Below are 51,943 nucleotides of genomic sequence, written 5' to 3' on the forward strand. Positions count from 1 at the left end.
CCAGCTGCGCGGGTAGATCCAGATCACGGGGACGTCGGCGTGGAAGCCCGGGTCGAACCAGGGTCGCGGGTAGCCGGGCCGGAGCCACGGGCGGGGCTGGTCCGGGGTCCACGGGCGCACGCCGAGCTGGCGGCCGTACAGCGTCCAGCAGGTCTGCGTCTGCTGCTCGATCCCGGCGATCCACGATCCCCAGCGGCCCGTCTCGCAGATGGATCGGTAGGCGTCGATCTGCGGCTGCGTGTACTGCCACGGCCGCGTGTTCGCGGGCCGCGACATCGGCGCGGGCGGGGCGGGCTGCGGCGCCACGACGAGCCCCGGCACCGCGGGCGCCGGCGGGTAGTAGACGGTGGTGTTGTTGCTGGTGGAGGTGATGGTGCCCTGCGGCAGGCCCGCGTTCACCGCGGCCTGCGCGGGGATCGGGTCGCCGACCATGGTGACGTCCTTGGGCGGCACGACCACGCCGTCGGTCTGGAAGGCTCCGGGGTTCGACGTGTACTGATCGCCCGTCACCGGGCTGAACGCGACCGGCGAATCCTCGCTCGAGGAATCCTTGCCGCAGCCCGCGACCAATCCCGCCACCGAGAGCGCCGCGACCGCCGCAGCTGAGACCCTGACCCTGTTCATCTGTCCTCCGACCCCGCTCGCCGGCGCGAATCGCGGCGATATCCACCCATTCTTATCGGCCCGGCGACCCGCGCGCCATCGTCGGGACAGGATCGGGACCGATTCGAGACCGACAGCGATGACAGCATTGCTAGCATTGCTGTCATGGCGACGCTGACGATCCGCAACCTCCCCGACCGGGTCCGGGACCGGCTCCGGGTCCGCGCCGCGGAGAACGGCAGGTCGATGGAGGCGGAGGCGCGCATGATCCTGGAGGAGTCGCTGATCGAACCAGGGAAGGTCGATCTGAGCTGGGTGGAGGCGATCATCGAGGTGGGCAACGAGTTCGGTGGGATCGAGCTGGACATCCCCGCGGACGCTCCTGCCGAGGTCCCCGATTTCACAGACCTATGATCATCCTCGACACGAATGTCATCTCCGAACTCATGCGCGGCGAGGCGAAGAGCGATCGCCGCGTCGTGGAGTGGGCGCGGGCGCTCAGCGAGCAACCGGTGTCGACCGTGATCAACCACGCCGAGATCTTGTCCGGGTTGGCCGCACTTCCCGCGGGCAGGCGTCGGGCGCAGATCCTCGCGCGGGCCGAGAACATCCTGCTCAATCTCGGCCCGGCTCTGCCCCTCACGCCGGATTGTGCGGGCGCGTACGCCGCGATCGTCGCCGAGCGAAAGGCAGCGGGGTCGCCCGTCGGTCAGATGGACGGCCTCATCGCTGCCATCGCGCGGACCACCGGTGCGGCCATCGCGACGCGGAACGTCAGTGACTTCGACAGCCTCGGCCTGCGCCTCGTCGACCCCTGGACCGCGGAAATCTAGACAGAGGTAGATAAATGCGTAGCCTGGAGACCATGAAGAGCATCACCGTCGCCGAGCTGCGCCAGAACCCCACGGCCGCGCTGGCGGAGGTGGAGAACGGCGAGACCTACGAGGTGACGCGGCACCGTCGAGTGGTGGCGCGGCTCGTGCCGCCCGAGCCGGCCATCGAGTTGATCCCCCCGAAGAAGCGCGGCGGCGCCCGGCTGTCCGAACGTCCGGGTCCCGTCACGAACCGCTCGGTCGCGGAGATCGACGAGCTCCTCCGCGAGATGCGTGAGGACCGATGACGTTCTACTACCTCGACACATCCGTCGCGATCCACGCGCTACTGCGCACTCCCGGGGCGCTGGAATGGTTCGACGCGGTCTCCGCGGATCCCGAGTCGACGATCATCTCGTCCCGGATTCTGCAGACGGAGCTCACCCGCTACCTCCGCCGGGAGTCCGCCGAGGTGGCGGCCCGGAGCCAGATCCTCGACCACGTCTCCGCGATACCGCTGTCCGAGGCGATCCTCACCTCGGCCGAGTCGATCGCCGAGCACGTCCGCGCACTCGATGCGATTCATCTCGCGTCGGCGATGGTCGGTGGGTCGCGGACGGTGGTGGTCACGCACGACGCACGGATGCGAACGGTCGCGGAGGCGAACGGGCTCACCGTGCTGGACCCCGTGGCCTGAGAAACGCGAGAGCCCCGCACCGTCGAATGACGGTACGGGGCCCTGAGCGCAGAACTGTTACTTGACGCCGAGCAGGTCATCACGGGGACGAAGCCCCGTGCTCGACGAACGTCGAGCTACTTGACGCCGAGCAGGTCGATCACGAACACGAGCGTCTTGCCCGACAGGCGGTGGCCGCCGCCCGCGGGGCCGTAGGCCAGGGCGGGCGGGCAGATCAGCTGGCGACGGCCGCCGACCTTCATGCCCGGGATGCCCTCCTGCCAGCCGGCGATGAGGCTGCGCAGCGGGAAGTTGATGGACTCGCCGCGGCTCCACGAGGAGTCGAACTCCTCGCCGCTGTCGAACTCGACGCCCAGGTAGTGGACGTCGACGACACTGCCGGGCTGGGCCTCGGCGCCGTCGCCCACGACGATGTCCTTGATGACGAGCTCGGTGGGCGCGGGGCCCTCGAGGAACTCGATCTCGGGCTTGGTCATAGAGACTCCTTTGATCAGGCGGTGCAGATTGTCGCGCCGGATGGGCGGCATCTACGCGCCGGGGTAGTCACGGGCGGTCGAGCCCGTGTAGATCTGCTGAGGACGGCCGATCTTGGTGGTCGGGTCCTCGTGCATCTCACGCCAGTGGGCGATCCAGCCGGGGAGCCGGCCGAGCGCGAACAGCACCGTGAACATGCGCGTCGGGAAGCCCATCGCGCGGTAGATCAGACCGGTGTAGAAGTCCACGTTCGGGTAGAGCTTGCGCTCGATGAAGTAGTCGTCGTGCAGCGCGACGTCCTCCAGGCCCTTGGCGATGTCGAGCAGCTCGTCGGACACGCCGAGCAGCTCGAAGATGCGGTCCGCGGTCTGCTTCACGATCGCCGCACGCGGGTCGTAGTTCTTGTAGACGCGGTGCCCGAAGCCCATGAGCTTCACGCCGTCTTCCTTGTTCTTGACCTTGTTCATGAAGGCCGTGGTGTCGCCACCGGAGGCCTTGATGTCGTCGAGCATCTCGAGGACGGCCTGGTTGGCGCCGCCGTGCAGCGGGCCCCACAGGGCGTTGATGCCGCCCGAGATCGACGTGAACAGGTTGGCGTTCGACGAGCCCACCAGGCGCACGGTCGACGTGGAGCAGTTCTGCTCGTGGTCGGCGTGCAGGATGAGCAGCATGTCGAGGGCCTTGACGATCTCCGGGTCCACCTCGTAGGGCTCGGCCGGGAAACCGAAGGTCATGCGCAGGAAGTTCTCCACCAGCGACAGCGAGTTGTCCGGGTAGAGGAAGGGCTGGCCGACCGACTTCTTGTAGGCGTACGCACAGATCGTCGGGAACTTGGCGAGCAGGCGGATGGTCGAGAGCTCGACCTGCGCCGGGTCGTTGTGGTCCAGCGAGTCCGGGTAGTACGCCGAGAGGGCGTTGACCGCCGACGAGACCACCGGCATCGGGTGCGCGTTGCGGGGGAAGCCGTTGAAGAACAGCTTGAGGTCCTCGTGCAGCAGGGTGTGCCGCTGGATCTTCGCGGTGAACTCGGCGAGCTGCTCCGGGGTCGGCAGCTCACCGTGGATCAGCAGGTAGCTGACCTCGATGAACGTCGACTTCTCCGCGAGCTGCTCGATCGGGTAGCCGCGGTACCGCAGGATGCCCTGGTTGCCGTCGATGTAGGTGATCGCGGACTTGCACGAGGCCGTGTTGACGAAGCCGTTGTCGAACGTGCTGTAGCCCGACTGCGCGAGGAACTTACCGAGAGCGATGCCGTCTGCACCCTCGGTCGCCTTGACGATCGGCAGCTCGATCTGGCCGCCGGGATAGGCGACCGTAGCGTTCGCGGTGTTGTCATCAGTGGACAATGTTCGTATCCCCTCGCTGTGGTCGGCGGATAAAAGCTACCTGGCTAGAACCTAGCGGTATCGCGGTTCCGCGAGGAAATCGGGCCGTCACCGGATGCCCCATTCGGTGCCCCACCGGGCGCCCGGAGCCAGCCGGATCACGTCGGTTCCGGTGTGGAGGGCGTTGCCCGGGGCGGACATCGGCTCCACCGCCAGGGCCCGGCCGCGGCCCGGGTATCCCTTGCCGTTGACCGGGTCCGCGATGAACACCTGGGCCCACGGCAACGACGGTGCCGTCCACAGCTCCGCCGCCCCCGACGGGCCGCGGAGCACGGTGGTCCGCGCCACGTCGGTGAAGGGAGTGTCGATCTGCACACCGTCGAGCGAGCGCGGGGCGCGGTAGTCGTACTCCGTCCCGTCGACGGTGCGCGGCGGACCGTCGGGCAGCAGGCGCCCGTCGAGGGGCTGCCAGCGCCCGGCCCCGAGCTCCAGGGTGCAGGCGTCGACGGGGTCGTCCCCGACGCGGAGGTAGGTGTGGAAGCCGACGGCGAGCGGCAGGTCGACATCACCGTCGTTGCGAGCCTCGAAGGCGCAGGTCAGGCCGCTCTCCGCGACGCTGTACCGGATCCGCAGGTGCAGGCCGAAGGGCCAGCCGGGGTGGCGCCCGACGTCGAGGACCAGCGTGACGGCATCCGATGCGACCTCGACGTCGTCCCAGTCGACGCGGCGCACGAGGCCGTGGTCGGCGGTGCCGGTGACGTCGCTGGTGACCGCGAGGCGGTGGACCTCGCCGTCCCAGGTGTAGATGCCGTCCTCGGTGCGGCCGGGCCAGGGGGCGAGCACGAGCCCCGCCGACAGCGGCGGCTTCGCGCCGAGCGGCCACTCCTCGGTGAGGGCGACGCCGTCGCGGCGGAGGCCGCGCAGGCCCGCGCCGGTCCGCGCGATCTCCGCGACGTAACCGCCGGCGGCGATCGTGAAACCGGGTTGCACCGACATGGGCGCAATAGTACGGGCGGGGACGGGTGCGGCGAGCGGCGTCCGCCCGACGGCCGCCGGATGCAACCCCCCGCAACGTCGGAGGGACCTCAGCGGGCGAGCGTCCCGGCGATCACGGTCGCGACGGCGGACTGCAGCGCGGGCACGAGCTCGACGCGGAAGACGGCGAGGGCGGGGTCCACCAGGTAGGCCGACTCGCACAGCCGCGACTGCTCGGCCTGCGCGTAGACCGCGCCGGAGAGGGTGAGCATCAGCGAGCCCACCACGGGGGCGTCGTCCCCCAGCTCGGGGATCGCGCGGGTGATGACGGACGACAGGGTGTCCAGCCCGGCGAGGGCGGCGCGCTTGAACCGCACGATCGCCTCGGTGGAGACGTTGCGCTCGAGCACGGAGGCCTGCGCGGAGACGAGGTCCAGCAGGTCGGGGTGCGCGGCGGCGACGCGGGCGTAGACGGCGGCGAAGGCCTCGATCCGCTCGGGGAGCGCCGCGTCGCCCAGTACCTCGGCGGCCCACGCCTCGTCGAGCTCGACGATGCAGGCGGTCGCCGAGCGCATGAGCACCTCGAGCAGGACCTCCTCGCGGGACTCGAAGTAGCGCAGCACGTTCGACTTGGCCAGGCCGACGCGGCGGCTGAGCTCGCTCAGGGTGAGGGCGGCGACCGGCATCTCGCCGAGCATGCCCGCCGCCGCGGCCATGATCGTCTCGCGCCGCTCCTGCCGCTGCTCCGCGCTGCGCGCCCGTTGGAATCCCACGGACCGATTTTACAGACCGTCGGTCTATTGACAGCAGAACGGTGTTCTTTTACCGTGGAGTCAATCAACAGACCGGCGGTCTCTTAAGCCGTCGTGGACCACCGAGGAGCAAGTATGAGCTGGACCGAGAACGACGTACCCACCCAGGCCGGACGGGTCGCCGTCGTCACCGGCGCCAACACCGGACTCGGCTTCGAGACCGCCCGGGCGCTCGCCCAGAAGGGGGCCGAGGTCGTCCTCGCCGTCCGGAACACCGACAAGGGCGCCGACGCCGCCCGGCGCATCGCCGCCGTCGCGCCGGGCGCGACGGTCCGCGTCCAGCGCCTCGACCTGGGCTCGCTCGCCTCGGTACGCGACGCCGCCGCGGAGCTGCGCGAATCGACCCCGCGGGTGGACCTGCTGATCAACAACGCCGGCGTCATGTACCCGCCGAAGCAGACCACCAGCGACGGCTTCGAGCTGCAGTTCGGCACCAATCACCTGGGCCACTTCGCCTGGACCGCCCAGGTGCTCGACCTGCTGCTGGACGTGCCCGGTTCGCGCGTGGTGACCGTCGCCAGCATCGCGCACCGCATCCGCGCGGCGATCCACTTCGACGATCTGCAGTGGGAGCGCTCCTACGAGCGGGTCGCCGCCTACGGGCAGTCGAAGCTGTCGAACCTGCTCTTCCACTACGAGCTGCAGCGCCGCCTCGAGGCCCGCGGCGCCGAGCGCGGCACCGTCGCGCTGGCCGCGCACCCCGGCATCGCCGACACCGAGCTGGTCCGCAACCTCCCGGCAGTGCTGCAGAAGGCGCAGGCCTTCGCGCCCCTGTTCTCGCACGACGCGGAGCACGGCGCGCTCCCCCAGCTCCGGGCCGCAACCGATCCCGGCGCGCTCGGCGGCCAGTACTACGGCCCCGACGGCCTCGGCGAGCGCCGCGGCGCCCCGAAGGTCGTGGCGTCCAGCGAGCAGTCCTACGACCTGGACCTGCAGCGCCGCCTGTGGTCGGTGTCGGAGGAGCTCACCGGCGTCGCCTTCCCGGTCTGACCCTCAGCCCAGGATCTTCTGCAGCCAGCCGGAGTCGGTGAGCGCGACCTGCGCGCCGTCGTGCAGAACTGTCGGGGTGCCGGTGCCGCCGGCCGCGGTGAGCAGCTTGAGGTTCGCGGCGCCCACGGCCTTGCCGTCGATACCGGTGGAACCGTCGCGGATCTTCGTCACCGCGGTATCGACGGTGCCGGACGCGCCGGCGATGGTCGCGATCTCGGCGTTCGTGAGGTCGCTCGAGCCGCCCTCCTGGGGCTGCGAGAGGAACATCGACGTGAGGAAGCCGAGGGCCGCGTCGGTCCCGCCGGACCGGCCGACCTGGAGGAAGGCCGCCAGCGCCCGCGAGGAGTAGTCCCCGCTCGCGGACTGCCGGTCGAGGAAGCTCACCGGCCGGTACTCGACGGTGAGCCGCCCGCTCCGGACGGCGGCGGTGATGTCCGTGCCGTACGTCGTCTCGAAGCTCTTGCAGGCGGGGCACAGGAAGTCCAGGTAGACGGTGATCGTCGGGCCGCCGGTGCCGACGCGGACCGCGCCGTCGTCCGACCCGGCCGTGGCGCCCGCCCCGCCCGACGGCGCCGCCACCGCCGTGCCCGCGACGGTGCGCGCGCACCCGGACAGGGCGAGCAGCGCGACGAGCACGGCCACGACGACGGAGATCCCCCGTTGCATCCTCATGCGCCGAGGATACGGCCGGTCCCGCGTGACACGGGTCAGCGCGTGACGCGGTACCGGACGAAGGCGGGCACGGCGAACGCGGCGAGCACCGTGAAGACGATGACGAGCACGCCGCCGCCGGCCGCGGCCATCGCGGCGCCGGCGGAGGCGGCGGCCGCGCCGTGCAGCGCGTCGCCGATCCGCGGCCCGCCCGCGACCACCACGACGAAGACGCCCTGCAGGCGTCCGCGCATGTCGTCGGTCGCGGCCTGTTGGAGCATCGTGGTGCGGAAGGCCGCGGAGAACATGTCGGCAGCGCCGCCCAGCGCGAGCAGCACCAGCGCCGCCCACAACCAGCTGAAGTGCGCCGCGACGCCGAATCCCCCGATCGCCAGGCCCCACAGCACGATCATCACGATCACGGCGAGCCCCTGCCGGGAGACGCGCGACGTCCAGCCCGAGAGCACGCCGCCGAGCACGGCGCCCACCGACATCGCCGCGAACAGCGCGCCGAACACCCAGCCGCCCTCGATCGGGTCGCCGAAGTTCTCGTGCGCGATCTGCGGGAACAGGGCGCGCGGCATGCCGAAGACCATCGCGATGATGTCGACGACGAAGCTCATGAGCAGCACCTTGTGGCCCGCGAGGTACCGGAAACCGTCGATCACGGAGCTCAGCCCCAGCGACTGCCCCTTGTCCTCCGCCTTGATCGACGGCAGCTTCCACACGGCCCAGAGCGTGACCATCAGCGACGCCGCGTCGAGAGCGTACAGCCAGTGCACGCCGATGATCGGGATGAGCGGCGCGCCCAGCATCGGGCCGGCGATGGCGCCGAACTGCATCACGGTCATGTTGAGCGAATTGGCCGCGGGCAGCTGCTCCGGCGGCACCAGGCGCGCGTAGATCGCGGACCGGGTCGGCTGATTCACGCCGAAGAAGGCCTGCTGCAGCGCGAAGGCGCCGAGGATCAGCCAGACGTTGTCGGGCAGCAGCGCGAGCATCAGGGCGGTGCCCGCGAGCCCGAGCGTGGTGCCGATGATCACCAGGCGCCGGTCGAGCGCGTCGGCGATCGCCCCGCCCCACAGGCCGAAGATCACCAGCGGGACCAGGCCGAAGACGCCGGTCAGGCCGACGTACGCCGACGAGCCGGTGATCGCGTAGATCTGCGCCGGCACCGCGACCGCGGTGAGCTGCGCGCCGATGACGGTGACGATCCCGGTCCACCACAGTCGCCGGTAGTCGGGGTTCTGGAGTGGCCGCGTGTCGGCCAGGAGTCTCGGCACCTGAAAGATCCTACGACTTCCTCAGGATCTCCCGCGATTCGACGCACACCGCTACCGTGGCGCCGATGAGGCTGGCCCGCGCACGCATCGACGGCGACGCCCTCGTGGACGTCGACGTCGCCGGGGGCCGGATCGCCGCGCTCTCCCCCGCCGGCTCCACGCGGCCCGCGGGCGACGTCCTCGACCTCGACGGCCGCCGCCTGATCCCCGGCCTGTGGGACGAGCACGTCCACGTGCGCACCTGGGCCGTCTCCACGCGCCGCATCGACGTGCGGTCCGCGACGGGCCCGGAGGAGGTCGCCGCGCTGGTCCGCGCAGCGCTGCCGGACGCGGAGCCGGGCCTGCCCGTGGTCGCCGTCGGCATGCGCGACGGGCTGTGGGGCGGCGCACCGTCGCGCCTGCTGCTCGACGAGATCGCGCTGGAGGTCCCCGTCATGGTCGTCTCCTCGGACCTGCACAGCTCCTGGTCGAACGCGGCGCTCGGCCGGCTCCTCGGCGTCGATCTCGACGACACCGGGATGCTCCGCGAGGCGGCGAGCTTCGCCGCGGCCGTCCGCGTCGAAGCGCTCGTCGCGGACCGCGCCGACGCGTGGGTGATCGAGGCGCTCGCCGGCCTCGGTCGACGGGGCGTCGTCGGCCTCGTCGACCTGGATTTCGACGATGCCGTCGGCGCCTGGGAGCGACGGCCCGCCCCGCCCGTGCGGGTCGACGCGGGCGTCTACCCGCAGCACCTCGACGCGGCGGAGGCCCGCGGCGCCGGCACGGGCGCCCCGATCAACGGCCTGGCCCGGGTGGGCCCGCTCAAGGTCATCACCGACGGTTCCCTCGGCACGCGCACCGCGTACTGCCACGCGCCGTACCCCGGCACGGCCGATCGCGGCGTGCTGGAGGTGCCGCCCGAGCGCCTCGTCGAGCTGCTGGGCCGCGGCGCCGCGCTGGGCCTGGCCCCGGCCATCCACGCCATCGGCGACGCGGCCAACGCGCTCGCGCTGGACGCCTTCGCCCGCACCGGGGTGCGCGGCCGCATCGAGCACGCGCAGCTGCTCACCGAGGCGGACCTCGACCGGATGGCGGAACTCGGAATCGGGGCGTCGATCCAGCCGGAGCACATGCTCGACGACCGCGGACTGGTCGCCCGGTTCTGGGGCGACCGCGCGGGCGACGCCTTCCGCGTCGGCTCGCTGGTGGCCGCGGGCGTCGACGTGGTCTTCGGCTCGGACGCGCCGGTCACGCCGCTGGACCCGTGGTTCGCGATCTCCGCCGCCGTCACCCGCAGCCGCGACGGGGACGCGCCGTGGCAGCCGTGGGAGGCGGTCGACGTGGAGACCGCGCTGCGGCTCTCGGCGCGGTCTCGGATCGCGGTCGGCGAGCCCGCCGACCTGGTGGCCCTCGGCGCCGACCCGACGCCGGAACGCCTGCGCACCATGCCCGTCGACCTCACGCTCGTGGCCGGCGCGATCACCCACACAGGGCTCTAGGGCTCACAGGGCTCTAGGGCTGCAGGCGGAACGGCGCGTAGTCGGGCGCGACGAGCCGCACCCGGTTGTGCACCCGGTTCTCCCGGCCCTGCCAGAACTCGACCACCTGCGGCGCGATGCGGTAGCCGCCCCATTCCGGCGGCACCGGCACGTCCTGCCCCTCGAACCGGGCCTCCACCTCGGCGAAGCGCTCCGCCATCGCGGCGCGGGAGGCGACCGGCCGGGACTGGTCCGAGGCCCACGCCCCGAGCTGCGAGCCCCGCGGCCGCTCGGCCCAGTAGGCGGCGGTCTCCTCCGGGGTGACCTTGGTGACGGCGCCGCGCACGTGCACCTGGCGGTGGATCACGATCCACGGGAAGGTCACGGCGGCAACGGGATTCGCCTCGACGGCGCGGGCCTTGTCGGAGCCGTAGTTGGTGTAGAAGACCACGCCGCGCTCGTCGAGGCCCTTGCACAGCACGGTGCGGGTGGCCGGGAGCCCCGTCCCGTCGACGGTGGCGAGCACCATCGCGTTGGGCTCCGGCGCGCCGGCGGCGACGGCCTCGTCGAACCAGGACCGCCACAGCGGCACCCACCCGGACGCCAGGTCCTCGGGCTGCAGATCGAAGGAGTCGCCGTCGTACTTCTCGCGCATCGCCGTCAGGTCCACGAAGCCGAGACTACTCATTAGGCTGCACAGCATGACTGAGATTCCGGGTGGGCTCGAAGGCGTCGTCGCGTTCTCCACGGAGATCGCGGAGCCGGACAAGCAGGGCGGGGTGCTGCGGTACCGCGGCGTCGACGTGGCCGACCTGGTGCGCGACCGGGTCACCTACGGCCAGGTGTGGGGCCTGCTGGTGGACGGCGAGTTCGGCAACCCGCTGCCCGCCGCGGAGCCCTTCCCGCTGCCGATCCACAGCGGCGACGTCCGCGTCGACGCGCAGGCCGGCCTCGCGATGCTGGGCCCGCTCTGGGGCTTCGAGCCGCTGCTCGACATCGACGACGCCACCGCCCGCGAGAACCTGGCGCGCGCCTCGGTGATGACGCTGAGCTTCGTCGCCCAGTCGGCCCGCGGCCTGGAGCGCCCGGCGGTGCCGCAGCGGATCATCGACCAGTCCCCCACCATCACGCACCGGTTCATGACCCGCTGGCACGGCGAGCCCGACCCGGACCACGTGCGCGCCATCGACGCCTACTGGGTCGCGGCCGCCGAGCACGGCCTCAACACGTCGACGCTCACGGCGCGGGTCATCGCCTCGACGGGGGCCGACGTCTCGACGGCGCTCTCGGGCGCGGTCGGCGCGCTGTCGGGGCCGCTGCACGGCGGCGCACCGTCGCGCGTGCTGCCGATGCTCGACGAGGTGGTCCGCACCGACGACCCCCGCGGCGTCGTCGCTGCGCGGTTGGACCGCGGCGAGCGGATCATGGGCTTCGGCCACCGCATCTACCGCGCCGAGGATCCGCGGGCGGCGGTGCTGCGCGCGGTCGCGCGCGACCTGCAGGCGCCCCGCTACGAGGCCGCCGCCGCGCTGGAGCGGGAGGCGAACGCCCTGTTCGCCGAGCGCCGGCCGGACCGCGCGATCTCGACGAACGTCGAGTTCTGGGCGGCCGTGATCCTCGACTACGCGGGCGTCCCGCCGCGGATGATGCCGGCGATGTTCACCTGCGCGCGGACCGCCGGCTGGTGCGCCCACATCCTCGAGCAGAAGCGCGCGAACAAGCTGATCCGTCCGTCCGCCCAGTACATCGGGCACGGCCCGCGGCAGCCGGAGGACGTGCCCGGGTGGGACACCATTAGGATTTAGGGCATGACGATCGAGATCCCCGCCGCGCTCAAGCCCGTCGACGGCCGCTTCGGCTGCGGCCCGTCCAAGGTCCGCCCCGAGCAGCTGCAGTCGCTCGTCGATACCGGCGCCTCGGTGTTCGGCACCAGCCACCGCCAGGCCCCCGTGAAGAACGTCGTGGGCCGCGTGCGCGAGGGCCTGAAGGACCTCTTCTCGCTCCCCGAGGGCTACGAGGTCGTGCTCGGCAACGGCGGTACCACCGCCTTCTGGGACGCCGCCGCCTTCGGCCTGATCCGCGAGCGCAGCCAGCACTTCACGTACGGCGAGTTCAGCAACAAGTTCGCGAGCGTCGCCAAGGGCAACCCGTTCATCGGCGATCCCATCGTCGTCTCGAGCGACCCGGGCTCGGCCCCCGAGCTGGTGGCCGACGGCACCGTCGACCTCATCGGCTGGGCGCACAACGAGACCTCGACGGGCGTCGCGGTGCCGGTCAGCCGCCTCGCGGGCAGCGAGAACGCGCTCATCGCGATCGACGCCACGTCGGGCGCCGGCGGCCTGCCGGTCAACGTCGCCGACACCGACGTCTACTACTTCGCGCCGCAGAAGTGCTTCGCCGCCGACGGTGGCCTCTGGGTCGCCCTCATGAGCCCCGCCGCCCTGGCTCGCGTCGAGGAGATCAAGGCCTCGGGCCGCTACACCCCCGAGTTCCTCTCGCTGCCCATCGCGGTGGACAACTCGAGTAAGAACCAGACCTACAACACCCCCGCCCTGGCGACGCTGCTGCTGTTCGCGGACCAGATCGAGTGGATGAACGGCAACGGCGGCCTGGACTGGACCGTCGCGCGCACCAAGGATTCGAGCGACCGGCTCTACCAGTGGGCCGAGGCCAGCGAGTTCGCGACGCCCTTCGTCACCGATCCCGCGCTACGCAGCCAGGTCGTCGGCACCATCGACTTCGACGAGAAGATCGACGCCGCCGCCGTGGCCAAGACGCTGCGCGCGAACGGCATCGTCGACACCGAGCCGTACCGCAAGCTGGGCCGCAACCAGCTCCGCATCGGCATGTTCCCGGCGATCGATCCCGAGGACGTCACCGCTTTGACCAAGTGCATCGATTTCGTGGTCGAGCGCGTGTCGGCCGACGCGTAGCGAATCGAACAACTACCCTTGCACCATGCAGGAGCTGCGGGTTGTGGGACTGGACGACGACGGGACGTCTGTGGTCTGCGAGGGCCCCGCAGGACGTTTCCGCCTGCCGATCGACGACACCTTGAAGGCGGCCGTGAGCGGTGAACTAGGAAGCGGCACCCAGACCGAGCTCGAGCTGGGCGCCGACCTCTCCCCGCGGGAGATCCAGGCCCGCATCCGCGCCGGCGCCACGATCGAGGAGATCGCCGAGTTCACGGGCGCCCCGAACCACCGGATCAAGCGCTTCGCGGGCCCGGTGCTGCTGGAGCGTTCGCGCGCGGCGGAGATGGCTCAGCTCGCGCACCCCGTGCGCGGCGACGGCCCGATGCACGCCACCCTCGCCGAGGTGGTCCGCTCCGCCCTGGCCGAGCGCGGCCACGCCGACACCACCGAGTGGGACGCCTTCAAGGGCGCCGACAACCGCTGGGTGGTCTCGATCAGCTGGAGCGTCGGTAAGTCGCGCAACCAGGCGCACTTCCGGTACGCGCCGGGCGCGCACGGCGGCACCGCCAGCCCCGTCGACGAGACGGCCCGCGGGCTGCTCGATCCCGACGCGCGGCAGGGCCTGCGGAGCATCGACCGGTCTGCCGACGAGCCGCTGCGCGCGGTCCCCGGCCCCGTCGATCCGAGCCGGGTCGTGGAGGGCACCGTCGAGGAGCGTTCCGAGCGCCGTCCCGCCCAGGCCCCCGCGGCCGCGGTGGGCCAGCACGGCCGCCGGCATCCGGAGATGCCGTCGTGGGAGGACGTGCTCCTCGGCGTCCGCGGCGGGAAGAACGGGTAGGTCGTGGGCGCTACAGCTGCGACGCTCTGGTTCCTCGACGTCGCGGAGCCGAAGGGCATTCTGGCGATCGTCGGCAGGCCCGACGAGGCCGCGTCCCGCGCGATCGCCGAGCAGGTGCTGGGTGAGCCCGTCGTCGGGCGGCCCGAGTCCCTCGCCCGCGCCGCGGATCCGCTGCCCGGGCACGTCTACGTGGCCGCCTGGGGTGGGCTGACCGTGGTCACCCACGCGGGCCTGCGCGTGGACAAGCCGAGCGAGCTCGACGAGTCCTGGTGGAACCTCGTGCCCGCGCATCGCGCGTTCCTGCTGGTCACGGCCCCGGAGCGGGCCGTCGGCGGGTTCGCGCTGCGCTCCGACGGTGCGCCCAAGCGCTCGTTCTCCGCGCACCCCGTCGACATCCTCGAGGACGAGGGCCTGCCCGAGCTCTTCGAGGGCCCCTTCTGGGCCGGCGAGCACCCGCTGTCGTACGCCGAGGGCGTCACTCCGGACCCGCGGGCCCTGCCCTTCCACCCGATGGAGTTCGCGGAGCAGGCGAACCGGGAGATCCTCGGCTTCCGCTACACGCACCCGCTCGCGCCGACCGACCTCGACCCCGCCCGGATCCAGGTCATCGACTTCGTGCCCGCCTCCCAGCAGCAGGTCGTCCAGGCCCAGGCCGACGGTGCGCCGCAGCCCCCGGTCGAGCAGCCGGACCCCGGTTACGAGGACCGCGGCAAGGTCCGCAGCTTCTTCGGTTTCTGATCCTGGCTCACCGTGTGACAGGTGACCAGTTCCATGTCGTGATGCGTGATGCGTGATGCGCGCGTATCCTGATCTCTATGAGGACGACGCTCGACATCAGCCCCCGCGTTCTCGCCGCTGCGCGAGCGCGGGTGAACGCCGGGCTGAACACGAGCATCGGGGATGCAGTGTCGTACTTGGCCACCGTTGGACTCGAAGGCACTGCGACGAGCCCTGAGCCGTCCCGTCGCGGCCTGGTCCTGCTCCCGTCGGCGCCCGACCATGTCATCACCAACGAGATGGTCGAGGACGCGATGCTCGATGACTGAGCTCGAACTTCCGGATGTGAACGTCCTCGTCGCTCTCGTCAGCGCCAATCACGTCCATCACGACACGGCTCGCGGCTGGTTCGAGTCCACCGCACGCTTCGCCACCACACCGATCACCGAGGCCGGGCTCGTCCGGATGGCGCTGAACCGGGCCGTCATGGGGACCGCCGTCACTGCGCAGCAGGCGCTCGCGTCGCTCGCCTCCCTGCGCGCGGACGAACGTGCCGAATTCGTGCCGGACGACTCATCGCTCGCCGGCCCGTCCATCGATCTCGTGGGTCTCGCCGGCCACAAGCAGGTCACCGACCTCCATCTCGTGAACCTCGTAGCGCAACACTCGGGCGTGCTTGTCACCCTCGACACCAAGATCCGGCCCGTTCTCGCACCCGACGACCAGTCCCTCGTCCACGTCCTCCTCTGAGCCCGGGCCCGCAGCTTCTTCGGTTTCTGATCGCGGCGCGGTAGCCAGGAGTGCGGCTGCGGGGAGCGACGTTCCTTTTCGCGGTGGCCATGCCGAAACGGCATAAGCACGTCGGTGCGGCCCTCGCTCACCCGGCGAGCGCCTTGTTCGCGTTCGAGACTCCGACGAGGAGCGCGACCTCCCTCATTGACCAGGCGTTATGCGTGCGTCGCATCGCTGTTCCGCGCGACTACTGCTCCCCGCGCACAGCCGCCTCCCCGACCGTCGCCGTCCGCGCGCCGTCCTCCCGCAACGCCTCCGCGGCGGCGGACCGTCGCAGCGCGTAGGCGCCGCACAGGGCGCAGGTGACGGCGGAGACCACGCCGCCTACGAGCAGCGGCGCAGCGGGGGTGGTCACGTCGGCGATGGCGCCGAGCAACGGCGCGCCCAGGGGCGTCCCGCCGAGGAAGGCCAGCATGTAGATGCCCATCACGCGGCCGCGGTACTCGGGATCCACCGACAGCTGCATGATGCTCATCGCGGAGGTGGTGAAGGCCATCTGCAGCAGCCCGACGAGCATCAGCAGCACCGCCACGAGCCAGAACCACGGCGCCAGCCCCGCCAGCACCGAGGCCACGCCGAAGGCGCAGCCGCCCACGAGGCAGGTCCGCAACGACGCCATGCCCGTCCGCTTCGCGGCTAGCAGCGCCCCGGTGAGCGTGCCGACGGCGAGCAGCGTCGACAGCAGGCCGTAGGCGTCGGCGCCCAGGCCGAAGCCCTGGCGCGCCAGCAGCGAGAGCGCCAGCGGGAAGTTGATGCCGAAGGTGGAGACGAAGAAGACCGCGATCATCACGAGCGCCAGCTCGCGCCGCCGACGCACGTAGGCGAACCCGGCCCGCAGCTGCCCCCGCGCGCGCGGCACCGGCGGCGCGGGGAACAGCTCGCTCGCCCGCATCAGCAGCAGCGCCGCGACGATCGCCCCGGTGAACACCGCGTTCACCGCGAACACCCACCCCGTGCCCACGCCTGCGATGAGCAGGCCGGCGATCGCGGGACCCACGATCCGCGCGGCGTTGAAGACCATCGAGTTGAGGCCGATGGCGTTGGGCAGCAGCTCCGGCCCCACCATCTCGATCGTGAAGGCCTGCCGGAAGGGCCCGGCGATCGCCGTCACGCAGCCGAAGACGAAGGCCAGCACGAAGACGTGCCACAGCTGCACCACCCCGGTGAGCGTGAGCACCGCGAGCACGGCCGCGCACGCCGCCGCGGCGGTCTGGGTGAACATGAGCACCCGGCGCTTGTCGTACCGGTCGGCGAGGAGGCCCGCCCAGGCGGAGAGGAACAGCGTGGGCCCGAACTGCAGGGCCATCACCACGCCGAGCACCCAGCCGCGGCCGTGCGCGAGGTCGAGCACCAGCCAGTCCTCGGCGACGCGCTGCATCCAGGTGCCCACCAGGCTGACCGCCTGGCCGCCGGCCCAGAGCCGGTAGTTCCTCGTTCGCAGGGAAACGAAGACGCTCGGCACTCGTCCGATAGTAGTCCTAAGTTTTCCGGCGGGGTCTCAGACCAGCCCGCTGGAGAGGGCCACGACGGCCGCGAGCCAGGCCAGCACGATCGCCCCCGCGAAGCCCGCGCAGAAGAACCGCGCCACCGGCCGCCGACGGTACGCCGACAGCACCGGCACGGCCCCCGCGGTGCCCAGCACGAGCAGGAACAGGCCCAGCCACCGGTTGATCGCCATCACCCCCACGAACAGCCCGGAGAGCACGCCACCCGCGAGCATCGCCACCACCGCCGCGACGGCGGTGCCGGTGATCCACGGGGTGTAACGCGGCGCGGTCATGTGCGGGCGCGCTCGTACAGGGCCAGCGCCGCCGCGGTGGCGACGTTGAGCGAATCGGTGCCGCGCGACATGGGGATCCGCGCGCGCACGTCCGCCGCGGCCATCGTCGCGGCGTCGAGCCCCGGCCCCTCCGCGCCCACCAGGTACGCCACCCGCGACGGGTCGCCCGCGACGGCCGAGGCCACCGTCGCCTCCCCCGACGGGGTCAGCGCCACCGTCCGGAATCCGTGCTCCGCCAGCACCCCCAGGCCCGAATCCGGCCACCCGGGCGCGGGCAGGTGCGCGAACGGCACCAGCAGCACGTGCCCCATCGACACCCGCACCGCGCGCCGGTAGAGCGGGTCCGAGCACCGCGGCCCGAAGAGCACCGCGTCGGCGCTCAGGCCCGCGCCGTTGCGGAAGATCGAGCCCAGGTTCTCGTGGTCGTTGACGCCCTCGAGCACGACGACGGTGCGCGCGCCGTCGAGCAGTTCCCCCGCGTCCAGCGGCTCCGGCCGGCGGGCGGCGGCGAGCACCCCGCGGTTGAGGTGGAAGCCCACCACCCGCGCCATGAGTTCCGCGGTCACGAGGTAGCGCGGCACGTCCGGCGCCCGGCCCTCGAGGCGCGCCAGCTTGGACTCGACCCCCATGATCGCGTGCGGCACGAAGCGCGAGGCCAGCATCCGCTCCACCACCGGCACGCCCTCGGCGAGCACGATTCCGCGCGCGAGGTCGGGCCGCTTGTCCGCGGCGGACAGGTCGCGGAAGTCGCTGAGCCGCGGGTCATCCGCGTCGTGAATCGGATAAATCGGTTGCGCCGGCACCCCACCAGCCTAATATCGAACTACGTGATCGAGATCCGTACCGCGACCGAAGCCGACTGGCCCGAGATGTACGCACAGGACGTGCACGCCTTCGGCTCCCCCTTCGAAGCCGAAGCCGCCCCGCTCATCCGGCGCACCCTGGACCTGGACCGGTTCGTCGTCGCCCGCGACACCACCGACGGCGCGCTCGTCGGCGTGGCGGGCTCCTTCGCCCTCACCCTGACGGTGCCCGGCGGCGCGCAGCTCGACGCGCCCGGCGTCACCTGGGTCTCGGTGGCGCCCAGCCACCGCCGCATCGGCGTGCTGCGGAAGATGATGGACGAGTTGCACTCCCGCTACCGGGCCGCGGGCAACGCCGTCGCGATCCTCACCGCGAGCGAGGGCACCATCTACGAGCGCTTCGGCTACGGCGTCGCGACCATCGTCGACGAGGTGACGATTGCGCGCCGCACGGCCCGGCTGCGCACCCCGCTCCCCGGCCCGCTGCGCACCCGCATCACCGACGCCGCGGCCGCGCGCGAGGCCGTCGAGGACCTGTACCGCCGCTGGCACGCCGCGACGCCGGGATCGGTGTCCGCGGAGCAGTTCTGGGAGCTCTTCCACGCCGACCCGGAGTGGGCGCGCTGGGGTGGCACGGCCCGCCGGCTCCTGCTGCACCCGGACGGCTTCGTCGCCTACCGGGTGGACGAGAAGGACCGCGCGCAGCTCGACGACGTCCGGGCCCTCACCGACGAGGCCGCGGCCGACCTGTGGCAGACGGTGCTCGGGCTCGACACCTTCGACGAGGTGACCGCCGACCTGCCGCCGGATCACCCGCTGCGGGAGATGCTCGTCGATCCGCGCTCGGTGAAGGTCACCGACCACAAGGACCGGCTGTGGCTGGCCTTCCTCGACGTGCCCGCCGCCCTCGAGGCCCGGACCTACGAGTACGACGGCGATCTCGTGCTGGGCGTGGACGGCGCCGCGTACCGGCTCACCGTCGACGGCGGCGTCGCGCGCTGCCGGGCGACGAAGGAGGCACCGTCGGTCTCGCTGAGCGGGCCGACGCTCGCCGGGCTGTACCTGGGGGCGGTGTCGCCGAGCACCCTGGCGCGCGCCGGCCGGATCGCGGGCGACTGGAAGGCTCTGGGGATTTTCGTCACCGCGAGTCGGCCGGAACTCGGGACCTCGTTCTGAAAATTCGGCGTACGCCGCGATTCAATGACGGTTAAGGAACGGCCCTATCGGAATCAATCCGATAGGGCCGTTCGCTATTCGATCGGGAATCCGGGTGGATTCAGCTTTGCTTCTCTTCGGCGGCAATGAGGCCGTTGAGAATTCCCACCGCGTCGCCGAGCGTCGCGCGCTGCTCGGGCGACAGCTCGTCGAGCTTGCCGCGCAGCCACGCCTCGCGGGCCGCGGCCTCGCCGGTGATGACCTGTTCGCCCTCGTCGGAGAGGCTGACGATCACCTGGCGGCCGTCGGTGGGGTGCGGGGCGCGCCGGACCAGCCCCAGGTCGGCGAGGGACGCGATGACCCGGGTCATCGACGGCGGCTGCACGCGCTCGCGTGCCGCGAGTTGCCCGGGCGTGAGCGGCCCGTCATTCGCGAGCGCGTTGAGCGCGGAGAGCTGCGTCAAAGAGACGAGCGAATCGCGACGCCGGCCGCGGAGGTGGCGGGCGAACCGCACGGTGGCGAGAGCAAGCTCTCCCGCCAGCCGATCGTCATTGTCAGTCACGGCGTTAGAGTACATCTGAGAAGTGCAATTGCGCGCATGAACCCCGGGAGTAACGATGAACCTTCAAGGGAACGAGCCGGGAAACACCGTCACGGCACCCGAACTCCCCCGCGCCGCGACCGAGCCCCGGCCGGTCGTCATCGCCGGGACCGTTGCGTTCGCAGTGGCCCTCGTCATCGCCCTGCTCGCCCGCGGGACCTTCGGCGACGCGTGGATCGTGTGCGCGTGCGGCGTCGGCGTGGGGGCGTTCGGGGCCACCGTCCTCACCCTGCAGCGGCGGGCGGCCCTGCGCGGCGATCGGGGAGCACAGCGCGGCCTCGTGTGAGCCGCAGCACACCCAGCCCCAGAGCGACCACGAGCGCGCCGATCGCCCACCCCGCCACCACGTCGAGCAGCCAGTGCGCGGCCAGGTACACGCGGCTCAGGCCGATGGCGAACGTGCCGAGGAGCGCGGCCACGAGCGGCCACCGTCGGCCCGTGAGCGCGCAGGCGGCCACGGCGAAGGTCCCGAGGACCACCATCGAGTTCAGCGCGTGCCCGGACGGGAAGCTCTCCGACGAGATCACGACCAGCCTCGGCGGGATCGGCGGCCGCTCCCGCCCGAAGAGGGATTTGAGCACGACCATCAGCCCGAGACCGAACAACTGGGTCAGGCCGCAGTACAGCGCCCAGTCCGATCGCTTGAGGCGCACCAGCAGGTAGAGGAACCCCGCGATGCCGATCGCCCACATGGACGCGGTGTTGCCCACCGTCGTGATCACGCGCATCGCGGCGGTCAGCGGCCCCTCACGGATCGAGAGCATCCAGTCGAGCGCACCCTGATCGACGGGATTGGGCCATGCGTCGCCGTCGGTCACCACCGTCTCGACTGTACGTGGAGCACGCCGTCCGCCACGACGTACGGGACGCGGCGCTCGGCCCCGCCGACCACGACCACGAGCTCGTCGTGGACGTGCACCTCCGCCGCGTCGGGCAGTTCCCCGAGGGCCTGGGCCAGGGTGACGCCCGGGTGCGCGCCGCGCGCGAAGCGGTCGCCGGCGCTCGGGATCTCGACCGGCTCGGCGCCCGCGAGGGGAAGGTCCAGCGTGTCGGCGAGGTCCGCGGCCACGTCGAGCCCGCCGAAGACCAGCCCCGACGCGGTGAACCGCGCGTACGGCACGTCGAGCACCGCGGCGTCCTCGGCGTCGAGCACCTCCCCGTCGATGCCCCGGACCCGGGCGGGGAGCGCCGCGAGCCGGTGCCCCGCGATCGCCCGGTGCGCCGCGATCACCACGGCGGGCGACGGGGTGCGCGCGGGGTCGGCGAGCGCGTCGGCGAGCACCTGCGCGTCGGCGTCGGTGCGGACGGCGTGCAGCAGCGCCGCCCGCAGTCGCGGCGCGGCGGGGTGCGTGCACGGGTCCAGCAGCCCGGCGAAGGCCTCGTCGTCGGGCGGCCGCAGCCGGCCCAGATCGGTGCGGGTGTGCAGCCACCAGGCGGTGTAGCCGTCCGGATCGTCCAGTACGCCCGGCAGTTCCGCCAGCAGCGCGTACGCGGGCTCCCAGTGCTCGACCAGATCGAGGTCGCGGACCGCGATCAGCTCGTCGGGCTCCCCCGGCAGCTGCGACCACCACTCGTCCGCGCCGTCGAGGCTCTCGTCGGGCTCGGTCGGCAGGGGCTCGCGGAGCACGCCGAAGGACCAGCCGACGCCGATGGCCCGCAGCGCCTCCGCGGGGTACCGCGCCTCGAAATCGGGGTCGACGGTGCCGTACGGGTGGTCCTCTCCGAGCACCGCGCGCAGCGGCGCGGCCGCGGCCAGCAGCTCGTCCGCGGGGTACAGCGCACCGTCGTCGCCCGGGACGGCGAGCAGGCCCAGGAAACCCGGCCCGACGGTGCCCTCGCCGATCAGGCCGAGCACGGCCGCGGTGAGTTCGAGGTCCGCGTCGGTGGCGCCGGCCTCCCAGTCGATGCGGCCCACCTCCTCGCGCAGCGCGGGATCGCCGAGCAGGTCCGCGGGGCTCAGCCGCCGCGCGCCCGCCCGCTCCAGCAGCGGGTGCGCCGCCGCGGGGTGCACGATCCGCGCCCAGGTGACCAGCGCCAGCGCATCGGCGTCGCCGGCCACGAGGCTCGCGCCGCGCGCCCCGGTGACCACGCGGCCGTCGGCGAGCGGGACGGGCAGGGCGCCCAGGTCGTCGGCGGAGAGCCGCGCGGCGTCGAGGGCGGCGTACAGCTCGCCGTACCAGGCCGGATCGCGGTCGCGCGGCACCGCGTCGGCGAGGTCCGCCGCGGTCAGCTCGCGGGCGCCGAGCGCCACCAGGCGCGCCGCGTCCGGCGCCGACGAGTACTCGGGCGGGACCAGCGGAAGCGCCTCGCACAACAGAGTATTCAGCTCGGCGGTGAGCCCGGGCAGCACCGCGGCGCGGTCGGGGCGCAGCCGCGCACCGTCGGGCCCGGGGACCCAGGCGTGCCCGCGCAGCTCGTCGTCGATCGCCTCCCGCAGCAGGGCGTCGACGGGGCCCGCCGGCGGCCGGCGCGGCGGCAGCAGCGGCATCGGGTCGGGCTGCGCGGCGACGAAGGCGGCGTAGCCGCGGGCGGCGAGCGCGACGTCCCCGCCGGGGTGCAGGCGGCGCCGGTCGGGCGTGGTCGGCAGGTCGGCGATGACCCGCACGGGCAGGGTCAGCGGCTCGTCGGTGCGGGTGGGCGCGTGCAGGAACCGTGCATCGGCGCCGATCACCCAGCGCGCGTGCGGCCCGTGTCCGGTGACGAGGTCGGGGGTTTCGAACCGCTCGTCGCCGACGGTGACCGCCGCGAGCGCGGGCAGGTCCAGCAGGAGGTCCGCGGCCTGGTCGGCGAACTCGGCGAGCAGCGCGGGGTCCGCGCCGACGAGCACGACCTCGGTCGCGAAGCCCGCGCGCGGCGGCGCGGCGACGGGGTACGGCAGGCGCATCGCGGCGACCTCGTCGAGGCCGGAATCGGCGCGCGAGCGCTCCGCGGAGAAGGCGATGCCGCCGCCCGTCGACCGGATCTCGACGTGGTCGGTCACCGTCAGGACGGCGGCGAAGCCGACCCCGAACCGGCCGATGGAGGCACCGTCGGACTTGGGCGAGACGCGCAGCGCGGCGAGGGAGGCGACCCCGGACTTCGACAGCGGTGCGCCGGTGTTGGCGACGTGCACCCCGTCGGCCTCGGCCCAGACGGCCAGTTCGCCGGGGATCCCGGCGGCGGTGGCGGCGTCGGCGGCGTTCTGCGCCAGCTCGACGGCGACGCGGTCGCGGTAGCCGACGGTGACCAGGTCCCGCTCGGCGGCGAGGTCCTCGGCCGCGCGGGTGGGTGAATCGCGCCACGCGGCGAGGGTCGCGCGGCGCAGCGCGGCGGTACCGAACGGATCGGCGGCCATGTCAGGCCTGCTCGGCGGGAACCTTCTCGACGGCGCCGTCGTCGTAGGGCTCGTACGCGGGGCTCCCCTGGCCCGACGGTGCCGTGACCGAGGAGTGCGCGCCGCAGCCGTAGTGCGCGTGCACGACGCGGCCGTCGGCCGAGTACTCGTTGCCGCAGGCGCCGAAGGCCGCGCCCAGCGCGCCGGCCAGCGGCAGGAAGAAGGCGCAGTCGCCGCAGTGGTAGCGGGTGGAGCGGGCCATCTCGGACTCCGGGCCGAAGTCGCCGGCCAGCCAGCGCTCGGCGGCCTCGATCCGGCCGATCCGCGACATCACGCGCTCGAGGTTCACGCCGATCTCGCCGGCGACGTCGTCCACGGCCGGGTCGCCGGACAGGGCGTGACCGGGCTCGATGCGCACGTCGTTCTCGCGGGGCGGCAGCGTGTCGCCCGGGGCGAGGTCGCCCGCGCGGATCCGCTCCTCCCACGGCACCCACTCGGGGGCGGTGAGCGAACCGGGGCCGGGCAGCAGCGCGGTCTCGGAGACCGTCAGTTCCCCGCCGGGCGTCGCTGCGATCACCGCGCACCATTGCCAGCCGCGGTACGCGGGTACGTCGGCCTCGAAGTAATGGGCCACCGCGAACTCGTCCTCGACCACGGTGGCGACGTGCGCGCCCACCCGGGCGCCCTCGTCGGCCTCCAGTACGGCGCGCGCGAGGTCGACCGCGGCGCCTGACTGCAATGCGGAACTCACCCGTCCGATTGTGCCGGATGGCGGGCGCGCAGGTGCAGCCGGGCGGCACACGCCCCCGAAGACGGCACCGCCGCGGATGCGGAACAATGGTCGGTGTGAGCGGTCATCCGGGGCAACAGCAGTATCCCCCCGACGAGCCCCGGCGCCGTCCGGGGTCGACGCCGCATGCCCACAGCGGGCAGTCCGTGCGGCAGGGGGCGGGCGGCGATGCGCGCCCGCAATACACCTCCAACCACCACCTACCCCCGCTCGAGGACACCCCGTCCGCCGCCGACCGGCGCGCGGCCGAGGACGAGCAGCGGCGGATGCCGCGCAAGATCACGGTCACCCGGGTGGCGGCGATGCGCAGCCGCGAGATCACCGAGGCCGGGATCGCGAAGTGGCATCAGGCCACCAAGGCCGACGGTGCCGACAAGTCCGGCCTGACCGCCCTCACCTACCCGGTCATCCTCAACAACGCGGTCGACGCCGCGATGATGGTGGCGCTGGCGAACACCCTGTTCTTCGCTGCGGCGCAGGCCGAGTCGAAGTCGAAGGTCGCCCTGTACCTGCTGGTGAACATCGCGCCCTTCGCGATCATCGCGCCGTTCATGGGGCCGCTGCTGGACCGCATCCAGCACGGGCGCCGGGTGGCGCTGGCCGCGTCCTTCGGGATCCGCGTCGCGCTGGCGGTGCTGCTCATCACGAACTGCGAGTACGACCCGATCGCGAACACCGTCAACTTCGATCCGTGGGTGCTCTATCCCTGCGCGCTCGCGATGATGGTGATGAGTAAATCCTTCTCGGTGCTCAAATCCGCGGTGGTGCCGCGGGTGATGCCGCCGTCGATCGACCTGGCCCGGGTGAACTCGCGGCTCACCCTGTTCGGCCTGGTCGTGGGCTCGGGCGTGGGCGGCGCGATCGCCGCGGGCGCCGAGTTCGGGCTCAGCCGGATGCTGCACATCCCCGGCGGCATGTACGCGCTCATGGTGTTCGCGGTGCTCGGCGCCGTGATGTGCATGCGCATCCCGAAGCGGGTCGAGAGCACGGCGGGCGAGGTGCCCACCACCCTCTCGTACACGGGCGCGATGGCGCGCGACGCGGAACGGCAGGCGGACCGCGGGCAGGACACGGAGAGCGGGCGCGCGAAGCTCGGCGCGGCGTTCAAGAACCTGCGGGTGCCGCTCGGCCGCAGCGTGGTCACCGGGCTGTGGGGTAACACCACCATCCGCGTGCTCACCGGCTTCCTCACGCTCTACATCGCCTTCTACAGCAAGGCCGAGCAGGCGGCGGGCGGTTCCGCCACCGAGTCCCTGCTCATGATCGGCGCGGTCGGCGCCGCCGCGGGCATCGGCAACTTCATCGGCAACGGCATCGGCGCCCGGCTGCAGCTGCCGCGGCCCGCGCGCATCGTCGTGCAGGCGACGGTCGCGGCCACCGTCGGCGCGATCGTCGCGGCGGTCTTCGGCAACCTCGTCGTCATCGCCGCCGTGACCTTCGTCGCGTCCGGGGTGTCCGCGCTGGGCAAGGTCTCGCTCGACGCGTCCATCCAGGACGACCTGCCCGACGAGTCCCGCGCCTCCGCCTTCGGCCGGTCCGAGACGGCGCTGCAGCTCGGCTGGGTCGGCGGCGCCGCGCTCGGCGTGCTGCTGCCGCCGACGCTGTGGATCGGCTTCGCGACCGTCGCCGCGATCATGGTCGTCGGCACCGTGCAGACGGTGCTGACCTACCGCGGCGGCTCGCTGATCCCGAACTTCGGCGGCAAGCGGCCGGAACACGTCCCACCCACGATGAACGGTGTCTGAAGATGATCAAGCCCAGCCCGAAGCTCCTCCTCGCCGGCGCGGTGTTCGCCGTCGCCGCGGCGGTGATGTTCGCCTTCACGATCGTCGCCGGGCTCGAGAAGCGGGATGAGCCGAAGCCCCGGCCCACGCTGCAGGCGACCGTCGGGGACCGCATGCTCAACGTCGCTCCGATGCAGTTCTGCACCAACGTCCAGGCGTCGGCGTGCGACACCGCGCAGCGCCCGGTGAAGCTGCCGGTGGAGTTCGGCCAGGCGATCGTCATCTCGCTGCCCGAGTACATCACCGAGCGCCCCTGGTTCCTGACGGTGCAGCGCTACGACGCGAAGCGCGGCCAGGCGAAGCTCGACACGATCACCCACGTCGATCCCGCCGAGGCGACGCTCGTGCTCAAGTCGACCGAGGACCTGTGGGTCGCGGCCGTCGAGATCAACGTCCCGTCGCAGTACCAGGACGCGTCGGGCAACCTCATCGCGCAGGCGGTCTGGGGCATCGACACGACGCCCGACAGCGTCTCCAAAGACTTCGCGCTGGTCCAGAAGCCATGACCGGCGGCGAGAGCGTCATCCTGCTGTTCGTCATCGCGGGCACGCTGGCGCCGATCGTCCTCGCCGTCGTGGTCCGGCGCCGGCAGAAGTCGGGCCGCTGGCGCGGCGGCTTCACTCCCGGCTACGACCCGACGACCGACAACTGGGCGACGCGGGTGAACGACCCTCCGCCCGCGAATCCCGACCAGTCCGAGATCCGCGACCGCCGCGAGTTCTGAGCCTCACCCGGTCCGGTCCGCCCGCCCCGGCAGGCGGAGTGCGGGGACGACGCCGAGCACGGTGACCGCCGCCATCACCCAGAACGCCGGGTGCAACGCGGCCTCGGCGGGGCCGTGGGCGAGACCCGCGTGCAGGACGACGGCCACCGCCGCGACGCCGATCGCGCCGCCGAGCTGCTGCGCGCCGCGGGTGAACATCGAGGCGTGCGGGAACTGATCGCGCGAGAGCCCGGTGTACGCCGACGACAGGATCGGGACGAGCACCGCGCCGAGGCCCAGTCCGCGCGCGAACAGCACGAGCGCGAGCACGACCGGGCTCGTGCCGGCCGTGACGAAGGCGAAGGGCACCGTCGCGGCCGCCATCAGCGCGATCGCCGAGACGGCCACCGGACGCGGACCGAAGCGGTCCACCAGCCCGCCGACGAAGAACCGCGGCACGAACGCCCCGACGGCCTGGGGCGCGAGGAGCAGGGCCGTCGCGAGCGCGCCGTCGCCGCGGACCGTCTGCCAGTACAGCGGCATCAGGAACATCGTCCCCATGAGCGCGCCGCCCACAGCGAGACTCGCCAGCGTCGACGCGGCGACGGTCGGGATGCGCACCAATCGCACACGCACCAGGGCGCGGTCCCCCACCCGCGCCGCATGCACCCCGAACGCCGCGATCAGCGCCGCCCCGGACGCCACGAACAGCAGAAGGACGCCCGACGTGCCGCGCTCCGCCAGCTCCGCGAGCCCGTAGAAGGTGAGGACGATCCCGGGCGCGAGCAGCGCCAGGCCGGTGCGGTCCAGCGGCGGAACGGCGCTCGTCGGCGCATCGTCCGGCAGCACCCGCAGCGCCGCCACGACGGCGAGCAGGCACAGCGGGACGTTGATCGCGAACATCCAGCGCCAGTCCGCCCAGTGCAGCAGCGCGCCGCCCACGACGGGGCCGATCAGGGGCCCGAGCGCGATGGGCACGCCGAGCGCGGCGGTGACCCGCGCGACCGAGCCGCCGCCGGCCGCGCGCACGGCGATCGTCTGCATGTTCGTCATCAGCACGCCGGCGGCGGCGCCCTGCAGCGTGCGGAAGACGATGAGGCTCACCGGACTCCAACTCGCGGCGCAGAGCGCGGAGCCGACGGCGAAGACGACGAGCGCCGCCACCCACAGGCGCCGGCCCCCGAGGCGGGCGTCGAGCCATCCGCACAACGGGATCGAGACGACGAGCGCGAGCAGATAGGAGGTGCTCACCCACTGGATGGTGGCGATGTCGGCGCGCAGGTCGAGCACCAGCGTGTGCACCGCGATGGTCAGCATCGTCGTGTCCAGGATCGGGGCGAAGACGCCGACGACGAGGGTTGCGATGAGGGCGCGCATCGAGCGCGTCGAGGTCGCCACATTAGATACAGTCACGTATCTAATGTGCGCCATGTTGATAAGATACGCAAGTGGACTCAAAGTCGGATGCGCCGCGCACCCGCCGACGCGGCGCGGCGCTCGAAGAGGCGATCCTGGACGCGGCGTGGGACCAGCTGACGGAGCGCGGCTACGGCGACTTCACCCTGGAGGCCGTCGCCGCCCGCGCCGGAACGTCGCGGTCGGTCTTGTACCGCCGCTGGCCCGGCCGGGTGGAACTGCTGCGCGCCGCGTTCGCGCACCTGGGCGGCACCCCCGTCGCACCGGCGCCCGCGACCGGCTCCCTGCGCGGCGACGCGATCGCGCTCCTCACCGCCATGTCCGACCACCGCGTCGAGCTGATGATCCTGCTGCAGACGCGCCTCGGCGGGTTCTTCGCCGAGTCCGGCGACTCCCCCGAGGACGTGCGCGAACTCATGGTCGGGCCGCGTGCCGGGTCGATGCAGGAGGCCGTCGACCGGGCCGTCGAGCGCGGCGAGGTCGACCCGGCACGGGTCACCGACCGGATCGTGCGCCTCCCCGCCGACCTGGTCCGCCATCAGATGGCGATGACGCTGCGCGCCGTGCCGCCCGAGGACATCGCCGAGATCGTGGACGACTGCTTCCTGCCGCTGCTGGCGACCCGAGCGGCCGGAGCGGGGACCTAGGAGTCCAGCTCGCGGGCGATCTCGCGAAGCACCTTGGCGATCTGCTCGGAGGCCTTGCGGTCCGGGTAACGGCCCTTGCGGAGCTCGGGCTGCACGCCCACGTCGAGCAGCTGGATCATGTCCTCGATCAGCACGTTCAGGTCCTCGGCAGGCCGACGGTTCGCCGCCGGGCGACGGCCGCGCTGGGCGCCCGCGGCGGCGCCGCGCGAGACGCTGGGGGCCGGCTCGAGCACGGTCACCGTCAGCGCCTGCGGGCCGCGACGTCCGGCGGCCATGCTGAACTCGACGCGCTGCCCCTGCTTGAGCCCGTCGGTACCGTCGGGCAGCGCGGAGGAACGGACGTACACGTCCTCCCCGCCCTCCTGGGAGAGGAAGCCGAAGCCCTTGTCCGTGTCGTACCACTTGACCTTGCCGGTAGGCACCGTCATCACCCGCTCTGCACTAAGAACAACAAAACGCGCCCCGCGAACGGCGGGACGCACTGCGACTAGTCTAGAGGAATGGGCAAGTTCGTTTCCGTCGCCGTCTCCGCCGCGATCGCGCTGTTCGCGATCGGGCTGATCGCGATCGCGGCCCTCTTCCTGACGCCGCTCCTCGCGGACGGCACCACGGCCCCCACCTGGGTGTACGCCCTCACGCCACTCGCGCCCGTCGGATTCCTCGTCGGCGTGGTCGCGGTGATCCTCGGCGGCCGCGCCGGAGACGGCGAGCCCCGGCCATGAGGCCGCTGGTCGACCGCTACGGGCGCGTCGCACGCGACCTCCGGGTCTCCCTCACCGACCGGTGCAACCTGCGGTGCACCTACTGCATGCCCGCCGAGGGCCTCCCCTGGCTCGCCAACGACCACGTCCTGACGGGGCCGGAGGTCGACCGGCTCATCACCATCGGCGTCCGCGACCTCGGAATCACGGAGATCCGATTCACCGGCGGCGAGCCGCTGCTGCGCGCCGACCTCGACCGCATCGTCGCGCACGCCGCGGCGCTGGAGCCGCGGCCCGAGATCTCGCTGACCACGAACGGGCTGTCGCTGGCCCGGCACGCGGCCAAGCTCGCCGGGGCCGGCCTGGACCGCGTGAACGTCTCCCTCGACACCGTCGACCGGGAGGCGTACGCGAAGGTCACCCGGCGCGACCGCCTCGACGACGCCCTGGCCGGCCTGCGCGCGGCCGCCGACGCCGGCCTCACCCCGGTGAAGGTCAACGCCGTCCTCGGCCCCGGGCGGCTCGACGACGCGCGCCCCCTGCTGCAGCTGTGCCTCGACGCGGGCTACGAGCTGCGGATCATCGAGCACATGCCGCTCGACGCCGACCACACCTGGGACCGGAACACCATGATCACGGCCGAGCACATCCTGGCCGAGCTGCGCCGCGAGTTCACCCTCACGCCCGACGGCGAGCCGCGCGGCAGCGCGCCCGCCGAGCGCTTCCTGGTCGACGGGGGTCCGGCGACGGTGGGCGTCATCGCCTCGGTCACGCGGCCCTTCTGCGGCGACTGCGACCGCGTGCGCCTGACGGCCGACGGCCAGATCCGCACCTGCCTGTTCGCCGCCGACGAGACCGACCTCAAGCCGCTGCTCCGCGGCGGCGCGTCCGACGAGGAGATCGCCGACGCGTGGCTCGCCGCGATGCTGGGCAAGCAGGCCGGCCACGGCATCGACGACCCGTCCTTCCTGCAGCCCGCCCGTCCCATGAGCGCGATCGGGGGCTGACGGGGTGCTGATCCGTTACTTCGCCGCCGCGCGCGCCGCGGCCGGCGTGCCGGAGGAGACCGTGCCGGTGCCCGACGGTGCGACGGTCGCCGATGTCGCCGATCTGCTCGCCGCGCGCCGCCCCGAGCTGGGCCGCGTGCTCACGCGCTGCAGCTTCCTGCTCGATGAGGTGGCGGTGCGGGACGTCGCGGCGCCCGCGACCGGCGCGATGCTCGACGTGCTGCCGCCGTTCGCCGGCGGCTGATCCGTACGCGTACACCGAGTGACATCAGTCACACATCGCAAAATCACGGTCCGGTAACGGTTGGGCCACGGGGCGGGTTCTGTTACCGTCGCTGAGGGCCGCAGCAGCAGCCACCCGATCGTCCGCAGCGCAGAGCTTCGTCCAGCGTCCGATTCGGGAAATGCACCACGATCTACACCTGGACGAAGGCGGAGGAACCATCCGCGGCCGCAAGGCCGCAGGGCACACGCCCTAGGGGTCAAGCCGGGCAACCGGCCGAGCAGCCTCTCGCTCGAACCCGACAGCTAACTTCGCACGCGCGTAGAGAGGAAAGACTTCACACGATGACCGGTCGTCACCGCAAGCAGTCCACCACCAGCCTGAGCGCCGCGAAGATCGCGGCCGCGGGCGCGATGCTGGGTGGCGCGGGTCTCGCGCTCGCCGCCCCCGCCGCGAACGCCGCCCCCGATTCCCAGTGGGACACCGTCGCCGCGTGCGAGTCCGGCGGCAACTGGGCCATCAACACGGGCAACGGCTACCACGGTGGCCTGCAGTTCAGCCCGTCCACCTGGGCCTCGTACGGCGGCACGCAGTACGCCCCCACCGCCAACCAGGCCAGCCGCGCGCAGCAGATCGCGATCGCCGAGAAGGTCCTCGCCGGCCAGGGCAAGGGCGCATGGCCCTCCTGCGGCACCGGCCTCGGCTCGCCGACCCCGCGCACCGTCTCCCCGACGGACACCGGCGCCACCAAGCCGGTCACGAAGCCCGTCAGCAAGCCCGCCGCCAAGCCGGCGACGAAGCCCGTCGCCAAGCCGGTCGCGAAGCCCGCTGCCAAGCCCGTCGCCAAGCCGGCGGCGAAGCCCGTCGCCAAGCCCGCGGCGAAGCCCGTCGCGCAGGCCGGCCAGTCGGTCAACTCGCAGTACATCAACCAGGTCATCTCGCAGGCCCAGAGCGGCGGCCAGCAGGTCGACCCGGCCGTGCTCGCCATGCTGCAGCAGGCCGCGGCCAAGGGCTACTGAGCCCACCCGCACCACGTACGTCCCGAGAGGGGTCGCCGGCATCACGCCCGGCGGCCCCTTTCAGCGTTTCGGCCCGAAATCCTGCGCGCACGACGACACCCGAGGACCACGGGTACAGAATGTTTTGCATTCGCACACGATCTGCTAGGTTCACATCGGTCGTATTCGTGAACGCAAAGTTCAGCAGGGAAGAGAGCTACCGATGATCGCTCGCCACCGCTCCTCGCGCGCCGTCGGCACAGTCGCCGTGGTCAGCGCACTGATCGCCGCCGCGGGCCTCGTCGTCGCAGCTCCCGCCGCAGCCGCCCCCGGCTGCCCCTGCAGCCCCACCGTGCCCGTCCCGACCCCGGGCGCGCCCGCGAAGCCCGTGGCCGCGAAGCCCGCGCCCACCAAGCCCGCAGCAGCCAGGCCCGCGGGCGTGCCGGGCGGCGCCGGCGCCGTGAACGTCCCCGGCGTCGGCGCGGTGGCCGTCCCCGGCCTGGGCGGCGTCGGAACCGGCACGGGCGTCGTCGCGCCCGGTGGCCGCACGGGCGGCGCGGCCGTTCCCGCCGGCGTCGCCGTGCCCGCCGGCATCGGCGGCGCGACAGTCCCCGCCGCCACGGGCTCCACCCGCCCCGCCGGCACCGGCGCCGCGGCCGTTCCCGCGGGCACCGGCGCTCCGAACGTCCCCACGGGTCGCGTGGGCGGCGTCCCCGTCCCCACCGGCATCGGCGGCGCGACAGTCCCCGCCGGCATCGGTGGCGTGGCCGTCCCCGCCGGCATCGGCGGCGCAGCCATCCCCGCCGGCATCGGCGGCGCGGCGATCCCGGTCGTCGGCGGCACGGGCTTCCCGATCGCCACGGCGAACGGCATCGGCAGCACCGGCGGCGTCACCACGAACGGCGCGGGCGCGCGCGGCGTGGGCAGCGCGGCGGGCGTCGGCACGAACGGCGTCGGCACGGGCGCGGGAGCGCGCGGCATCGGCAGCGCGGCGGGCGTCGGCACGAACGGCATCGGCGCGCAGGGCCTGACAGCCTCGGTCGGCATCCCCGGCATCGTCGTCCCGGGCTCCGGCGTCACGCCGGTCCGCCCCGTCGTCCCCGCAACGCACCGGCGGTAGCCAGTCGGTCGCCCCGGGCGCCTCGGCGCCCCCTGATCACCCGAGCTCGTGCGGCCCCACAAAGGTCGGCGCGGGCCCGGATCCGGTGACCACGTAACGAGAACCGGCACCGAGTGGGTCGGCGGCTACGCGCTGCCGACCCACTCGTCTGTTCCGTCCCGGAACAGCTGGTGCTTCCACACGGGCAGCGCCTCCTTGACCGCGTCGACGACCCGCGCGCAGGTCGCGAACGCCGCCGCGCGGTGATCGGCCGACACCGCGACGACGAGCGCCGCATCGCCGATCGCGAGCGGACCCACGCGGTGCGACACCGCGACCGCCCGCACGCCCTCGGCGGCGTCCGCCTCGCGCTGCACGACCTCCGCGATGACGCGCTCCGCGGTGGGGTGCGCCGAGTACTCCAGACCGGTCACGCCGCGGCCGCCGTCGTGATCGCGCACGGCGCCGATGAAGCCCACGACCGCGCCGGCTTCGGGCCGCGTCACGGCCGCCTCGTGGGCGGCCAGGTCGATCGGCTCCTCGGTCACCCGCGCGAAGACGACCTCCGCCGCGGGCTTGTCAGCCATGATCGCCGCCGCGGATCTGGTCCAGCGCGTGCGCCAGGACGCCGTCGAGCACGGCGAGGCCGTCGCGGACCCCGCCCGACGAGCCCGGCAGGTTCACCACCAGCGATGAGCCGGCGACGCCCGCGAGCCCGCGGCTGAGCACCGTCGTCGGCACGTCCGGCAGGCCCGACGTGCGGATCGCGTTGGCGAGGCCCGGGATCTCGAACGTGAGCGCCCCGCGCGTCTCCTCGGGGGTGCGGTCGGAGGGCGTGAGCCCGGTGCCGCCGGTGGTGAGAACGACGGCGTCGCCGCGGCGGACGGCGGAGCGGATCGCGGCGCCCACCTCCTCGCCGTCGGGCACCACGACGGGCCCGTAGACCTCGAAGCCGCGCTCGCCGAGCCACGCCGCGATGGCGGGCCCGGTGGTGTCCGCGCGTTCGCCGAGGGCGGCGCGGGTGGAGGCGACCACGACGGTGGCGCAGCGGTCGCGGGACGGGCGGAGCGGTTCAGTCATCTGATCTCTCCCAGTGGCCGGTCTTGCCGCCGTCCTTGGTGAGCACGCGGACGTCCGTCATGACGGCGGCGGGGTCGAGGGCCTTGACCATGTCGTGCAGGGTCAGCCCGGCCACCGCGACGGCCGTGAGCGCCTCCATCTCGACGCCCGTCCGGCCGGTGCAGCGCACGGTGGCGGTGACGGCGATCTCCGCGCCCGACGGCTCCAGGTCGACGGTCACGCCGGAGATCGGCAGCGGATGGCACAGCGGGATCAGGTCGGCCGTGCGCTTGACCGCCATGATGCCCGCGATGCGGGCGGTGGCGAGCACGTCGCCCTTGGGGACCGCACCGTCGGCGATCGCCACGACGACGGCCTCGGTGGTACGGAAGGTCCCGGCCGCGACCGCCGTGCGGGCGGTGACGGCCTTGCCGGACACGTCGACCATGCGGGCGGCACCCGCATCGTCGACGTGTGTCAGCTTGTCGGTCAGCGGTTGATCCGGGTCGACGGGTGCACGTACGGGATGTGCTGCTGGGGGAACTCCAGCTCGCCGAACGGCGACATCGCGCCGACCACCGGGGCGGCCAGCTCGTTCACGGCGTGCTCGGCGTGGCCGTCGGCGGCCTGCGGCCAGCCGTTGTCGACGTAGCCGGGCTTCTTCGCATTCGAGGTCTCAGACACGCCGCTATTCTGACATGCCCCGGTGTCTAGGCTGTATCGGTGAGCAGTAATACGTCGTCGACGGGGCCCGCGGCGTGGCTGCGCGAGCGCACCGACGCCGAGATCGCGGCGCTGCTCGACGCCCGGCGCGACGTCGCGACGCCCGTCCCCGCCGGTTTCGCCGTGCTGGCGAGCCGCCTGAACAGCCCGTCGTCGCTGGGCCGCGTCGCCGAGCGCCTCACCCTGCCGGACCTGGCCGTCCTCGAGCTGCTCCTCGCCGAGCCGCTCGACGCCGACGCCCTCGCCCGCCGCCTCCGTGGCCGCGCGCTGAAGAAGCAGGTGCTGGCGTCGGCGGACAAGCTCCGCGGCCTGGCGCTGGCCTGGGGCGACGACGTCCTGCACACCACGGCCGCCGCCCGCGAGGCGCTGCCGTGGCGCTCGACCCAGCTCACGACGCCGCCGGACCTCGACGCCATCGACGCCGCCCTGGCCGCCGCGGGCCCCGACGAGCGCGCCCTGCTGGACCGCCTGGCCGAGGGCTCTCCGCTGGGCCGCACCGCCGCGGCGGGCCCCGGCACCTCCCCCGACCACCCGGTGCAGCGCATGCTCGCCTCCGGCCTGCTCGCCCGCGTCGACCACCAGACCGTCGAGCTGCCGTGGGAGGTCCGCGCTCGCTTGCGGGGCGAGCTCCCCCTGGGTGCTTCCCTCAAGCCGCCCGTGCTCGACGGTCCGCCCGTCCCCGGCGCCGACGGAGCCGGCGCGGTCGCGGCGCTGGAGCTGTTGCGGCACGCCGACGACGTGCTCGACGTGCTGGGCGCGGTCCCGGCGCAGCGGGTGAAGGCCGGCGGCATCGGCATCCGCGAGCTGCGCCGCGTCGCGAAGGCGGCGGGCCTCGCGGAGGACCGCGCCGCGCTGCTCCTCGAACTGCTCGCGGCGGCCGCGCTGATCGCGGAGGGCGAGCTCGACGGCGAGGAGGATTCCGTCTTCGCCCCGACGGTCGCCGTCGACGAGTGGCTGCGCGCCGCGCCCGCCGACCGCTGGGCCCTGCTCGCCCGGACCTGGTTGGAACTGCGCCGGCAGCCCGCGCTGATCGGCACCCGCGGCGAGGAGGGCATCGTCGGGCCGCTGCACCGGGCGGCGCGCAGCACCGTCGCCCCGCAGGACCGCGCGGCCGTGCTCAACGCCCTGGCCCAGGCCCCGGCGGGAACCGCGCCCACCCTCCCGGACCTGCACGCGGCGGCGAGGTTCGCGCACCCGTCCTGGTACCGCCGGCTCACGCTGGACGCGGTCGCCGACATCGTCGCGCAGGCGCAGGTGGTGGGCCTGGTCGCCGGCGGCGCCCTCACGTACGCCGGCCGCGCGGCCCGCACCACCGACCCCGCGCAGGCCATGGCCGCGGCGCTGCCGAAGCCCGTCGAGGAGTTCCTGCTCCAGGCCGACCTGACGCTGACCATCCCCGGGCCCACGACGCACGACTTCGCGGCGGCGGTCGCCCTGGTCGCGGACCTCGAGTCGGCGGGCGGCGCCGCCGTGTACCGCGTCACGGACGCCTCGGTGCGCCGCGCGCTCGACGCCGGCCGCACGTCGGCGGAGGTGCACGCCTTCTTCGTCGCGCACTCGGTGACGCCCGTGCCGCAGGGCCTGACGTACCTGGTCGACGACGTCGCGCGGCGGCACGGCGCGCTCCGGGCGGGCGTCGCCGGTTCCTTCCTGCGCTCCGACGATCCGGCGCTCGTCGCCGCGGTCCTCTCCTCCCCTGCCGCGGAGGCACTCGCGCTGCGGGCCGTCGCGCCGACGGTGCTCATCGCCCAGGTCCCGCTGTCGGATCTGGTCGCAGGGCTCGCGGCCGCCGGTTTCAACGCCGCCGCCGAGGACTCGCGGGGCGTCGTCGTCGACCTGCGGCCCGCCGCGATCCGCCTGCCTTCGCCGCGCCCCCGTCCCCCGGCCGCACAGCCCACGCTCGATCAGCTCGCCGACGCGGCGGTGCAGATCCGGCGGCAGGACGCCCCGTCGGACGACGGTCCCCGCACGTCCGGCCCGGAGCTGATGGCGCTGCTGCAGTCCGCGGCGGGCGAGGGCACACCGGTGCGGCTGGGGTACGTCGACGCGAACGGGGTGTTCACGCGGCACGTCGTGGTGCCCGAGTCCGTGCGGCACGGGCAGCTCGCCGCGCTCGACGGTGACGCGACCCGCCGGTTCGCCCTGCACCGCGTGACCACCGCGGAGCCGGTGGAGTAGCTCAGACCAGCTCGCCGCGCTTGCGGGTGAGGTACGCGCGCTCGGCGGAGTTGCCGGTGGCCGCGATCGCCGCGTCGTAGGCGCCCTTGGCCTCGGCGGTGCGCCCGAGCTTCCGCAGCAGGTGCGCGCGGGTCGCGTGCCAGGCGTGGTATCCGTCCAGCCGCAGCGGATCGACCAGCGCCAGCGCGACCTCGGGCCCGTCGAGCTCGGCAACGGCGATCGCCCGGTTGAGTCGCACGATCGGGGATGCGTCGACCATCAGCAGCTGGTCGTACAGCGCCACGACCTGCGCGTAGTCGACGGTGTCGGCGCTCGGGGCGTCGGTGTGCACGGCGCCGATCGCGGCGAGGATCTGGTACCGGCCGGGCCGGTTGATCGCGAGGCACTCGCGGACCAGACCGTGCCCCTCGGCGATGGCGGCGCGGTCCCAGCCGGCGCGGTCCTGCTCGTCGAGCGGCACGAGTTGCCCGCCGCGGACCCGCGCCGCGCGGCGGGCCTCGGTGAGAAGCATCAGCGCGAGCAGGCCGGTGATCTCGGGGTCGTCGGGCAGCAACGCCCGCATGAGCCGGGCGAGCCGGATCGCCTCCCCGGTCAGCTCCGCGCGGATCGGCTCGCCCTCGCCGGTGGCGAGGTAGCCCTCGTTGAAGACGAGGAACAGCACCGTCAGCACCCCGCCGACGCGGTCGGGCAGGTCGGCGGCGGCCGGCACCCGGTAAGGGATGCGGGCGGCGGCGATCTTCTTCTTGGCACGGGTGATGCGCTGGCCCATCGTGGTCTCGGGCACGAGGAAGGCGCTCGCGATCTCCGGCACCGTCAGGCCGCCGAGCAGGCGCAGGGTGAGGGCGACCCGGGCCTCGGGGGCGAGCGCCGGATGGCAGCAGGTGAAGATCAGCCGCAGCCGGTCGTCGTCGACCGCGCCGGTGGGTTCGGGGTCGGAGTCGTCGTGGATCATCTCGGCCGCCCTGTGTTTGGCGTCGCGCCGGCTCTCGCGCCGGATCCGGTCGATCGCGCGGTTGCCCGCGGTGGTGGTGAGCCAGGCGCCGGGGTTCGGCGGGATGCCGGACTCGGGCCACCTCTCGGCGGCGGCGAGGATCGCCTCGCCCGCCGCCTCCTCGGCGATCGTGATGTCGCCGAAGCGGCGGACGAGCGAGGCGATGACCCGGCCGTACTCCTCGCGGAAGACCCGGTCGAGCGCGGTGCCGGCGTCGGTCACGCCAGCCCGTCGAAGGCGCGGACCTCGACGGTGCCGCCGCAGGCCTTGGAGCCCTCGGCGGCGAGCCGCAGCGCGACGTCGAGGTCGGGGGCGTCGACGACCCAGAAGCCGCCGATGAGCTCCTTCGACTCGAGGTACGGGCCGTCGGTGATGATCGGCTTGTCGCCGCGGCCGTCGACGACGGTGGCGGTGGTCGCCTCGGCGAGCCCGCCCGCGAACACCCAGTAGCCGTCGGCCTTGAGCTGCTCGTTGAACGCGTCGGTCCGCGCGAAGGCCTCTTCCATCGCCTCCTTGGTGCCGTAGTCGCCGAACTCGCTCCGCTCGACGGGGCCGTGCACGGAGAGCAGGTAGTGCGTCATGGTGGTTCCTCTCGGTCGACGGGCGACCCCGGTGGCCGCCCTTCACCCTCACTACGAACGCAGGCGTACCGATACGACACCACCCTCGGAAAGTCTTCGCAGCGCCGATGTCGAAATCCGTCGGCCCCGTTCGTGGAAGGGGTAGGACGCGCCCAGCCCGGGCACCGTCACCACCGCTGAGGAGCACGCCATGAGCACCACCGCCACCACCACCGCCCCCGCCCACACCGACCGCCTGCCCGTCTGGAAGCACGGCATCGGCGCCGCCGTCGTCGCGTCGGTCGCCACCACCGCGATCGCCGCGGTCGCGTCCGCCGCGGGCGTCTCCTTCGCCGGGCCCGACGGTTCCTCCATCCCCCTGCTGGGCTTCGCGCAGCTCACGATGATCTTCTCGCTGATCGCCACGGGCATCGCCGCGGTGCTCGCGCGCCGTGCGCGGCACCCGCGGTCGACGTTCGTCCGCACCAGCGTGGTGCTGCTCGTGTTGTCCGTGGTGCCGGACGTGACCTTCGGCTTCGACGCCGCGTCCGCCGCGGTCCTGATCCTCACGCACGTGGTCGCGGCCGCGATCGTGGTGCCGGTGCTCGCCCGGCGGCTCGCCAATTAATTGACTGATTGCTCAGTTATAGATAGCCTCGGGGCATGGCCCGCACCGTCGACCCCGCGCTCACCGCCCGCCGCCGCGCCGCCATCCTGGACGCGGCGGCCGCGGAGTTCTCCGCCGCCGGCTTCGAGCGCGCCCGCGCCGCGGACATCGCGACCCGCGCCGGAGTCAGCTCCGGCACCGTCTTCTACTACTTCACCGACAAGGCCGGCCTGTTCCGCGCGCTCTTCGACGCCGACGTCGAGCGCAACACCGCACTGCGCGACCGGGCCCTCGCCGAGCCCGATCCGCGCGTAGGCGTCGCGATCGTGGTCGACGCGCTGGCCGAGTCCGCCGTCGACCCCGTCGCGCCCGGCCTCGTCGCCGAGGTCACCCGCCGCGTCCCCGCCGACCCTGCGCTGGCCGAGATCGTCGTCACCGCGGACGGCCTGGTCCGGGGTGCGCTCGCCGAACTCATCGCGCGGGGGCAGGCCGACGGCGCCTTCGACCCCGGCCTGGATCCCGCCCACGCCGCCGCCTTCCTCGTCTCGATGACCGACGGCGCGCACCTCGCGGACGGCGACGTCCGGCCCGACGTGCGCCGCGCCGCCCTCGCCTACCTGCGAACGGAGAACGCATGACCACCACCGCCGCCCACTCGACCACGATCGGGGTCTCCCGCGCGCTGCAGCTCGCGACCGTCTCCGCCACCACAGCCCTCGGCGCCGTCCTCGGCCTGATCGTCCGCGGCCTCGTCGGCTGGCTCGAGCGCACGCTCGACAGCTCGCCCGGTCCCTTGCGCGTCGCCGCCCAGCTGCCGGTGGGCGTGGCCGCCGGGGTCCTGACCGTCGTCGGCCTCATCGGCGGCATCGTCCTGATCGCGGCGTGGCAGCACGAGGTCGCAGCGCTGACCGTCGCCGACGACCACGTGGAGCTCGCAGCGGGCGGGCACCGCCGCTGGATGGCGCGCGACGAGATCGGCGAGGCCTTCCTCGGGCGGGGCGGGGAGCTGACGTTCCTGGACCGACGGGGCTGCCTCCTCGCGGCCGCCGGCACCGACGGGGTGCCCAAGGGCGGGATCGCCCGGGCGCTCACCGACGCGGGCTATCCGTGGCGCGGCGACGCGGATCCGTACGAAGCCGAGTACACGCGCTTCGTCGACGGCCGCGAGGAGGCCCCGCCCGAGGTGGTGACACTACTCCGCGAGCGCGCGGTGGCCCGGGCTGAGAAGCGCGCGCCCACCGCCCGCGACCTGCGGCTGCGCCTCGGCGAGGCCGGCGTCGTGGTTCGCGACAACGGCGATGAGCAGGAGTTCCGCCCGGCGCGGCACAATGGATAGATGACCGACGGACCCCTCATCGTCCAGTCCGACAAGACCCTCCTGCTGGAGGTCGACCACGAGCTGGCGGGCGCCGCGCGCGCCGCGATCGCGCCCTTCGCCGAGCTCGAGCGCGCCCCGGAGCACGTGCACACCTACCGCGTGACGCCGCTGGCGCTGTGGAACGCGCGCGCCGCCGGGCACGACGCGGAGCAGGTGGTGGACGCCCTCGTCAGCTTCTCCCGCTACCCGGTGCCGCAGCCGCTGCTGGTCGACGTCGTCGACACCATGAGCCGGTACGGCCGGCTGCAGCTGGTGAAGAGCCCGGTGCACGGCCTCACCCTGGTCTCGCTGGACCGGGCGGTGCTGGAGGAGGTGCTGCGGCACAAGAAGATCGCCCCCATGGTCGGCGCCCGCATCGACGACGACACCGTCGTGGTGCACCCGTCCGAGCGCGGCCACCTCAAGCAGCTCCTGCTCAAGGTGGGCTGGCCCGCCGAGGATCTCGCCGGCTACGTGGACGGAGAGTCGCACCCCATCGCGCTGGACACCGAGTCCGACCCGTGGGAGCTGCGCGACTACCAGAAGGTCGCGGCGGACTCGTTCTGGTTGGGCGGTTCCGGCGTCGTCGTGCTGCCCTGCGGCGCGGGCAAGACGATGGTCGGCGCCGCCGCGATGGCGCGGGCGCAGGCCACGACGCTGATCCTGGTGACCAACACCGTCGCGGGGCGGCAGTGGAAGCGGGAGCTCCTGGCGCGCACGTCGCTCACCGAGGAGGAGATCGGCGAGTACTCGGGCGAGAAGAAGGAGATCCGACCGGTCACCATCGCCACGTACCAGGTGCTCACGCGGAAGTCGAAGGGCGAGTACAAGAATCTCGACCTGTTCGACTCGCGCGACTGGGGCCTGATGATCTACGACGAGGTGCACCTGCTACCCGCACCGGTCTTCCGGATGACCGCCGACCTGCAGTCCCGCCGGCGCCTCGGTCTCACCGCGACCCTGGTGCGCGAGGACGGCCGCGAGGGCGACGTCTTCTCGCTGATCGGGCCGAAGCGCTACGACGCGCCGTGGAAGGACATCGAGGCGCAGGGCTGGATCGCGCCCGCCGACTGCGTCGAGGTGCGGGTGACGCTCACCGAGAACCAGCGCATGCAGTACGCGACCGCCGAGCCCGACGAGCGGTACCAGCTGGCGTCCACCGCCCCGACGAAGGTGGCGGTGGTGAAGTCGATCCTGGAGCGGCACAAGGGCGCCCCGACGCTCGTGATCGGCGCCTACCTGGATCAGCTGGAGCAGCTGGGCCGCGAGCTGGACGCGCCCGTCATCACCGGCTCAGTGAAGAACAAGGAGCGCGAAGCCCTGTTCGACCGGTTCCGAGCGGGAGAGATCTCCACCCTGGTGGTGAGCAAGGTCGCGAACTTCTCCATCGATCTGCCGGAGGCCTCCGTCGCCGTGCAGGTCTCGGGTACCTTCGGCTCGCGGCAGGAGGAGGCGCAGCGCCTCGGCCGGCTCCTGCGCCCCAAGCACGACGGCGGCACGGCGCACTTCTACTCCGTCGTCTCCCGGGACACCCTCGACGCCGACTACGCCGCGCACCGCCAGCGCTTCCTGGCCGAGCAGGGCTACGCCTACCGCATCGTCGACGCCGACGACATCCTCGGCCCCGCCATCGGCGAGGCCGGCTGACTCACGCCGCCTGTTCCGGGGCGGTGGACCGGTGGTGGTGTCCGCTCGGTGTTCGGGTGTCGACGGTGTGCCGCCCGGTAGCGTCCGGCACCACCTGGCTGTGCCAGCCGGCCGCCTCCTTGGCGTAGTTGCACGCCGCGCACAAGCCCTGACCGTTCTCGAACTCCGTCGCTCCTCCCTTCGCGTACGGGACGACGTGGTCGGTGTGCGCGATCGGAGCATCGCAGTACGGGGTGCGGCAGTACCGGTCCCGTGCCCGGATCATCTCCGCCAACCCATCGGGGAAGCACCGGGCCCGGGAGTCCATCCCGACGACCGCACCCGATTCCGGTGCGAGGTAGAGGCGTTTGACCCACGCGACCCCCGCCGTAGTCGCGCGACCGACGAGGTTGCGGGCGATCTCCGCCGGCATCGTCCCACCAACGTCGAGGTGCGCCGTGCCAGGCTGATCACCCAGCAGCACCGTTGCCGGCATCGTCAGGTTCACCGTGACCGGCTGCCCGTCGGCAGCCTCACGGCCGGTGATCCGCGCGAACGCCGCGTCGGCCATAATCTGCCCCCCGCGTCCGCAGATCCGCACCGATCCCGATCAGGGTGGCCGCGTGCTTGCGGAGCGCCGCGTACACCCCGACGCCCTGAGCGACCGGTAGCAGCAGCGAGACTCTGGCCATGCCCTCGGGCAGCGGGCGGATCGTGACGGTGAGGTCCTTCTCCGCCGACGCGTTCCGATCCACGGTGCCCTGCGCGTCCAGCTCGTAGGCCATCTTCTTGACCAGGTCAGCGATTCGGCGCAACCCGCACCCCGCGAGCGTGCCCGGGTCGGCACACAACAGCTCATCCGCCTGATGCCGATCCGACGCATCCAAATGCGCCAAGCCGCCGACGATGACTGGGATCGCCTCCGGCGACAGATCACCGTCCCGCAGCCGCGCACGGGTGCACGGCATCGTCTTCTCCAGCTCCACCGCCCGGTTCACGAACTTGGCGGCGGTGTTCGGCGACATATGCATGGCCAACCCGACCTCCGCGGCCACGCCCTGCTGCCATCGGTCCTGCGGCAACCCCGCCGCCACGCGTTCGCACACCCGCTCCCGCAGCAACTGCGCCGCCAACCGGTACTGCTCGAAGACCGTCCGACAGCGCTGCCGCTCCATCGAACGCAACCGATCCGCGACGCCACCATCAGGTGGCCGATCATCATCTACACCAACGTCTTCGTCCATGCCCTGACGCTACGCGGACCCACCGACAAGTTTTCGACATCGCAACACGACATCGAACGATGATCCGGAAGGTCACGTCGCGCGCACCGAAACAGCTCCCCTGCGTGCACCCATCAGGATCACTGCACTCGCCACCGCCGGCACCGTCGACCACAGCGCGACGGCGACGTACCCGCCCTGCGCGGGCAGGAGCGCACCGTCGGGCGTGGCGCCCGTGAGGAGGAACCCGGCGAGGGCGCTGCCGATGGAGAAGCCGACGGCCCGCGCGATCTGGTTGACCGCCATGACGCTGGCGGTCTCGGACTGCGGCGTCCCGTCGAGCACGAGCCGCGGCATCACGGCGGAGGCGCCGCCGACCCCGAGTCCTAGGACCGCCAGCGCTACCAACACGGCGACCAGGCTGTCCCGACCGACCGCGAAGACCAGCGCGGCCGCCACCACCAGCCCCGACGAGGCAGCGAAGGTCCCGCGCGGACCGATCCGGGTCGCACTCCGCGGAACCACTCTCCCCGCAACGAAACCGAGCACGGAGAACGGGATGAGCGCGGCGCCGGCTGCGACGCCGGGGAGCGCGAAGCCGTACGGCGCACCATCGGGCACCTGGACGTATCGCGTGAGATCGCTGAACAGTAGGTACATCCCGATGCCGGCGACCAGCATCGCGACATTCGCGGCCGCCACCGACGGGCGCGCGACGAGCCGTAGGTCCACCAGAGGCTCGGCGGCCCGCAGCTCGACGGCCAACCACGTCGCGAGCACCGCGACCGTGCCGACGAGCACGCCGACCACCGCGGCCGGCCGGCCCCACAGCGCGGGCTCCGCGACCAGGAACAGCACACCGAGCGTGCCCACGCCGAGCAGCAGCGCCCCGGGCACGTCGATCCGCGGGCGCGGACCGGGCTCGTCGACGGGGACCGCGCCCCACGCGACAGCGAGCGCGACCAGCGTGATCGCGAGACCGGTCCCGTAGGCGGCGCGGAGGCCGAGCACCTGGTCGACGAGGCCGATCAGGGGGTACCCGACGCCGATGCCGACGGTGGAGGCGACCGACAGGGAGGCGATGGTGCTCGTCGCCCGGTCCGCCGGGAGGGCGCTGCGCGCCACGCTGACCAGCAGCGGCACCAGGGCGATGCCCACGCCCTGCAGCGCGCGCCCGACGAGGAGCACACCGAACGGCAGGGGCAGCACCGTCAGCACGCCGCCGACCGCGACCACGCCCAACGTGCCGAGGATCGTGCGCCTGCGCAGTGGACCGGCGCCGAGCCGGCCGAGCACCGGCCCGGCGATGGCGCCCGTGAACAGCGTGATCGTCAGCGTCCATTGCGCGGCGCCCAGCGGCACGTCCTCCGAGCGCGCGACCGCGGTGATGAGCGGCGCGCCCACGCTCCCGATCACTGCCGCGCAGAGGGCGACGGTGACCAGCGCGCAGGACAGCCGGTTCACGACGACGCCGGCCGGTTCGTCGCGGTGGTGACGTGCTCGAACAACCCGGGCCGGATCAGGGTGCGGACCCCGTCGGCCCATGGTTCGTCGATCTCGGCCACGTCCAGCGCGGCCCCGGCGTTGAGCAGCATGCCGAACGCCAAGAAGGTCTTGACGGTGACGGGATCGAGCCCGGTGCCGTCCGCGGTGGCGCCCCACAGGCGTGCGAAGCAGCCGCGCACGACGTCCCGGACCTCGGAGTCCCCGCACGCGGCGAAACCCTGCAACTGGAGGCGGAGCGCCGTGTCGTCGGCGAGGTTCTCGTAGTACTCGGCGCCCATCCGCGCGAGCGCCTCGATCCCGACGGTGCCCTCCCCCGCTTTCGCCATCGCGTCGACGAGGCCGGCGAAAGCGCCGGTGACGAGTTCGAGGAACAGAGCCTTCTTCGTGCCGAACATTCGGAAGACGTAGGCCTGCGTGATCCCCGCCTCCCGGGCGATCCCGTCGATCGACGCACCGTGGAGGCCGTGCGCGCCGAACTCGCGCGCGGCGATGCCGAGTATCTGCGCCCTGCGTTCTGGTCCGCTCATCCGGGTGCTCACCCGGCCAGATTAGTAGTTACTAACTACTAATCACAACCCTCCGGACACGGATCGCCGACCACGCGGACGTCGCCGGCCTCCCCGACCACGTCCAGCGGGCGACAGGGGCACCAGCCGCCTCGGGTCACGGGCGGACGGGCGCGACCGGCCACGATGCTGCCGTGCAGCGTCCCGTCGGCGCCCCAGTGCAGGATGTCGTGCGTCCACGGCTCGAGCAGGATCTGGTGCCGCTCGTACATCTCGACGTGGTTCCGCCGGAACTCGCCGAACCGCGCAGCCAGCGCTACCAGGTAGTCGTGGAATCGCATGGTCACCCGCCTTTTTCACTCGATCGCAGCATCTCCCACGATCCTCGGCGACGGCGCCCGGTAGGTCCAGCGAGTATTTCTACCGCCATCCGGTGGCGTTACTGAACGGTCTACCCTGGGGGCGTCCACCCGAGCAGGGAACCCCCAGAACGGAGAAGACACACCATGTTGTTCAGTCGATCGATGGCGAGCGCGGCGGGAACCGTCGCCCTCCTCGCCGCCGCCGCGGGTTGCGCCGACGACGGGGCCGGGTCCGCGCCCACGACGCCGTCGACCATGACCGTCACGGAATCGTCCACGCACGAGCAGAACCCGCCCGCGCAGACGGTGCGGCCGACGAACACCGTCACCGCGTCGCCGACCCGACCCGTTCCGACGACGGCGCCGCGCCCCACCAAGCCGACTGGCCCGGGCAGCGAGTACGACGTGACGTGCACCGGCGGACCCGACGAGGGCACGATCTGCACCAACCCCAACCACGGGGCCGGCGACGATCCCTACGGCACCGGCACTGCGGTCCCGACCACGACGAAGCCCCGCTGAACTACGCGGCGACGTCCTCCGCGTCCGCATCGGGCCGGGTCCAGGCGAGGATCATCGCGGGCGTCGTCATGCCGATGAGCAGCGCGACCAGTGTGAACAGGCCCGACGCGTAGTGCCACGCCGTGTTCCCGTCCGGCTGCGCGACCACGGAGGTGATCACCGTGTACGCGACAGCCAGGAGCACCAGGCCCGAGGTGACCGAGAAGCCGATGGACCGTGCCTCGTTGCGCTGCTCGACCTCCCACTCGTCGAGCGCCGCGGCGGGCGCGTCACCCTGCCTGCCCGAGACGATCTGAACCGTGATCCAGATCGGGAAGAGCAGCAGGCACGCGGGCAGCCAGAGCAGCGGTGCGTTGGGCACGTCGAAGTGGCAGAGGACCGCGACGACGAACATGAAGAGATAGTCGACGAGCAACGCGGCGACCAGCATTCGTCGCCGGGGCCTCGTGCGCCACGACGGCAGCAGGGTCGAGAAGCGCTCCTCGTCCTCCCGGAACTTCCGGGCGCGGCGCTCCTGGTAGCGGGTGATCATGCTCGTGGTCGTCATCGTGCTCCGCCTCTCTCGTTGCGTCCGTACAGCTCCGCCGACAGGGGCCCGAATTCACTGCGGGAGAACACCGCCTCCACCGGCAGGTCGAAGACCGCGCAGAGACGGAAGGCGAGATCGAGGCTCGGGTAGTGATCCCCGCGCTCGAGCGCGCCCACCGTCTGCGGGTTGACGTCGATCGCCGCCGCCAGCTCCTTCCGGCTCATCCGGCGCTCGGCGCGCAGGACGCCGATGCGATTGAAGATGGGGAGCGAACCCTCCCGCTTCACCGGACTCATGCAATCCATTGTTGGGAAAACCCAACAATCTGTCAAGAGCGCCGACGCGATGCCCTACCCGAGCGCCGGCGTGCAGAACAGGCGGTAGAAGTAGTCGTGCAGTGCCGCCATGCCGGGGGAGAACTCCCGGCCCCGCGCCCACGCCAGTCCGATCCGCATGTCCGGCACCGGATCCCGCAGCAGGGTTGTGTCGATCCTCCGCCCCTCCAGGGACCACGGGCGGTAGACCATGTCGGACAGCACCGTCACGGCGTTGCCGTTCGCGACCACACTGCGGATCGCCTCGATGGACGAGGTCCGGATCAGCACGTCCATCGGGCGATCGCCCCAGTACGCACGGGTCGTCACGTCGGCCTCGTCGACGGTGAGCAGCGCGTACGGGTACTGCTCGACGTCCGCGAGCCCGACGCGGTCGCGCCCCGCGAGCGGGTGCGTGGGAGCCATCCACAGCCGGCGCCGCGAATGCACGAAGGTCTCGTGCTCGAGCCGTTCGTCGTCGGCGACGTTCGACGTTAGCAGCAGCCCGAAGTCGAGATCGCCCGCGACGACGCCCTCCTCGATCTCCGCACGATCGACCTCGCGCCAGTCCACCTTGAGCCCGGGATGCAGCACTGCGAGGCGCTGGACGTGCTGCGGCAGAAAATAGCCCATCACGGTGTACGAGACCCCCACCCGGACCACCCCCTCGACGTGCGAGTCCGCCGCGGTCACCGACTCGGCCTCCTCCAGCAGGTCGAGGATCTGGCGCGCCTTCGGCAGGAGGGCCTCCCCCGCAGATGTCAGCGCCACACCGCGCGAGGTCCGATGGAGGACCGCCGTGCCGAGCTGCTGTTCGATCTGCTGCATCGCCGTAGTCACCGACGATTGGGAGACGAACAGCTCGCGCGCTGCGGCGCTGACCTGCCCGGCCTCGGCCACCGCGACGAAGTACCGCAACTGTCGTACCGACAAGCCCACGATCGCCTCCCATTATCGATCTACCCGATATTCAAGCATCGCATGTTTGTACTTCCCAATACCGGAATCGGCTCGTAGCGTCATGACGGAGATCACACGAAGGAGAGCCGTGACGACCACGACCGATATCAACTGCGATATGAGCGAGGGCTTCGGCGCCTGGATGTTCGGCGACGACGTGGACGCGACGATGATGCCGCTCGTGAGCTCGATCAACGTCGCAGCGGGCTTCCACGCCGGCGATCCCTCGACCATCGATCGCACGGTGCGCCTCGCCCATGAGCACGGCGTCGGCATCGGCGTCCACCCCGGATTCCGGGACCTCGTCGGATTCGGCCGGCGCCACATCGACGCCTCACCGCAGGAGCTGGTGAACGACTGCGTCTACCAGCTGGGGGCGGTCCGCGAGTTCATCGCGCTCCACGGGCTCGCACTGCAGCACTTCAAACTGCACGGCGCCCTCTACATGCACGCGGCGCGCGACGCCGCCTTCGCCGAGCTGCTCATCGACACCCTGCAGCGGATCGACCCCGAGCTCCCCATCCTCGTGATGTCGGGCTCGGTCATCGAGGCGGTCGCCCGGGACCGGGAACGGCCCGTGATCCGCGAGTTCTACGCCGACCGGCACTACGGTCCCGACGGCCAGATCGTCTTCACCCGGAACGTGGGCGCCCTGTCGCCCGACGACGTCGCCGCCAAGGTGCTGCGTGCCTGCCGCGAGGGCACCGTCGTCGCGGTCGACGGGACCGTCGTCACCGTCCCGTTCGAGTCCATCTGCATCCACAGCGACACCCGCGGCGCGATCGATCTGATGACCAGCGCCCGCGCCGCCCTCGACGGCGCCCACATCACCGTCCGGTCCTTCGCGGACCAGCCCACCGACTGACGATCCCGGACACGAAAGAGAGCCCCCACCATGACCATCCACGACGTCCCCGCACCGCTTCCCGGGACCTTCTACCCGCGGGAATCCCCCAGTAGCCCGCCCTTCGTCTCGGTCGGCGAGGCGGTGGCCGTCGGCGACCAGATCGGGCTCATCGAAGTGATGAAGATGTTCAATCCGATCACCGCCGAGGTGGCCGGGACCGTGGTCGAGATCCTGGTCGGCGCTGAGGATCCCGTCGACGTGGGCGACGTGCTGCTCCGGATCGAGGTGGTCGACTGATGCCGGAGATCAAGCGACTCCTCGTCGCCAACCGCGGCGAGATCGCCGTCCGCGTGATCCGCGCGGCGCAGGAGATGGGCATCGTCGCCATCGCCGCGTACAGCGACGCCGACGAGTCCTCGCTCGCGGTCCGCATCGCCGACGAGGCCGTCAACATCGGTGGCGCGCACGCGAAGAAGAGCTACCTGAACGCCGTGGCCCTGCTCGAGGCCGCGAAGAGCACCGGCGCCGATGCCGTGCACCCCGGCTACGGCTTCCTCTCCGAGAACGCCGAGTTCGCGCGGGCCGTCACCGATGCGGGACTGGTGTGGATCGGACCCGACGCCGGGACGATCGAGCGGATGGGTCACAAGGCGCAGGCCATCGCCACCGCCCGCGCCGCGGGAGTCCCCGTGGTGCCGGGCAGCGACGGACTGCTGACCAGCGCCGACGAAGCCGTGGCGGTCGCAGGAGCGATCGGCTACCCGGTGTTGCTCAAGGCCGCGGCCGGCGGCGGGGGCCGCGGCATCCGCATCGCCGGCACGGACGAGGAAGTGGCGCAGGCCTTCGCCGACGCCCGGCAGGAGGCCGAGGCCGCGTTCGGCGACGGCGGGATCTACCTGGAGAAGTTCATCTCCCGCGCGCGCCACATCGAGGTCCAGATCCTCGGGGACGGCACTGACGCCGTCCACTTCTTCGAACGTGACTGCTCGCTGCAGCGCCGCCGCCAGAAGGTCTGGGAGGAGGCACCGGCCGCCATCCTCGACGAGGCGACGCGGCGCGCCCTCTGCGAGTCCGCCGTCGCCCTGACCCGAGCAGTGGGCTACGTCGGAGCCGGGACGATCGAGTACCTCTACGATCCCGATACCCGCGCGTTCTACTTCATCGAGATGAACACGCGGATCCAGGTGGAGCACCCGATCACCGAGGAGATCTGCGGCGTCGACCTGATCCGCGCCATGATCGAGGTGTGCCAGGGCGATCCGCTGCCCTATCGCCAGGACGACATCGTCCGACGGGGCCACGCCATCGAGGTGCGGATCAACGCCGAGGATCCCGCCCAGGGATTCCGGCCGGCCCCGGGCACCGTCGAGACCGTCTCCTGGGCGCAGGGCCCGGGCGTCCGCGTCGACTCGATGGCCTACTCCGGCTATCGGATCCCGCCGTTCTACGACTCGCTGATCGGGAAACTGATCGTGTGGGCGGAGACGCGGGAACAGGCGCTGTCCCGGCTGGAGCGCGCGCTGCGCGAGACCGAGATCGTCGCACCCGCCACCACACTGCCCTTTTTCGAGGAGCTCCTCGCGGAGGACGACGTGCGGCGCAACGCCCTGCACACCACCTGGATCGAACAGCGGACGGAGAACCAGTGAGCACTCGCTACGCCCTGGGCGGCGACGAGCATCTGTTCGTCGAGCTATCCGAATCGATGTCCCTGGACGCCTTCTTCCGCGGCATCCTCATCACGCAGGAGCTCGCCGAGCGCGCCCTCCCCGGTGTCACCGAGATCTGCCCGGCCAATGCGTCCTTCCAGGTGCGCTTCGACCCCGACGTGCTCCCGGTCGCCGATCTGCGCGCGGAGTTGGAGTCGATCGAGGCAGGCCTCGGCGCCCGGGATGCGGTGCTGGACACCCGCATCGTCGAGATCCCTGTGCTGTACAACGATCCCTGGACGCACGAGACCCTGATGCGCTTCCGCGATCGGCATCAGGATCCGGACTCGACCGACATCGAGTACGCGGCGCGGATCAACGGCTACGACGACGTCGATCGGTTCATCGAGGCCCACTCCGGCACACCGTGGTTCGTGTCCATGGTGGGCTTCGTGGCGGGCCTGCCCTTCATGTACCAGATGGTGGAGCGGGAACGGCAGATCCAGGTGCCCAAGTACCTCCGCCCCCGCACCGACACGCCCAAGGGCACGCTCGGCTACGGCGGGGCGTTCTCCTGCGTCTACTCGGTCCGTGGCGCGGGCGGCTACCAGATGTTCGGCGTCACGCCCGTTCCCATCTACGACCCGGATCAGCGCGCTCCGCACCTGCGCGACTTCATGATCTTCTTCAAGCCCGGCGACGTCGTGAAGTTCCGGCCCGTCGATCGCGCCGAGTACGACGCGATCCTCGCTGAGGTCGACGCCGGACGGTACGCGCCGCCCACCGCGCCGATCCGGTTCTCCCTCGCCGAGTTCACCGCCGACCCCACCGGCTACCCCGCAACGCTCCTGGAGGCCCTCCCGTGACGATCGAGGTCATCAAGCCCGGCCTGCTCAGCTCCGTCCAGGACCAGGGCCGCAGCGGCTACTACTACCTGGGCATCCCGCCGTCGGGCGCGATGGACCAGCAGTCCTTCCGCGCCGCGAACCTCCTGCTCGGCAACGAGGAGACGGCCGCCGTCCTCGAATGCGCCCTGATGGGGCCCGAACTCCGGTTCGGCGAGGACGCCCACATCGCGGTGACGGGCGCGGCCATGACGCCCAAGCTCGACGGTGTCGACCAGCCGCTCAACACCGTGGTGGCGGTACAGGCCGGGCAGACCCTGTCCTTCGGGTTCGCGACCGCGGGCGCCCGCGCCTACCTGGCGATCGCGGGCGGGATCGACGTCCCCGAGCGCCTCGGCAGCCGCTCCACTTACGCGCTCGGCGCACTCGGCGGCCTCGCCGGGCGCAAGCTCGAGCCGGGCGACGTGCTGCCGATCGGCACGGCCCGGCCGGCCCCGCGAGCGGGCCACGAGCTGCCGGCCGATCTGCGGGTGCCGCTCGCCAAGGAACACGTCCTCCGGATGGTCCCGGGGCTGTACGACTACCGCGTGACCCCGGACTCGATGGCGACCTTCCTCGCGGAGACCTGGACCGTGGGTTCGGAGGCCGATCGCATCGGCTACCGCCTCAAGGGCGGGACGCCGCTGGCGTTCGTCGACCGTGAGCCTCCCTTCGGCGCGGGCGACGACCCGTCGAACATCGTCGACGCGTGCTACCCGATCGGCTCGATCCAGGTCCCGTCGGGCCAGGAGCCCATCGTCCTGCACCGGGACGCGGTCTCCGGCGGCGGCTACATGATGATCGGCACGGTGATCAGCGCGGACATGGACCTGATCGGGCAGATGCCGCCGAACACCAAGGTGCGCTTCGACCCCGTCACCCTCGACGACGCGCTCGCCGCCCGGGAAGACCGGGCACGGCGCCTCGACGCGATCCGCGCGCTGTAGCCGCCTCAGGCGACTGCGGCCTCCGCGATCGCGGCATCCTGCTCCGGGGCACCGCCGGAGACGCCCAGCCCGCCGATCAGCTGCCCGTCGGCGTCGACGATCGGAACGCCGCCGCCGACCAGGAGCAGGCCACCGGCGTGGATGTGGTCGAAATGCAGAGCGGGCTGCCCGATCTGGATCGGCGCGGCGAGCCCGGCCGTCGGGGCCTCGAACATCACCGAGGTCCGGGCCT

At 72.4% G+C, this 51,943-nt stretch carries 66 protein-coding genes and 1 riboswitch (2 of these 67 cut by a window edge); of the genes, 34 read left to right on the top strand and 32 right to left on the bottom strand.

Features of this window, described 5'->3' with window-relative positions; translation table 11 throughout:
- Positions 1–624 carry the 5' end (the start) of a hypothetical protein gene (locus ACLQ3K_RS11195; protein WP_425999314.1) on the bottom strand. The gene continues 1,029 nt to the left of window position 1, outside the view, so only the first 624 of its 1,653 coding nucleotides appear in the window; it begins with the start codon at positions 622–624; its stop codon lies beyond the left edge, outside the window.
- A 144-nt stretch (positions 625–768) separates the two neighbouring features.
- Between ACLQ3K_RS11195 and ACLQ3K_RS11200 the strand changes: the two genes are divergently transcribed.
- From ACLQ3K_RS11200 to ACLQ3K_RS11215, 4 genes are read left to right on the top strand one after another with little or no spacing between them, the layout of a single operon-like run.
- Entirely contained in the window at positions 769–1,017 is a 249-nt protein-coding gene (locus ACLQ3K_RS11200) for a FitA-like ribbon-helix-helix domain-containing protein (RefSeq protein ID WP_224650068.1), read from the top strand.
- A complete protein-coding gene (locus ACLQ3K_RS11205) occupies positions 1,014–1,436 on the top strand; it encodes a type II toxin-antitoxin system VapC family toxin (RefSeq protein ID WP_425999316.1) in 423 nt (140 codons plus the stop codon). Before ACLQ3K_RS11200 ends, ACLQ3K_RS11205 begins: the two co-directional genes overlap by 4 nt.
- A gap of 32 nt (positions 1,437–1,468) precedes the next feature.
- Positions 1,469–1,723 (top strand): type II toxin-antitoxin system Phd/YefM family antitoxin, encoded by a 255-nt coding sequence (locus ACLQ3K_RS11210; protein ID WP_224650064.1) that lies wholly within the window; start codon positions 1,469–1,471, stop codon positions 1,721–1,723.
- The gene (locus ACLQ3K_RS11215; protein ID WP_336669953.1) at positions 1,720–2,112 is read left to right on the top strand and encodes a type II toxin-antitoxin system VapC family toxin; all 393 of its coding nucleotides are present in this window, start codon (positions 1,720–1,722) and stop codon (positions 2,110–2,112) included. The genes ACLQ3K_RS11210 and ACLQ3K_RS11215 overlap by 4 nt, the downstream gene beginning before the upstream one ends.
- A 116-nt stretch (positions 2,113–2,228) precedes the next feature.
- On the opposite strand, the gene ACLQ3K_RS11220 is transcribed toward ACLQ3K_RS11215, so the two are convergent.
- The 4 genes from ACLQ3K_RS11220 to ACLQ3K_RS11235 all read right to left on the bottom strand — a co-directional run bounded on the left by ACLQ3K_RS11220 (position 2,229) and on the right by ACLQ3K_RS11235 (position 5,659).
- Positions 2,229–2,588 (bottom strand): FKBP-type peptidyl-prolyl cis-trans isomerase, encoded by a 360-nt coding sequence (locus ACLQ3K_RS11220; protein ID WP_224650059.1) that lies wholly within the window; start codon positions 2,586–2,588, stop codon positions 2,229–2,231.
- A 51-nt stretch (positions 2,589–2,639) separates the two neighbouring features.
- Positions 2,640–3,932 (bottom strand): citrate synthase, encoded by a 1,293-nt coding sequence (locus ACLQ3K_RS11225; protein ID WP_224650057.1) that lies wholly within the window; start codon positions 3,930–3,932, stop codon positions 2,640–2,642.
- An 87-nt stretch (positions 3,933–4,019) separates the two neighbouring features.
- Entirely contained in the window at positions 4,020–4,907 is an 888-nt protein-coding gene (locus tag ACLQ3K_RS11230) for an aldose 1-epimerase family protein (RefSeq protein WP_425999319.1), read from the bottom strand.
- An 89-nt stretch (positions 4,908–4,996) separates the two neighbouring features.
- Positions 4,997–5,659 (bottom strand): TetR family transcriptional regulator, encoded by a 663-nt coding sequence (locus ACLQ3K_RS11235; RefSeq protein WP_425999321.1) that lies wholly within the window; start codon positions 5,657–5,659, stop codon positions 4,997–4,999.
- A 114-nt stretch (positions 5,660–5,773) separates the two neighbouring features.
- On the opposite strand from ACLQ3K_RS11235, the gene ACLQ3K_RS11240 reads away from it, so the two are divergent.
- The gene (locus ACLQ3K_RS11240; RefSeq protein WP_425999323.1) at positions 5,774–6,688 is read left to right on the top strand and encodes an SDR family NAD(P)-dependent oxidoreductase; all 915 of its coding nucleotides are present in this window, start codon (positions 5,774–5,776) and stop codon (positions 6,686–6,688) included.
- Between the two features lie 3 nt (positions 6,689–6,691).
- Here ACLQ3K_RS11240 and ACLQ3K_RS11245 read toward each other — a convergent pair whose 3' ends face one another.
- Both ACLQ3K_RS11245 and ACLQ3K_RS11250 read right to left on the bottom strand, forming a co-directional pair.
- Complete coding sequence (locus tag ACLQ3K_RS11245) at positions 6,692–7,360, bottom strand: DsbA family protein (protein ID WP_425999325.1); 669 nt, start codon at positions 7,358–7,360, stop codon at positions 6,692–6,694.
- A 35-nt stretch (positions 7,361–7,395) separates the two neighbouring features.
- On the bottom strand, positions 7,396–8,622 hold the full coding sequence (locus ACLQ3K_RS11250; RefSeq protein WP_425999327.1) for an MFS transporter: 1,227 nt from the start codon (positions 8,620–8,622) through the stop codon (positions 7,396–7,398).
- A 65-nt stretch (positions 8,623–8,687) separates the two neighbouring features.
- Here ACLQ3K_RS11250 and ACLQ3K_RS11255 point away from each other — a divergent pair, with 65 nt between their 5' ends.
- On the top strand, positions 8,688–10,100 hold the full coding sequence (locus tag ACLQ3K_RS11255; RefSeq protein ID WP_425999329.1) for an amidohydrolase: 1,413 nt from the start codon (positions 8,688–8,690) through the stop codon (positions 10,098–10,100).
- Positions 10,101–10,113: 13 nt separating this feature from the next.
- On the opposite strand, the gene pdxH is transcribed toward ACLQ3K_RS11255, so the two are convergent.
- Positions 10,114–10,734 (bottom strand): pyridoxamine 5'-phosphate oxidase, encoded by a 621-nt coding sequence (pdxH, locus tag ACLQ3K_RS11260; protein ID WP_425999810.1) that lies wholly within the window; start codon positions 10,732–10,734, stop codon positions 10,114–10,116.
- Between the two features lie 46 nt (positions 10,735–10,780).
- Between pdxH and ACLQ3K_RS11265 the strand changes: the two genes are divergently transcribed.
- The 6 genes from ACLQ3K_RS11265 to ACLQ3K_RS11290 all read left to right on the top strand — a co-directional run bounded on the left by ACLQ3K_RS11265 (position 10,781) and on the right by ACLQ3K_RS11290 (position 15,299).
- Positions 10,781–11,884, top strand: a complete 1,104-nt coding sequence (locus tag ACLQ3K_RS11265; protein ID WP_224650029.1) for a citrate synthase 2 — start codon at positions 10,781–10,783, stop codon at positions 11,882–11,884.
- A gap of 3 nt (positions 11,885–11,887) precedes the next feature.
- Positions 11,888–13,012: a phosphoserine transaminase gene (gene serC / locus ACLQ3K_RS11270; RefSeq protein WP_224650027.1), complete on the top strand. Its 1,125-nt coding sequence runs from the start codon at positions 11,888–11,890 to the stop codon at positions 13,010–13,012.
- Positions 13,013–13,037: 25 nt separating this feature from the next.
- Positions 13,038–13,832 carry a septation protein SepH gene (gene sepH / locus ACLQ3K_RS11275; RefSeq protein ID WP_224650025.1) on the top strand — a complete coding sequence of 265 codons (795 nt, stop codon included), beginning with the start codon at positions 13,038–13,040 and terminating at the stop codon, positions 13,830–13,832.
- A 3-nt stretch (positions 13,833–13,835) separates the two neighbouring features.
- Positions 13,836–14,570, top strand: coding sequence for a DUF6928 family protein (locus tag ACLQ3K_RS11280; protein ID WP_425999332.1), 735 nt, complete (start codon positions 13,836–13,838; stop codon positions 14,568–14,570).
- A 77-nt stretch (positions 14,571–14,647) separates the two neighbouring features.
- Positions 14,648–14,878 carry a hypothetical protein gene (locus ACLQ3K_RS11285; protein WP_224650021.1) on the top strand — a complete coding sequence of 77 codons (231 nt, stop codon included), beginning with the start codon at positions 14,648–14,650 and terminating at the stop codon, positions 14,876–14,878.
- Positions 14,871–15,299: a TA system VapC family ribonuclease toxin gene (locus ACLQ3K_RS11290; protein WP_224650019.1), complete on the top strand. Its 429-nt coding sequence runs from the start codon at positions 14,871–14,873 to the stop codon at positions 15,297–15,299. Before ACLQ3K_RS11285 ends, ACLQ3K_RS11290 begins: the two co-directional genes overlap by 8 nt.
- Positions 15,300–15,528: 229 nt before the next feature.
- Here the strand turns inward: ACLQ3K_RS11290 and ACLQ3K_RS11295 are convergent, their stop codons facing one another.
- Genes ACLQ3K_RS11295 through ACLQ3K_RS11305 form a run of 3 tightly spaced genes read right to left on the bottom strand, consistent with a single transcriptional unit; the run spans position 15,529 to position 17,924 of the window.
- Positions 15,529–16,803, bottom strand: a complete 1,275-nt coding sequence (locus ACLQ3K_RS11295) for an MFS transporter (RefSeq protein ID WP_336669949.1) — start codon at positions 16,801–16,803, stop codon at positions 15,529–15,531.
- A gap of 36 nt (positions 16,804–16,839) precedes the next feature.
- Positions 16,840–17,121, bottom strand: a complete 282-nt coding sequence (locus ACLQ3K_RS11300) for a DUF2537 domain-containing protein (RefSeq protein WP_224650014.1) — start codon at positions 17,119–17,121, stop codon at positions 16,840–16,842.
- Positions 17,118–17,924, bottom strand: coding sequence for an RNA methyltransferase (locus ACLQ3K_RS11305; RefSeq protein WP_336669948.1), 807 nt, complete (start codon positions 17,922–17,924; stop codon positions 17,118–17,120). The genes ACLQ3K_RS11300 and ACLQ3K_RS11305 overlap by 4 nt, the downstream gene beginning before the upstream one ends.
- 24 nt (positions 17,925–17,948) lie before the next feature.
- On the opposite strand from ACLQ3K_RS11305, the gene ACLQ3K_RS11310 reads away from it, so the two are divergent.
- The gene (locus ACLQ3K_RS11310) at positions 17,949–19,100 is read left to right on the top strand and encodes a GNAT family N-acetyltransferase (protein ID WP_336669947.1); all 1,152 of its coding nucleotides are present in this window, start codon (positions 17,949–17,951) and stop codon (positions 19,098–19,100) included.
- 100 nt (positions 19,101–19,200) lie between these two features.
- Here the strand turns inward: ACLQ3K_RS11310 and ACLQ3K_RS11315 are convergent, their stop codons facing one another.
- Positions 19,201–19,641 carry a MarR family winged helix-turn-helix transcriptional regulator gene (locus ACLQ3K_RS11315; RefSeq protein ID WP_374201354.1) on the bottom strand — a complete coding sequence of 147 codons (441 nt, stop codon included), beginning with the start codon at positions 19,639–19,641 and terminating at the stop codon, positions 19,201–19,203.
- A 55-nt stretch (positions 19,642–19,696) separates the two neighbouring features.
- Here ACLQ3K_RS11315 and ACLQ3K_RS11320 point away from each other — a divergent pair, with 55 nt between their 5' ends.
- Complete coding sequence (locus ACLQ3K_RS11320) at positions 19,697–19,966, top strand: DUF2530 domain-containing protein (protein WP_336669946.1); 270 nt, start codon at positions 19,697–19,699, stop codon at positions 19,964–19,966.
- Here the strand turns inward: ACLQ3K_RS11320 and ACLQ3K_RS11325 are convergent.
- Genes ACLQ3K_RS11325 through ACLQ3K_RS11335 form a run of 3 tightly spaced genes read right to left on the bottom strand, consistent with a single transcriptional unit; the run spans position 19,905 to position 23,744 of the window.
- Positions 19,905–20,501, bottom strand: coding sequence for a phosphatase PAP2 family protein (locus tag ACLQ3K_RS11325; RefSeq protein WP_336669945.1), 597 nt, complete (start codon positions 20,499–20,501; stop codon positions 19,905–19,907). The two genes, ACLQ3K_RS11320 and ACLQ3K_RS11325, sit on opposite strands and share 62 nt — an antisense overlap.
- Positions 20,495–23,014 carry a sacsin N-terminal ATP-binding-like domain-containing protein gene (locus ACLQ3K_RS11330; protein WP_425999337.1) on the bottom strand — a complete coding sequence of 840 codons (2,520 nt, stop codon included), beginning with the start codon at positions 23,012–23,014 and terminating at the stop codon, positions 20,495–20,497. The genes ACLQ3K_RS11325 and ACLQ3K_RS11330 overlap by 7 nt, the downstream gene beginning before the upstream one ends.
- A 1-nt stretch (position 23,015) precedes the next feature.
- Positions 23,016–23,744, bottom strand: a complete 729-nt coding sequence (locus ACLQ3K_RS11335; protein ID WP_224649999.1) for a DUF3027 domain-containing protein — start codon at positions 23,742–23,744, stop codon at positions 23,016–23,018.
- An 86-nt stretch (positions 23,745–23,830) separates the two neighbouring features.
- On the opposite strand from ACLQ3K_RS11335, the gene ACLQ3K_RS11340 reads away from it, so the two are divergent.
- From ACLQ3K_RS11340 to ACLQ3K_RS11350, 3 genes are read left to right on the top strand one after another with little or no spacing between them, the layout of a single operon-like run.
- The gene (locus tag ACLQ3K_RS11340; protein WP_224649996.1) at positions 23,831–25,528 is read left to right on the top strand and encodes an MFS transporter; all 1,698 of its coding nucleotides are present in this window, start codon (positions 23,831–23,833) and stop codon (positions 25,526–25,528) included.
- Between the two features lie 2 nt (positions 25,529–25,530).
- Positions 25,531–26,073, top strand: coding sequence for a DUF2771 family protein (locus tag ACLQ3K_RS11345; RefSeq protein ID WP_425999341.1), 543 nt, complete (start codon positions 25,531–25,533; stop codon positions 26,071–26,073).
- Positions 26,070–26,291: a hypothetical protein gene (locus ACLQ3K_RS11350; RefSeq protein WP_224649992.1), complete on the top strand. Its 222-nt coding sequence runs from the start codon at positions 26,070–26,072 to the stop codon at positions 26,289–26,291. Before ACLQ3K_RS11345 ends, ACLQ3K_RS11350 begins: the two co-directional genes overlap by 4 nt.
- 3 nt (positions 26,292–26,294) lie before the next feature.
- On the opposite strand, the gene ACLQ3K_RS11355 is transcribed toward ACLQ3K_RS11350, so the two are convergent.
- Positions 26,295–27,701 carry a DHA2 family efflux MFS transporter permease subunit gene (locus ACLQ3K_RS11355; protein ID WP_425999343.1) on the bottom strand — a complete coding sequence of 469 codons (1,407 nt, stop codon included), beginning with the start codon at positions 27,699–27,701 and terminating at the stop codon, positions 26,295–26,297.
- 17 nt (positions 27,702–27,718) lie between these two features.
- On the opposite strand from ACLQ3K_RS11355, the gene ACLQ3K_RS11360 reads away from it, so the two are divergent.
- Complete coding sequence (locus ACLQ3K_RS11360; RefSeq protein ID WP_224649987.1) at positions 27,719–28,333, top strand: TetR/AcrR family transcriptional regulator; 615 nt, start codon at positions 27,719–27,721, stop codon at positions 28,331–28,333.
- On the opposite strand, the gene ACLQ3K_RS11365 is transcribed toward ACLQ3K_RS11360, so the two are convergent.
- Positions 28,330–28,755, bottom strand: coding sequence for a cold-shock protein (locus ACLQ3K_RS11365; RefSeq protein WP_308011470.1), 426 nt, complete (start codon positions 28,753–28,755; stop codon positions 28,330–28,332). The two genes, ACLQ3K_RS11360 and ACLQ3K_RS11365, sit on opposite strands and share 4 nt — an antisense overlap.
- A 78-nt stretch (positions 28,756–28,833) precedes the next feature.
- On the opposite strand from ACLQ3K_RS11365, the gene ACLQ3K_RS11370 reads away from it, so the two are divergent.
- The 5 genes from ACLQ3K_RS11370 (at position 28,834) to ACLQ3K_RS11390 (ending at position 32,382) form a co-directional block, all read left to right on the top strand.
- Complete coding sequence (locus ACLQ3K_RS11370; protein WP_224649984.1) at positions 28,834–29,055, top strand: hypothetical protein; 222 nt, start codon at positions 28,834–28,836, stop codon at positions 29,053–29,055.
- Positions 29,052–30,041: a GTP 3',8-cyclase MoaA gene (moaA, locus tag ACLQ3K_RS11375; protein WP_425999346.1), complete on the top strand. Its 990-nt coding sequence runs from the start codon at positions 29,052–29,054 to the stop codon at positions 30,039–30,041. The genes ACLQ3K_RS11370 and moaA overlap by 4 nt, the downstream gene beginning before the upstream one ends.
- Positions 30,042–30,045: 4 nt before the next feature.
- On the top strand, positions 30,046–30,285 hold the full coding sequence (locus ACLQ3K_RS11380) for a MoaD/ThiS family protein (RefSeq protein WP_425999348.1): 240 nt from the start codon (positions 30,046–30,048) through the stop codon (positions 30,283–30,285).
- Between the two features lie 151 nt (positions 30,286–30,436).
- Positions 30,437–30,598, top strand: a riboswitch (cyclic di-AMP (ydaO/yuaA leader).
- A 10-nt stretch (positions 30,599–30,608) separates the two neighbouring features.
- Positions 30,609–31,283 (top strand): transglycosylase family protein, encoded by a 675-nt coding sequence (locus ACLQ3K_RS11385; RefSeq protein ID WP_425999350.1) that lies wholly within the window; start codon positions 30,609–30,611, stop codon positions 31,281–31,283.
- Positions 31,284–31,485: 202 nt separating this feature from the next.
- A complete protein-coding gene (locus tag ACLQ3K_RS11390) occupies positions 31,486–32,382 on the top strand; it encodes a hypothetical protein (RefSeq protein WP_425999352.1) in 897 nt (298 codons plus the stop codon).
- Positions 32,383–32,507: 125 nt separating this feature from the next.
- Here ACLQ3K_RS11390 and ACLQ3K_RS11395 read toward each other — a convergent pair whose 3' ends face one another.
- From ACLQ3K_RS11395 to ACLQ3K_RS11410, 4 genes are read right to left on the bottom strand one after another with little or no spacing between them, the layout of a single operon-like run.
- Positions 32,508–32,948, bottom strand: a complete 441-nt coding sequence (locus tag ACLQ3K_RS11395; protein WP_425999354.1) for a molybdenum cofactor biosynthesis protein MoaE — start codon at positions 32,946–32,948, stop codon at positions 32,508–32,510.
- Complete coding sequence (locus ACLQ3K_RS11400) at positions 32,941–33,441, bottom strand: MogA/MoaB family molybdenum cofactor biosynthesis protein (protein ID WP_224646929.1); 501 nt, start codon at positions 33,439–33,441, stop codon at positions 32,941–32,943. The genes ACLQ3K_RS11395 and ACLQ3K_RS11400 overlap by 8 nt, the downstream gene beginning before the upstream one ends.
- Positions 33,434–33,868, bottom strand: a complete 435-nt coding sequence (gene moaC / locus ACLQ3K_RS11405; protein WP_255603337.1) for a cyclic pyranopterin monophosphate synthase MoaC — start codon at positions 33,866–33,868, stop codon at positions 33,434–33,436. Before moaC ends, ACLQ3K_RS11400 begins: the two co-directional genes overlap by 8 nt.
- A 41-nt stretch (positions 33,869–33,909) precedes the next feature.
- The gene (locus tag ACLQ3K_RS11410) at positions 33,910–34,104 is read right to left on the bottom strand and encodes a hypothetical protein (RefSeq protein WP_224646928.1); all 195 of its coding nucleotides are present in this window, start codon (positions 34,102–34,104) and stop codon (positions 33,910–33,912) included.
- A gap of 39 nt (positions 34,105–34,143) precedes the next feature.
- Here ACLQ3K_RS11410 and ACLQ3K_RS11415 point away from each other — a divergent pair, with 39 nt between their 5' ends.
- Positions 34,144–36,321, top strand: coding sequence for a helicase-associated domain-containing protein (locus ACLQ3K_RS11415; protein WP_425999357.1), 2,178 nt, complete (start codon positions 34,144–34,146; stop codon positions 36,319–36,321).
- A gap of 1 nt (position 36,322) precedes the next feature.
- Here the strand turns inward: ACLQ3K_RS11415 and ACLQ3K_RS11420 are convergent, their stop codons facing one another.
- A complete protein-coding gene (locus ACLQ3K_RS11420) occupies positions 36,323–37,534 on the bottom strand; it encodes an RNA polymerase sigma factor (RefSeq protein WP_425999359.1) in 1,212 nt (403 codons plus the stop codon).
- Positions 37,531–37,893: a YciI family protein gene (locus ACLQ3K_RS11425; protein WP_224646922.1), complete on the bottom strand. Its 363-nt coding sequence runs from the start codon at positions 37,891–37,893 to the stop codon at positions 37,531–37,533. Before ACLQ3K_RS11425 ends, ACLQ3K_RS11420 begins: the two co-directional genes overlap by 4 nt.
- Before the next feature lie 190 nt (positions 37,894–38,083).
- Here ACLQ3K_RS11425 and ACLQ3K_RS11430 point away from each other — a divergent pair, with 190 nt between their 5' ends.
- From ACLQ3K_RS11430 to ACLQ3K_RS11445, 4 genes are read left to right on the top strand one after another with little or no spacing between them, the layout of a single operon-like run.
- A complete protein-coding gene (locus ACLQ3K_RS11430) occupies positions 38,084–38,500 on the top strand; it encodes a DUF6069 family protein (protein ID WP_425999361.1) in 417 nt (138 codons plus the stop codon).
- Between the two features lie 35 nt (positions 38,501–38,535).
- On the top strand, positions 38,536–39,117 hold the full coding sequence (locus tag ACLQ3K_RS11435) for a TetR/AcrR family transcriptional regulator (RefSeq protein WP_425999363.1): 582 nt from the start codon (positions 38,536–38,538) through the stop codon (positions 39,115–39,117).
- Complete coding sequence (locus ACLQ3K_RS11440; RefSeq protein ID WP_425999365.1) at positions 39,114–39,815, top strand: YqeB family protein; 702 nt, start codon at positions 39,114–39,116, stop codon at positions 39,813–39,815. The genes ACLQ3K_RS11435 and ACLQ3K_RS11440 overlap by 4 nt, the downstream gene beginning before the upstream one ends.
- On the top strand, positions 39,816–41,483 hold the full coding sequence (locus tag ACLQ3K_RS11445) for a DNA repair helicase XPB (protein ID WP_102101162.1): 1,668 nt from the start codon (positions 39,816–39,818) through the stop codon (positions 41,481–41,483). It begins immediately after the preceding gene.
- Position 41,484: 1 nt separating this feature from the next.
- Here the strand turns inward: ACLQ3K_RS11445 and ACLQ3K_RS11450 are convergent, their stop codons facing one another.
- From ACLQ3K_RS11450 to ACLQ3K_RS11470, 5 genes are all read right to left on the bottom strand, one after another.
- Positions 41,485–42,033: an HNH endonuclease gene (locus ACLQ3K_RS11450; RefSeq protein ID WP_425999368.1), complete on the bottom strand. Its 549-nt coding sequence runs from the start codon at positions 42,031–42,033 to the stop codon at positions 41,485–41,487.
- A complete protein-coding gene (locus ACLQ3K_RS11455; protein ID WP_425999370.1) occupies positions 41,996–42,706 on the bottom strand; it encodes a DUF222 domain-containing protein in 711 nt (236 codons plus the stop codon). The genes ACLQ3K_RS11450 and ACLQ3K_RS11455 overlap by 38 nt, the downstream gene beginning before the upstream one ends.
- A 72-nt stretch (positions 42,707–42,778) precedes the next feature.
- Positions 42,779–44,149 (bottom strand): MFS transporter, encoded by a 1,371-nt coding sequence (locus tag ACLQ3K_RS11460; RefSeq protein ID WP_425999372.1) that lies wholly within the window; start codon positions 44,147–44,149, stop codon positions 42,779–42,781.
- The gene (locus ACLQ3K_RS11465) at positions 44,146–44,730 is read right to left on the bottom strand and encodes a TetR/AcrR family transcriptional regulator (protein WP_425999374.1); all 585 of its coding nucleotides are present in this window, start codon (positions 44,728–44,730) and stop codon (positions 44,146–44,148) included. Before ACLQ3K_RS11465 ends, ACLQ3K_RS11460 begins: the two co-directional genes overlap by 4 nt.
- Positions 44,731–44,756: 26 nt before the next feature.
- Positions 44,757–45,038 carry a hypothetical protein gene (locus tag ACLQ3K_RS11470; RefSeq protein WP_425999376.1) on the bottom strand — a complete coding sequence of 94 codons (282 nt, stop codon included), beginning with the start codon at positions 45,036–45,038 and terminating at the stop codon, positions 44,757–44,759.
- Between the two features lie 165 nt (positions 45,039–45,203).
- Between ACLQ3K_RS11470 and ACLQ3K_RS11475 the strand changes: the two genes are divergently transcribed.
- Positions 45,204–45,581, top strand: coding sequence for a hypothetical protein (locus tag ACLQ3K_RS11475; protein ID WP_425999378.1), 378 nt, complete (start codon positions 45,204–45,206; stop codon positions 45,579–45,581).
- Position 45,582: 1 nt separating this feature from the next.
- Here the strand turns inward: ACLQ3K_RS11475 and ACLQ3K_RS11480 are convergent, their stop codons facing one another.
- Genes ACLQ3K_RS11480 through ACLQ3K_RS11490 form a run of 3 tightly spaced genes read right to left on the bottom strand, consistent with a single transcriptional unit; the run spans position 45,583 to position 47,363 of the window.
- The gene (locus ACLQ3K_RS11480; protein WP_224646907.1) at positions 45,583–46,128 is read right to left on the bottom strand and encodes a hypothetical protein; all 546 of its coding nucleotides are present in this window, start codon (positions 46,126–46,128) and stop codon (positions 45,583–45,585) included.
- Positions 46,125–46,406, bottom strand: a complete 282-nt coding sequence (locus tag ACLQ3K_RS11485) for a helix-turn-helix transcriptional regulator (RefSeq protein ID WP_224646905.1) — start codon at positions 46,404–46,406, stop codon at positions 46,125–46,127. Before ACLQ3K_RS11485 ends, ACLQ3K_RS11480 begins: the two co-directional genes overlap by 4 nt.
- A 54-nt stretch (positions 46,407–46,460) precedes the next feature.
- A complete protein-coding gene (locus tag ACLQ3K_RS11490) occupies positions 46,461–47,363 on the bottom strand; it encodes a LysR family transcriptional regulator (protein WP_425999380.1) in 903 nt (300 codons plus the stop codon).
- Between the two features lie 109 nt (positions 47,364–47,472).
- Between ACLQ3K_RS11490 and ACLQ3K_RS11495 the strand changes: the two genes are divergently transcribed.
- Genes ACLQ3K_RS11495 through ACLQ3K_RS11515 form a run of 5 tightly spaced genes read left to right on the top strand, consistent with a single transcriptional unit; the run spans position 47,473 to position 51,711 of the window.
- On the top strand, positions 47,473–48,249 hold the full coding sequence (locus tag ACLQ3K_RS11495; protein WP_224646901.1) for a 5-oxoprolinase subunit PxpA: 777 nt from the start codon (positions 47,473–47,475) through the stop codon (positions 48,247–48,249).
- 30 nt (positions 48,250–48,279) lie between these two features.
- The gene (locus ACLQ3K_RS11500; protein WP_425999383.1) at positions 48,280–48,528 is read left to right on the top strand and encodes an acetyl-CoA carboxylase; all 249 of its coding nucleotides are present in this window, start codon (positions 48,280–48,282) and stop codon (positions 48,526–48,528) included.
- Positions 48,528–49,880, top strand: a complete 1,353-nt coding sequence (locus ACLQ3K_RS11505) for an acetyl-CoA carboxylase biotin carboxylase subunit (protein WP_224646899.1) — start codon at positions 48,528–48,530, stop codon at positions 49,878–49,880. The genes ACLQ3K_RS11500 and ACLQ3K_RS11505 overlap by 1 nt, the downstream gene beginning before the upstream one ends.
- A complete protein-coding gene (locus ACLQ3K_RS11510) occupies positions 49,877–50,746 on the top strand; it encodes a 5-oxoprolinase subunit B family protein (RefSeq protein ID WP_425999385.1) in 870 nt (289 codons plus the stop codon). Before ACLQ3K_RS11505 ends, ACLQ3K_RS11510 begins: the two co-directional genes overlap by 4 nt.
- Entirely contained in the window at positions 50,743–51,711 is a 969-nt protein-coding gene (locus tag ACLQ3K_RS11515) for a biotin-dependent carboxyltransferase family protein (protein ID WP_425999387.1), read from the top strand. Before ACLQ3K_RS11510 ends, ACLQ3K_RS11515 begins: the two co-directional genes overlap by 4 nt.
- Positions 51,712–51,716: 5 nt before the next feature.
- Here ACLQ3K_RS11515 and ACLQ3K_RS11520 read toward each other — a convergent pair whose 3' ends face one another.
- Positions 51,717–51,943: the 3' portion of a GlcG/HbpS family heme-binding protein gene (locus ACLQ3K_RS11520; RefSeq protein ID WP_425999389.1), read on the bottom strand. 172 nt of this gene lie beyond the right edge of the window; 227 of the gene's 399 nt are visible here — the last part of the coding sequence; the start codon falls outside the window, past its right edge — the gene reads right to left on this strand; its stop codon occupies positions 51,717–51,719.

Origin of the sequence: Tsukamurella sp. DT100, assembly GCF_049844855.1 — a bacterium.
Lineage (GTDB): Bacteria > Actinomycetota > Actinomycetes > Mycobacteriales > Mycobacteriaceae > Tsukamurella.

What these genes read in the sequence shown, in the direction of transcription:
- ACLQ3K_RS11455 (WP_425999370.1), bottom strand. Translation starts at nt 42,706, where the DNA reads ATGGACGAAGACGTTGGTGTAGATGATGATCGGCCACCTGATGGTGGC.
- ACLQ3K_RS11430 (WP_425999361.1), top strand. Translation starts at nt 38,084, where the DNA reads ATGAGCACCACCGCCACCACCACCGCCCCCGCCCACACCGACCGCCTG.
- ACLQ3K_RS11370 (WP_224649984.1), top strand. Translation starts at nt 28,834, where the DNA reads ATGGGCAAGTTCGTTTCCGTCGCCGTCTCCGCCGCGATCGCGCTGTTC.
- ACLQ3K_RS11285 (WP_224650021.1), top strand. Translation starts at nt 14,648, where the DNA reads ATGAGGACGACGCTCGACATCAGCCCCCGCGTTCTCGCCGCTGCGCGA.
- ACLQ3K_RS11440 (WP_425999365.1), top strand. Translation starts at nt 39,114, where the DNA reads ATGACCACCACCGCCGCCCACTCGACCACGATCGGGGTCTCCCGCGCG.
- ACLQ3K_RS11330 (WP_425999337.1), bottom strand. Translation starts at nt 23,014, where the DNA reads ATGGCCGCCGATCCGTTCGGTACCGCCGCGCTGCGCCGCGCGACCCTC.
- ACLQ3K_RS11210 (WP_224650064.1), top strand. Translation starts at nt 1,469, where the DNA reads ATGAAGAGCATCACCGTCGCCGAGCTGCGCCAGAACCCCACGGCCGCG.
- moaA (WP_425999346.1), top strand. Translation starts at nt 29,052, where the DNA reads ATGAGGCCGCTGGTCGACCGCTACGGGCGCGTCGCACGCGACCTCCGG.
- ACLQ3K_RS11450 (WP_425999368.1), bottom strand. Translation starts at nt 42,033, where the DNA reads ATGGCCGACGCGGCGTTCGCGCGGATCACCGGCCGTGAGGCTGCCGAC.
- ACLQ3K_RS11400 (WP_224646929.1), bottom strand. Translation starts at nt 33,441, where the DNA reads ATGACTGAACCGCTCCGCCCGTCCCGCGACCGCTGCGCCACCGTCGTG.
- ACLQ3K_RS11220 (WP_224650059.1), bottom strand. Translation starts at nt 2,588, where the DNA reads ATGACCAAGCCCGAGATCGAGTTCCTCGAGGGCCCCGCGCCCACCGAG.
- ACLQ3K_RS11355 (WP_425999343.1), bottom strand. Translation starts at nt 27,701, where the DNA reads ATGGCGCACATTAGATACGTGACTGTATCTAATGTGGCGACCTCGACG.
- ACLQ3K_RS11340 (WP_224649996.1), top strand. Translation starts at nt 23,831, where the DNA reads ATGGTCGGTGTGAGCGGTCATCCGGGGCAACAGCAGTATCCCCCCGAC.
- ACLQ3K_RS11230 (WP_425999319.1), bottom strand. Translation starts at nt 4,907, where the DNA reads ATGTCGGTGCAACCCGGTTTCACGATCGCCGCCGGCGGTTACGTCGCG.
- ACLQ3K_RS11445 (WP_102101162.1), top strand. Translation starts at nt 39,816, where the DNA reads ATGACCGACGGACCCCTCATCGTCCAGTCCGACAAGACCCTCCTGCTG.
- ACLQ3K_RS11200 (WP_224650068.1), top strand. Translation starts at nt 769, where the DNA reads ATGGCGACGCTGACGATCCGCAACCTCCCCGACCGGGTCCGGGACCGG.
- ACLQ3K_RS11485 (WP_224646905.1), bottom strand. Translation starts at nt 46,406, where the DNA reads ATGAGTCCGGTGAAGCGGGAGGGTTCGCTCCCCATCTTCAATCGCATC.
- ACLQ3K_RS11320 (WP_336669946.1), top strand. Translation starts at nt 19,697, where the DNA reads ATGAACCTTCAAGGGAACGAGCCGGGAAACACCGTCACGGCACCCGAA.
- ACLQ3K_RS11425 (WP_224646922.1), bottom strand. Translation starts at nt 37,893, where the DNA reads ATGACGCACTACCTGCTCTCCGTGCACGGCCCCGTCGAGCGGAGCGAG.
- ACLQ3K_RS11265 (WP_224650029.1), top strand. Translation starts at nt 10,781, where the DNA reads ATGACTGAGATTCCGGGTGGGCTCGAAGGCGTCGTCGCGTTCTCCACG.
- ACLQ3K_RS11300 (WP_224650014.1), bottom strand. Translation starts at nt 17,121, where the DNA reads ATGACCGCGCCGCGTTACACCCCGTGGATCACCGGCACCGCCGTCGCG.
- ACLQ3K_RS11245 (WP_425999325.1), bottom strand. Translation starts at nt 7,360, where the DNA reads ATGAGGATGCAACGGGGGATCTCCGTCGTCGTGGCCGTGCTCGTCGCG.
- ACLQ3K_RS11385 (WP_425999350.1), top strand. Translation starts at nt 30,609, where the DNA reads ATGACCGGTCGTCACCGCAAGCAGTCCACCACCAGCCTGAGCGCCGCG.
- ACLQ3K_RS11255 (WP_425999329.1), top strand. Translation starts at nt 8,688, where the DNA reads ATGAGGCTGGCCCGCGCACGCATCGACGGCGACGCCCTCGTGGACGTC.
- ACLQ3K_RS11475 (WP_425999378.1), top strand. Translation starts at nt 45,204, where the DNA reads ATGTTGTTCAGTCGATCGATGGCGAGCGCGGCGGGAACCGTCGCCCTC.
- ACLQ3K_RS11350 (WP_224649992.1), top strand. Translation starts at nt 26,070, where the DNA reads ATGACCGGCGGCGAGAGCGTCATCCTGCTGTTCGTCATCGCGGGCACG.
- ACLQ3K_RS11505 (WP_224646899.1), top strand. Translation starts at nt 48,528, where the DNA reads ATGCCGGAGATCAAGCGACTCCTCGTCGCCAACCGCGGCGAGATCGCC.
- ACLQ3K_RS11500 (WP_425999383.1), top strand. Translation starts at nt 48,280, where the DNA reads ATGACCATCCACGACGTCCCCGCACCGCTTCCCGGGACCTTCTACCCG.
- ACLQ3K_RS11390 (WP_425999352.1), top strand. Translation starts at nt 31,486, where the DNA reads ATGATCGCTCGCCACCGCTCCTCGCGCGCCGTCGGCACAGTCGCCGTG.
- ACLQ3K_RS11215 (WP_336669953.1), top strand. Translation starts at nt 1,720, where the DNA reads ATGACGTTCTACTACCTCGACACATCCGTCGCGATCCACGCGCTACTG.
- serC (WP_224650027.1), top strand. Translation starts at nt 11,888, where the DNA reads ATGACGATCGAGATCCCCGCCGCGCTCAAGCCCGTCGACGGCCGCTTC.
- ACLQ3K_RS11240 (WP_425999323.1), top strand. Translation starts at nt 5,774, where the DNA reads ATGAGCTGGACCGAGAACGACGTACCCACCCAGGCCGGACGGGTCGCC.
- ACLQ3K_RS11480 (WP_224646907.1), bottom strand. Translation starts at nt 46,128, where the DNA reads ATGACGACCACGAGCATGATCACCCGCTACCAGGAGCGCCGCGCCCGG.
- ACLQ3K_RS11435 (WP_425999363.1), top strand. Translation starts at nt 38,536, where the DNA reads ATGGCCCGCACCGTCGACCCCGCGCTCACCGCCCGCCGCCGCGCCGCC.
- ACLQ3K_RS11470 (WP_425999376.1), bottom strand. Translation starts at nt 45,038, where the DNA reads ATGCGATTCCACGACTACCTGGTAGCGCTGGCTGCGCGGTTCGGCGAG.
- moaC (WP_255603337.1), bottom strand. Translation starts at nt 33,868, where the DNA reads ATGGTCGACGTGTCCGGCAAGGCCGTCACCGCCCGCACGGCGGTCGCG.
- sepH (WP_224650025.1), top strand. Translation starts at nt 13,038, where the DNA reads ATGCAGGAGCTGCGGGTTGTGGGACTGGACGACGACGGGACGTCTGTG.
- ACLQ3K_RS11205 (WP_425999316.1), top strand. Translation starts at nt 1,014, where the DNA reads ATGATCATCCTCGACACGAATGTCATCTCCGAACTCATGCGCGGCGAG.
- ACLQ3K_RS11395 (WP_425999354.1), bottom strand. Translation starts at nt 32,948, where the DNA reads ATGGCTGACAAGCCCGCGGCGGAGGTCGTCTTCGCGCGGGTGACCGAG.
- pdxH (WP_425999810.1), bottom strand. Translation starts at nt 10,734, where the DNA reads ATGCGCGAGAAGTACGACGGCGACTCCTTCGATCTGCAGCCCGAGGAC.
- ACLQ3K_RS11345 (WP_425999341.1), top strand. Translation starts at nt 25,531, where the DNA reads ATGATCAAGCCCAGCCCGAAGCTCCTCCTCGCCGGCGCGGTGTTCGCC.
- ACLQ3K_RS11290 (WP_224650019.1), top strand. Translation starts at nt 14,871, where the DNA reads ATGACTGAGCTCGAACTTCCGGATGTGAACGTCCTCGTCGCTCTCGTC.